Source organism: Aliiroseovarius sp. S2029, assembly GCF_023195575.1.
GTDB classification, from domain to species: Bacteria; Pseudomonadota; Alphaproteobacteria; order Rhodobacterales; family Rhodobacteraceae; genus Aliiroseovarius; species Aliiroseovarius zhejiangensis.
Map to the genome: position 1 here is coordinate 623,123 of NZ_JALPQE010000001.1, position 57,150 is coordinate 680,272.

Annotated in this window: 53 protein-coding genes and 1 riboswitch (2 of these 54 only partly in view); of the genes, 19 read left to right on the forward strand and 34 right to left on the reverse strand. The window is 61.3% G+C overall.

Going from position 1 to position 57,150, the window contains the following annotated elements; genetic code table 11:
* Nucleotides 1-511, reverse strand: the 5' portion of a protein-coding gene (locus MUY21_RS03125; RefSeq protein WP_248408918.1) for a GntR family transcriptional regulator. The gene continues 134 nt to the left of window position 1, outside the view; only the first 511 of its 645 coding nucleotides appear in the window; its start codon is at nucleotides 509-511; its stop codon lies off the left edge, out of view.
* 154 nt (nucleotides 512-665) lie between these two features.
* On the opposite strand from MUY21_RS03125, the gene MUY21_RS03130 reads away from it, so the two are divergent.
* From MUY21_RS03130 to MUY21_RS03140, 3 genes are all read left to right on the forward strand, one after another.
* Nucleotides 666-1,340 carry a pyrimidine 5'-nucleotidase gene (locus MUY21_RS03130; RefSeq protein ID WP_248408919.1) on the forward strand — a complete coding sequence of 225 codons (675 nt, stop codon included), beginning with the start codon at nucleotides 666-668 and terminating at the stop codon, nucleotides 1,338-1,340.
* A gap of 3 nt (nucleotides 1,341-1,343) precedes the next feature.
* Complete coding sequence (locus tag MUY21_RS03135; protein ID WP_348984572.1) at nucleotides 1,344-2,549, forward strand: FAD-dependent monooxygenase; 1,206 nt, start codon at nucleotides 1,344-1,346, stop codon at nucleotides 2,547-2,549.
* A 98-nt stretch (nucleotides 2,550-2,647) separates the two neighbouring features.
* Nucleotides 2,648-2,848: a hypothetical protein gene (locus MUY21_RS03140; protein ID WP_191286394.1), complete on the forward strand. Its 201-nt coding sequence runs from the start codon at nucleotides 2,648-2,650 to the stop codon at nucleotides 2,846-2,848.
* Between the two features lie 17 nt (nucleotides 2,849-2,865).
* Here MUY21_RS03140 and MUY21_RS03145 read toward each other — a convergent pair whose 3' ends face one another.
* The 3 genes from MUY21_RS03145 to MUY21_RS03155 form a co-directional block, all read right to left on the reverse strand.
* Entirely contained in the window at nucleotides 2,866-3,993 is a 1,128-nt protein-coding gene (locus MUY21_RS03145; RefSeq protein ID WP_248408920.1) for an aminotransferase class V-fold PLP-dependent enzyme, read from the reverse strand.
* A gap of 67 nt (nucleotides 3,994-4,060) precedes the next feature.
* Nucleotides 4,061-4,516, reverse strand: coding sequence for an Lrp/AsnC family transcriptional regulator (locus MUY21_RS03150; protein ID WP_248408921.1), 456 nt, complete (start codon nucleotides 4,514-4,516; stop codon nucleotides 4,061-4,063).
* Nucleotides 4,513-4,968: an Lrp/AsnC family transcriptional regulator gene (locus tag MUY21_RS03155; RefSeq protein ID WP_191286397.1), complete on the reverse strand. Its 456-nt coding sequence runs from the start codon at nucleotides 4,966-4,968 to the stop codon at nucleotides 4,513-4,515. Before MUY21_RS03155 ends, MUY21_RS03150 begins: the two co-directional genes overlap by 4 nt.
* 136 nt (nucleotides 4,969-5,104) lie before the next feature.
* Here MUY21_RS03155 and ilvC point away from each other — a divergent pair, with 136 nt between their 5' ends.
* Nucleotides 5,105-6,127 carry a ketol-acid reductoisomerase gene (gene ilvC / locus MUY21_RS03160; protein WP_191286655.1) on the forward strand — a complete coding sequence of 341 codons (1,023 nt, stop codon included), beginning with the start codon at nucleotides 5,105-5,107 and terminating at the stop codon, nucleotides 6,125-6,127.
* A 53-nt stretch (nucleotides 6,128-6,180) separates the two neighbouring features.
* On the opposite strand, the gene MUY21_RS03165 is transcribed toward ilvC, so the two are convergent.
* Both MUY21_RS03165 and MUY21_RS03170 read right to left on the reverse strand, forming a co-directional pair.
* Nucleotides 6,181-6,636 carry an SRPBCC domain-containing protein gene (locus MUY21_RS03165; protein WP_191286398.1) on the reverse strand — a complete coding sequence of 152 codons (456 nt, stop codon included), beginning with the start codon at nucleotides 6,634-6,636 and terminating at the stop codon, nucleotides 6,181-6,183.
* Nucleotides 6,629-6,943: a metalloregulator ArsR/SmtB family transcription factor gene (locus tag MUY21_RS03170; protein WP_248408922.1), complete on the reverse strand. Its 315-nt coding sequence runs from the start codon at nucleotides 6,941-6,943 to the stop codon at nucleotides 6,629-6,631. Before MUY21_RS03170 ends, MUY21_RS03165 begins: the two co-directional genes overlap by 8 nt.
* A 78-nt stretch (nucleotides 6,944-7,021) precedes the next feature.
* Between MUY21_RS03170 and MUY21_RS03175 the strand changes: the two genes are divergently transcribed.
* Nucleotides 7,022-7,939, forward strand: coding sequence for a DMT family transporter (locus MUY21_RS03175; RefSeq protein WP_248408923.1), 918 nt, complete (start codon nucleotides 7,022-7,024; stop codon nucleotides 7,937-7,939).
* On the opposite strand, the gene glmM is transcribed toward MUY21_RS03175, so the two are convergent.
* From glmM to MUY21_RS03215, 8 genes are all read right to left on the reverse strand, one after another.
* The gene (gene glmM / locus MUY21_RS03180) at nucleotides 7,928-9,280 is read right to left on the reverse strand and encodes a phosphoglucosamine mutase (RefSeq protein WP_248408924.1); all 1,353 of its coding nucleotides are present in this window, start codon (nucleotides 9,278-9,280) and stop codon (nucleotides 7,928-7,930) included. The two genes, MUY21_RS03175 and glmM, sit on opposite strands and share 12 nt — an antisense overlap.
* A complete protein-coding gene (folP, locus tag MUY21_RS03185; RefSeq protein WP_248408925.1) occupies nucleotides 9,273-10,289 on the reverse strand; it encodes a dihydropteroate synthase in 1,017 nt (338 codons plus the stop codon). Before folP ends, glmM begins: the two co-directional genes overlap by 8 nt.
* The gene (locus MUY21_RS03190; protein WP_248408926.1) at nucleotides 10,286-11,170 is read right to left on the reverse strand and encodes a dihydroneopterin aldolase; all 885 of its coding nucleotides are present in this window, start codon (nucleotides 11,168-11,170) and stop codon (nucleotides 10,286-10,288) included. Before MUY21_RS03190 ends, folP begins: the two co-directional genes overlap by 4 nt.
* Nucleotides 11,171-11,262: 92 nt before the next feature.
* Nucleotides 11,263-11,913 (reverse strand): cell wall hydrolase, encoded by a 651-nt coding sequence (locus MUY21_RS03195; RefSeq protein WP_248408927.1) that lies wholly within the window; start codon nucleotides 11,911-11,913, stop codon nucleotides 11,263-11,265.
* 153 nt (nucleotides 11,914-12,066) lie between these two features.
* A complete protein-coding gene (gene ppdK / locus MUY21_RS03200) occupies nucleotides 12,067-14,616 on the reverse strand; it encodes a pyruvate, phosphate dikinase (RefSeq protein ID WP_248408928.1) in 2,550 nt (849 codons plus the stop codon).
* A 141-nt stretch (nucleotides 14,617-14,757) separates the two neighbouring features.
* On the reverse strand, nucleotides 14,758-16,983 hold the full coding sequence (gene glyS, locus MUY21_RS03205) for a glycine--tRNA ligase subunit beta (protein ID WP_248408929.1): 2,226 nt from the start codon (nucleotides 16,981-16,983) through the stop codon (nucleotides 14,758-14,760).
* A 5-nt stretch (nucleotides 16,984-16,988) separates the two neighbouring features.
* A complete protein-coding gene (locus tag MUY21_RS03210; protein WP_248408930.1) occupies nucleotides 16,989-17,456 on the reverse strand; it encodes a DUF6446 family protein in 468 nt (155 codons plus the stop codon).
* Complete coding sequence (locus MUY21_RS03215) at nucleotides 17,453-18,388, reverse strand: glycine--tRNA ligase subunit alpha (protein WP_248408931.1); 936 nt, start codon at nucleotides 18,386-18,388, stop codon at nucleotides 17,453-17,455. Before MUY21_RS03215 ends, MUY21_RS03210 begins: the two co-directional genes overlap by 4 nt.
* 270 nt (nucleotides 18,389-18,658) lie before the next feature.
* On the opposite strand from MUY21_RS03215, the gene MUY21_RS03220 reads away from it, so the two are divergent.
* Entirely contained in the window at nucleotides 18,659-20,506 is a 1,848-nt protein-coding gene (locus tag MUY21_RS03220; protein ID WP_248408932.1) for a trypsin-like peptidase domain-containing protein, read from the forward strand.
* Between the two features lie 43 nt (nucleotides 20,507-20,549).
* Here MUY21_RS03220 and MUY21_RS03225 read toward each other — a convergent pair whose 3' ends face one another.
* The 3 genes from MUY21_RS03225 to metZ all read right to left on the reverse strand — a co-directional run bounded on the left by MUY21_RS03225 (nucleotide 20,550) and on the right by metZ (nucleotide 24,488).
* Nucleotides 20,550-21,998, reverse strand: a complete 1,449-nt coding sequence (locus MUY21_RS03225; RefSeq protein WP_191286408.1) for a TrkH family potassium uptake protein — start codon at nucleotides 21,996-21,998, stop codon at nucleotides 20,550-20,552.
* Nucleotides 21,999-22,103: 105 nt separating this feature from the next.
* A complete protein-coding gene (folE2, locus tag MUY21_RS03230; protein WP_248408933.1) occupies nucleotides 22,104-23,210 on the reverse strand; it encodes a GTP cyclohydrolase FolE2 in 1,107 nt (368 codons plus the stop codon).
* A gap of 84 nt (nucleotides 23,211-23,294) precedes the next feature.
* Nucleotides 23,295-24,488 carry an O-succinylhomoserine sulfhydrylase gene (metZ, locus tag MUY21_RS03235; protein WP_248408934.1) on the reverse strand — a complete coding sequence of 398 codons (1,194 nt, stop codon included), beginning with the start codon at nucleotides 24,486-24,488 and terminating at the stop codon, nucleotides 23,295-23,297.
* A 72-nt stretch (nucleotides 24,489-24,560) separates the two neighbouring features.
* Nucleotides 24,561-24,639, reverse strand: a riboswitch (SAM riboswitch).
* A gap of 134 nt (nucleotides 24,640-24,773) precedes the next feature.
* On the opposite strand from metZ, the gene MUY21_RS03240 reads away from it, so the two are divergent.
* Nucleotides 24,774-25,475: a glutathione S-transferase N-terminal domain-containing protein gene (locus tag MUY21_RS03240; RefSeq protein ID WP_248408935.1), complete on the forward strand. Its 702-nt coding sequence runs from the start codon at nucleotides 24,774-24,776 to the stop codon at nucleotides 25,473-25,475.
* A gap of 20 nt (nucleotides 25,476-25,495) precedes the next feature.
* Here MUY21_RS03240 and MUY21_RS03245 read toward each other — a convergent pair whose 3' ends face one another.
* The 5 genes from MUY21_RS03245 to MUY21_RS03265 all read right to left on the reverse strand — a co-directional run bounded on the left by MUY21_RS03245 (nucleotide 25,496) and on the right by MUY21_RS03265 (nucleotide 30,825).
* Nucleotides 25,496-26,104 (reverse strand): inner membrane-spanning protein YciB, encoded by a 609-nt coding sequence (locus MUY21_RS03245; protein WP_248408936.1) that lies wholly within the window; start codon nucleotides 26,102-26,104, stop codon nucleotides 25,496-25,498.
* 9 nt (nucleotides 26,105-26,113) lie between these two features.
* On the reverse strand, nucleotides 26,114-27,016 hold the full coding sequence (locus MUY21_RS03250) for an EamA family transporter (protein ID WP_248408937.1): 903 nt from the start codon (nucleotides 27,014-27,016) through the stop codon (nucleotides 26,114-26,116).
* A gap of 3 nt (nucleotides 27,017-27,019) precedes the next feature.
* On the reverse strand, nucleotides 27,020-28,318 hold the full coding sequence (ftsY, locus tag MUY21_RS03255) for a signal recognition particle-docking protein FtsY (protein WP_248408938.1): 1,299 nt from the start codon (nucleotides 28,316-28,318) through the stop codon (nucleotides 27,020-27,022).
* Nucleotides 28,319-28,388: 70 nt separating this feature from the next.
* Nucleotides 28,389-29,024, reverse strand: coding sequence for a lysoplasmalogenase (locus tag MUY21_RS03260; RefSeq protein WP_248408939.1), 636 nt, complete (start codon nucleotides 29,022-29,024; stop codon nucleotides 28,389-28,391).
* A 115-nt stretch (nucleotides 29,025-29,139) separates the two neighbouring features.
* Nucleotides 29,140-30,825, reverse strand: coding sequence for an NAD(P)H-dependent oxidoreductase subunit E (locus tag MUY21_RS03265; protein WP_248408940.1), 1,686 nt, complete (start codon nucleotides 30,823-30,825; stop codon nucleotides 29,140-29,142).
* A gap of 150 nt (nucleotides 30,826-30,975) precedes the next feature.
* On the opposite strand from MUY21_RS03265, the gene MUY21_RS03270 reads away from it, so the two are divergent.
* From MUY21_RS03270 to dtd, 8 genes are all read left to right on the forward strand, one after another.
* Entirely contained in the window at nucleotides 30,976-32,058 is a 1,083-nt protein-coding gene (locus MUY21_RS03270) for an alkane 1-monooxygenase (RefSeq protein WP_248408941.1), read from the forward strand.
* 312 nt (nucleotides 32,059-32,370) lie between these two features.
* Complete coding sequence (locus MUY21_RS03275) at nucleotides 32,371-33,273, forward strand: 5-bromo-4-chloroindolyl phosphate hydrolysis family protein (RefSeq protein ID WP_248408942.1); 903 nt, start codon at nucleotides 32,371-32,373, stop codon at nucleotides 33,271-33,273.
* Between the two features lie 17 nt (nucleotides 33,274-33,290).
* Nucleotides 33,291-34,484: a toxic anion resistance protein gene (locus MUY21_RS03280; protein ID WP_248408943.1), complete on the forward strand. Its 1,194-nt coding sequence runs from the start codon at nucleotides 33,291-33,293 to the stop codon at nucleotides 34,482-34,484.
* Nucleotides 34,485-34,506: 22 nt separating this feature from the next.
* On the forward strand, nucleotides 34,507-35,460 hold the full coding sequence (locus tag MUY21_RS03285; protein ID WP_248408944.1) for a DUF2927 domain-containing protein: 954 nt from the start codon (nucleotides 34,507-34,509) through the stop codon (nucleotides 35,458-35,460).
* A gap of 26 nt (nucleotides 35,461-35,486) precedes the next feature.
* On the forward strand, nucleotides 35,487-36,602 hold the full coding sequence (locus MUY21_RS03290) for an SPFH domain-containing protein (protein WP_248408945.1): 1,116 nt from the start codon (nucleotides 35,487-35,489) through the stop codon (nucleotides 36,600-36,602).
* Between the two features lie 63 nt (nucleotides 36,603-36,665).
* The gene (locus MUY21_RS03295; RefSeq protein WP_248408946.1) at nucleotides 36,666-37,781 is read left to right on the forward strand and encodes a TFIIB-type zinc finger domain-containing protein; all 1,116 of its coding nucleotides are present in this window, start codon (nucleotides 36,666-36,668) and stop codon (nucleotides 37,779-37,781) included.
* Between the two features lie 9 nt (nucleotides 37,782-37,790).
* Nucleotides 37,791-38,474 (forward strand): nitroreductase, encoded by a 684-nt coding sequence (locus MUY21_RS03300; protein WP_248408947.1) that lies wholly within the window; start codon nucleotides 37,791-37,793, stop codon nucleotides 38,472-38,474.
* The gene (dtd, locus tag MUY21_RS03305) at nucleotides 38,471-38,908 is read left to right on the forward strand and encodes a D-aminoacyl-tRNA deacylase (protein WP_248408948.1); all 438 of its coding nucleotides are present in this window, start codon (nucleotides 38,471-38,473) and stop codon (nucleotides 38,906-38,908) included. Before MUY21_RS03300 ends, dtd begins: the two co-directional genes overlap by 4 nt.
* A 12-nt stretch (nucleotides 38,909-38,920) precedes the next feature.
* On the opposite strand, the gene MUY21_RS03310 is transcribed toward dtd, so the two are convergent.
* The 9 genes from MUY21_RS03310 to MUY21_RS03350 form a co-directional block, all read right to left on the reverse strand.
* Nucleotides 38,921-39,853, reverse strand: coding sequence for a glyoxylate/hydroxypyruvate reductase A (locus MUY21_RS03310; protein WP_248408949.1), 933 nt, complete (start codon nucleotides 39,851-39,853; stop codon nucleotides 38,921-38,923).
* Nucleotides 39,850-40,998 (reverse strand): rod shape-determining protein RodA, encoded by a 1,149-nt coding sequence (rodA, locus tag MUY21_RS03315; protein WP_191286426.1) that lies wholly within the window; start codon nucleotides 40,996-40,998, stop codon nucleotides 39,850-39,852. Before rodA ends, MUY21_RS03310 begins: the two co-directional genes overlap by 4 nt.
* Entirely contained in the window at nucleotides 40,995-42,950 is a 1,956-nt protein-coding gene (gene mrdA, locus MUY21_RS03320) for a penicillin-binding protein 2 (RefSeq protein WP_248408950.1), read from the reverse strand. The genes rodA and mrdA overlap by 4 nt, the downstream gene beginning before the upstream one ends.
* Complete coding sequence (locus tag MUY21_RS03325; RefSeq protein WP_248408951.1) at nucleotides 42,947-43,486, reverse strand: rod shape-determining protein MreD; 540 nt, start codon at nucleotides 43,484-43,486, stop codon at nucleotides 42,947-42,949. Before MUY21_RS03325 ends, mrdA begins: the two co-directional genes overlap by 4 nt.
* A complete protein-coding gene (mreC, locus tag MUY21_RS03330; RefSeq protein WP_248408952.1) occupies nucleotides 43,483-44,433 on the reverse strand; it encodes a rod shape-determining protein MreC in 951 nt (316 codons plus the stop codon). The genes MUY21_RS03325 and mreC overlap by 4 nt, the downstream gene beginning before the upstream one ends.
* A gap of 55 nt (nucleotides 44,434-44,488) precedes the next feature.
* On the reverse strand, nucleotides 44,489-45,526 hold the full coding sequence (locus MUY21_RS03335) for a rod shape-determining protein (protein ID WP_248408953.1): 1,038 nt from the start codon (nucleotides 45,524-45,526) through the stop codon (nucleotides 44,489-44,491).
* A 184-nt stretch (nucleotides 45,527-45,710) separates the two neighbouring features.
* Nucleotides 45,711-47,048, reverse strand: coding sequence for an MFS transporter (locus MUY21_RS03340; RefSeq protein WP_248408954.1), 1,338 nt, complete (start codon nucleotides 47,046-47,048; stop codon nucleotides 45,711-45,713).
* A 39-nt stretch (nucleotides 47,049-47,087) separates the two neighbouring features.
* A complete protein-coding gene (locus tag MUY21_RS03345; RefSeq protein ID WP_248408955.1) occupies nucleotides 47,088-48,632 on the reverse strand; it encodes a 2-isopropylmalate synthase in 1,545 nt (514 codons plus the stop codon).
* Nucleotides 48,633-48,877: 245 nt separating this feature from the next.
* Nucleotides 48,878-50,350 (reverse strand): 2-isopropylmalate synthase, encoded by a 1,473-nt coding sequence (locus MUY21_RS03350; RefSeq protein ID WP_248408956.1) that lies wholly within the window; start codon nucleotides 50,348-50,350, stop codon nucleotides 48,878-48,880.
* Nucleotides 50,351-50,538: 188 nt separating this feature from the next.
* Here MUY21_RS03350 and MUY21_RS03355 point away from each other — a divergent pair, with 188 nt between their 5' ends.
* Nucleotides 50,539-52,200, forward strand: coding sequence for an NAD+ synthase (locus tag MUY21_RS03355; RefSeq protein WP_248408957.1), 1,662 nt, complete (start codon nucleotides 50,539-50,541; stop codon nucleotides 52,198-52,200).
* 19 nt (nucleotides 52,201-52,219) lie between these two features.
* Here MUY21_RS03355 and MUY21_RS03360 read toward each other — a convergent pair whose 3' ends face one another.
* Entirely contained in the window at nucleotides 52,220-53,155 is a 936-nt protein-coding gene (locus MUY21_RS03360) for an MBL fold metallo-hydrolase (RefSeq protein WP_248408958.1), read from the reverse strand.
* A gap of 116 nt (nucleotides 53,156-53,271) precedes the next feature.
* Between MUY21_RS03360 and MUY21_RS03365 the strand changes: the two genes are divergently transcribed.
* Entirely contained in the window at nucleotides 53,272-53,706 is a 435-nt protein-coding gene (locus tag MUY21_RS03365; RefSeq protein ID WP_248408959.1) for a DUF1801 domain-containing protein, read from the forward strand.
* On the opposite strand, the gene MUY21_RS03370 is transcribed toward MUY21_RS03365, so the two are convergent.
* Nucleotides 53,707-54,105 carry a metallopeptidase family protein gene (locus tag MUY21_RS03370; RefSeq protein WP_248408960.1) on the reverse strand — a complete coding sequence of 133 codons (399 nt, stop codon included), beginning with the start codon at nucleotides 54,103-54,105 and terminating at the stop codon, nucleotides 53,707-53,709.
* Between the two features lie 63 nt (nucleotides 54,106-54,168).
* Between MUY21_RS03370 and gltX the strand changes: the two genes are divergently transcribed.
* A complete protein-coding gene (gltX, locus tag MUY21_RS03375) occupies nucleotides 54,169-55,494 on the forward strand; it encodes a glutamate--tRNA ligase (RefSeq protein WP_248408961.1) in 1,326 nt (441 codons plus the stop codon).
* A gap of 97 nt (nucleotides 55,495-55,591) precedes the next feature.
* Nucleotides 55,592-57,010: an MATE family efflux transporter gene (locus MUY21_RS03380; RefSeq protein ID WP_248408962.1), complete on the forward strand. Its 1,419-nt coding sequence runs from the start codon at nucleotides 55,592-55,594 to the stop codon at nucleotides 57,008-57,010.
* On the opposite strand, the gene MUY21_RS03385 is transcribed toward MUY21_RS03380, so the two are convergent.
* A protein-coding gene (locus MUY21_RS03385; protein WP_248408963.1) for a gamma-glutamylcyclotransferase family protein crosses the window boundary here: on the reverse strand, nucleotides 56,990-57,150 show its 3' portion. It continues 397 nt past the right edge of the window; 161 of the gene's 558 nt are visible here — the last part of the coding sequence; the start codon falls outside the window, past its right edge; the stop codon is at nucleotides 56,990-56,992. The genes MUY21_RS03380 and MUY21_RS03385 overlap by 21 nt on opposite strands.

Here is a 57,150-nt window from a genome sequence, read left to right on the forward strand (position 1 = left end):
CTTTTTCGCTGCGCCCTTCTGCGGCCAGGGATGTGGTGGCCAGAAGCGCCATCGTGCGGTGGACAAGGTCCAGTTGCTGCACAAGGTATCGGTTGTGCGACGCCAGATGCAGCTGTTTGTGAAACCGACGATTTGATCGCGACAATGCCGCCGGATCGGACAGGCGTTTGCGGTCGTCGTCGACCATTTCACGTAATACGCTGATTTCCTCGGGCGTCGCGTGTTGGGCGGCCAGCGATGCTGCCAGACCTTCCAGCGCCGATCGCACCACATAGAGCTCGGCCAGTTGATTATGGCTCAGCGAGGCAACGATCAGGCTGCGCCCGTCCCGCGTCAGCAGCGACTGGGTTTCAAGCCGTTGCAAAGCCTCGCGGATGGGGGTGCGCGACACGCCGAACCGCTCGGCCAATTCGCTTTCCACCAATCTGTCGCCCGGTTTGTATGTGCCCGTATCAATCGCTTCGAGGATCAGCTCGTAAGCGTCCTTTTGTCCCTGTTTAACGTCTGCCACCTTGTCCTCGTTCATGGTTCGGGCATTTTGTTGCGTTACCTAACCACGCGCGTCGGGTCAAAGCAAACACGAACCGGCAAACATACTGTCGCAGCCTGCCCGATAATGCGCGTATCCCCTTCCCTTGCGCCGTCAGGAAAGATAGCGTCGCGCCATGGTGAAAGATCAGTTTTCTCATGTCAGCGCCTGGGTCTTCGACCTGGACAACACGCTGTATCCGCCGCATGCGCGCCTGTTCGACCAGATCGAGATCCGCATGACCAACTGGGTGATGCAGGAACTGGGCGTCGACCGCCATGAGGCGGACCGGCTGCGTCAGCATTATTGGAAGACCTATGGCACGACTTTGGCGGGTCTGATGCGCGAACATGGCGTCGACCCGGCGCCTTATCTGCATGATGTGCACGACATCTCGATGGAGCATCTTGAGGTTGACCCGGCGCTGGCCGATCACATCCGCTCGCTGCCGGGGCGCAAGATCGTCTATACCAACGGATCGGCCCCTTACGCCGAACGGGTGCTGGCGGCAAGGGGGCTGGCGGGGCTGTTTGACGCGATCTATGGGGTCGAGCATGCAAATTTTCACCCCAAACCCGACCGCGCGGCCTTTGACGCGGTGTTCGCCCGTGACGGGCTGACGCCCGAGGTCGCCGCCATGTTCGAAGACGACCCGCGCAATCTGGCAGTGCCGCATGATCTGGGTATGCGCACGGTGCATGTGGCCCCGGCCGCCGCCCCTGCCGTGCACATACACCATCACACCGACAACCTGACCACCTTCTTGCGCCAGCTTGTCGATGCCGCCTGCCCTGATGATACCAAGGACTGATCCATGACCATGACAGAGCATCGTGCGGACATCTTCATCTCGGGCGGCGGCATCGCCGGACAGGTGGCCGCCGCGGCCTTTGCCGAGGCCGGTTTCACCGTTGTCATGGCGGATCCCTTCACCCCTGTCGTGACCGCCGATGACGACAGGTCCGATCTGCGCTCGACCGCGTTCCTGCAACCCGCAAGGCGCTTGTTCGACCGGATTGGGATTTGGTCGCTTCTGGCCGATCACGCGAAGCCGCTGAACCAACTGGCGGTGATCGACACGATCGGCTGGCCACCCGAAATCCGCGACCGCCGGGTGTTTCAGTCGGATGACATGGGGGACGAGCCGTTTGGCTGGAACCTGATGAACTGGGTGGTACGGCGCGAGATCTGGGGCTATCTGCAAGACCAACCACGGATAACACTCTTGTACGGCACCGGATTCCGGGCGCTTGTGCAGCGCACCGGCGAGATCATCGTGACACTGACCAATGGTGACATCGTTCGGGCGCGGATGGGGATTGCGGCGGATGGCAAGTTTTCCCCATTGCGCGAAGCTGCGGGCATTTCGGTTTCGACCACGCGGTACGGGCAGAAATCCCTGGCCTTCACCGTCACGCATGAGTTGCCGCACGACAACATCTCGACCGAGATCTATAACGAAGGTGGCCCGTTCACCATCGTTCCGCTGCCGGATATTGACGGGCAAAATGCCTCGGCGATTGTGTGGATGAACAAAGGGCCGCGCGCGGTGGAACTGATGAACATGCCAGTGCCCGAGTTCGAAGAGGTGATGCTGGCCCGATCGACAGGTCTGCTGGGCCGGATGCATCTGCAAGGCAACCGTTCGATCTGGCCGATCATCACCCAGACCGCAGATCAGTTGACCGCAGGTCGCGTGGCCGTGGTTGCTGAAGCCGCGCACGCCCTGCCGCCCATCGGGGCGCAGGGGTTGAACACCTCGCTGAACGATGTGATCGCGCTGTTGGATCTGGCCGAAGGCGCACCGCACACGCTGGGCGATCCGCAAATGATGCAAGCCTATGAGCAATCACGCGCCGGGGACATTGCACGGCGGGCACGCGTGATTGACCTGTTCAACCGCGTGACCCGATCAGGCGACGGGATCATGCAGGCGGTGCGTCTGATCGGGCTGAAGGCCGTCCATGACGTGGCGCCCATGCGCAAACGGGTGATGCGGGCGGGGCTTGGTCCGAAATAGCTGCACTGCGGCATGCCGCCGCACTGCCGGAATGTCGCATTCCGTTCGGTTCACCGGTGAAGGATACCCCTATCACGCAGCGAACAGGAGTGATCGAAATGACAAGCGAACAAACCCCCGAACAGAAAGCCGCCGAGGCGCGCGCCGAAAAGATCACGTTCGGCATTTTCGGCGCGATTGTGCTGGCACTGGTGCTGGGTTTCGTGACCATGGGCCTGACCGGGGTCGGTCTGGTCGCGGTTGCCACGGTTCCGGTGATCTATGTGCTTCTGGTCCTGATGGCGGGCGGCAAGGGCTGACGCCCGCGCATCTGGTGTCACAGGACTTTTGACAGCACCTCGTCCAGGCGGGCGACGCTGGCATCCACATCGTACAGCTTGTCGAGCCCGAACAGACCCAGCCGGAAGCTGGAGTAATCGTCACCCTCGTCGCACATCAGGGGCACGCCCGCGGCGATCTGCACGCCTTCCGCGGCAAAGGGTTTGCCCGCCTTGATGTCTGGATCGGATGTGTAGGACACGACGACACCGGGGGCGGTGAACCCCTCGGCTGCCACCGATTTCACACCTTTTGACGCCAGCAATGCGCGCACCCGGCGGCCTTGTTCCCATTGTGCCTGTTCAAGTTTTTCGAAACCGTAGGCCTTGGTTTCCAGCATGGTATCACGGAAGGCGCGCAGAGCGTCGGTGGGCATGGTGGCGTGATAGGCGTGACCGCCGCCCTCATACGCTTCCATGATCGCCAGCCACTTGCCCAGATCGACCGCGAACGAGGTCGACGTGGACGCCTTCGCCAGATCGCGCGCGGTCTCGTTCATCATCACCAGCCCGGCAGAGGGCTGCGCCGACCACCCCTTTTGCGGGGCCGAGATCAGAACATCGACCCCGGTCGCCTTCATATCAACCCAGGCACAGCCCGACGCGATGCAGTCCAACACGAAGATGCCACCCACGGCATGCACGGCATCTGCCACGGCTTTCAGGTAGTCATCCGGCAGGATCATGCCGCTGGCGGTTTCCACATGCGGTGCGAAAACCACGTCGGGGCGCTCATCCTTGATGCGGGCGACAACTTCGTCAATCGGGGCAGGTGCGAAGGGGGCGTCAGGGGTGTTGCCGACGCGACGGGCCTTCATCACGGTTTCGTCGGACGGGATCGATCCCATCTCGAAAATCTGGGACCAACGGAAGGAGAAAAAACCGTTACGTATGACCATCACCCGCTTGCCGTTGGCAAACTGGCGGGCGACTGCTTCCATCGCATAGGTGCCGCCACCGGGCACGACCGCGACGGCGTCGGCGTTGTACACCTCTTTCAACGTGGCCGAGATGTCGTTCATGACGCCTTGGAACGCTTTGGACATGTGGTTGAGCGACCGGTCGGTGAACACGACCGAAAACTCAAGCATTCCGTCCGGGTCGATGTCAGGCAAAAGGGCTTTCATTGCAGGCTCCGCTTCAAGGATCTAGATCGCACTCACCGTGACTCAAATCAGATCGGTTTGGAAGGCGTCAAATCGGGCCGGGACGTCGTTCCTCGGACAAAAGGACGTTCGCTTCCACATCCCCCACGCCCGGCAACGTCATGATCCGGCGCCTGAGCACGCGTTCGAAATCGGCAATGTCCCGGGCCACCACGCGCAGGCGATAATCATACATGCCCAGCACGTGTTCTACGGTCTGCACCTCGGGAATGGCGGACACGGCGCGTTCGAAATCCTCAAGGCTGACCCGTCCTTTGGTGGCAAGCTTGACGCCCAGAAAGACGGCCACACCAAAGCCCAGCGCCTCGCGATCCAGATCCAGCCGCCGCCCGGCAATGACACCGTTGTCGGTCAGCCGCTTAATCCGCCGCCATGTCGCGGGTTGGCTTAGTCCAACGTCCCGCCCCAACGCCCCGGCCGACCTCGTGGCATCTTGCGACAGGGCGCGCAGCAGGGCGCGGTCGATTTCGTCCAGTTCGATCACAGCGGCAAAGCCTCGTCCGATTTGATGCGGGCAACATGCATCAATGCCTCGATATCCGCGATATGGGGAAGTGACAGCAATTGGTCGCGATAGATCGCCTGATAATGCGCCATATCGCGGGCGATGACGGACAGGCGCAGGTCAACGCGGCCAAGGAAGGTCTGAATCTCGATCACCTCGCGTATCTCTCGCGCCGCCGCGATGAAATCATCGAAAGCCCGGGGCTGGGTCTTGTCCAGTGTGATGCGCAGGCTGACTTCGACCGTGTAGCCCAGCGCCCGCCAGTTGATGACGGCGCGCGGGCCGCGCAGGATGTTCTGGTCTCGCAAGCGTTCAATGCGGCGCGACAGGCGCGCGGAGGAGATGCCCGTCAGGTCCGCCAGATCCGGCAAGGCCAAGGACGGGTCCGCCTGCATTTGTCTCAGGATGCGTCTGTCCGTGTCATCAAGCATGATTTTGTCATTATCACTGCAATTCGTGAATTAAAACAATCAATATAGCCGTCTAAACCGTCGCGTTCCATCTCGCCAACACAGGGGATCGCCCTATGATGCCCTTCAGAACAACCATATGGAAGGAGCGCCGAACATGCGCGTCTATTACGATCGCGATTGCGACATCAACCTGATCAAGGACAAAAAAGTAGCCATTCTGGGTTATGGCAGCCAAGGCCACGCCCACGCGCTGAACCTGCGCGATTCGGGTGCAAAGAATGTTGTCGTCGCCCTGCGCGAAGGGTCGAAATCCGCCAAGAAGGCGCAGTCCGAAGGGCTTGAGGTCATGGGCATCGCCGAAGCGGCGGCCTGGTGTGACCTGATCATGTTCACCATGCCCGACGAACTGCAAGCCGAGACCTACAAGAAATACGTGCATGACAACATCAAGCCCGGCGCCGCGATTGCGTTCGCCCACGGATTGAACGTGCATTTCGGCCTGATCGAGCCGAAAGAAGGCGTGGACGTTATCATGATGGCCCCCAAAGGCCCCGGCCACACCGTGCGCGGCGAATATCAAAAAGGCGGCGGCGTGCCCTGCCTTGTTGCCGTGGACACCGACGCGACCGGCAAGGCACTGGAAATCGGCCTGTCCTATTGCTCGGCCATCGGTGGCGGGCGTTCGGGCATCATCGAGACGAACTTCCGCGAGGAATGCGAAACCGATCTGTTCGGTGAACAAGCCGTTCTGTGCGGCGGCATCGTCGAACTGATCCGCTGCGGTTTTGAAACGCTGGTCGAAGCAGGCTACGCGCCGGAAATGGCGTATTTCGAGTGTCTGCACGAAACCAAACTTATCGTGGATCTGATCTATGAAGGCGGGATTGCCAACATGGATTACTCGATCTCGAACACGGCGGAATACGGTCAATACGTCACCGGCCCGCGCATCCTGCCCTATGAGGCGACCAAGAAGGCGATGAAAGAGACGCTGGCAGACATCCAATCGGGCAAATTCGTGCGTGATTTCATGCTGGAAAACGCCGTGGGTCAGCCGACGATCAAAGCCTCGCGCCGCCACAATGACGAACACCAGATCGAAGTCGTCGGCAAGAAGCTGCGTGACATGATGCCGTGGATTTCGGCAGGCAAACTGGTCGATCAGGAAAAGAACTAAGACTGGCGACAGTCACCGAAAGGGCGGTCCAAGCGGCCGCCCTTTTTCGTCGCTCACTCTGCGAAAGCTCCTGCATAGCAGGTGCCGAGCACTCTGTCCCACCCACCATCATAGCTGCCGCGACGGGTGTCGGCATCGTCCCCCCAGATCTCCCACCCGGAATGGGTCAGTGTCACGCGGGTTGTGCCGTCATCCAGCCCTTCAAATTCCACATCGACCCGCGTCGGCGCGTCCGCGGTGTTGCCGGGATGCCATGTCATGGCGAACTTGCGTCCAGCCTCAAACTCCAACACTTTTCCCCAATCGCTGCGGCTGCCATCAAACATCGTCTCATAGACCGCACCACCGACATGCGGTTCGATGGTGACGGCCAGTGCCGCCTTGCCCTGCCCCGCCGACACCGCGTGCAGCCCCAGAGGCCACCATGATGTTGTGCGGTTCACGAATACATCGAATGCGTGATCAGGGTCGCAGGCCACCGTCACTGTTTTCACAATAGGATCAGTCATCTAAACCGTTGCCTCCGTTGATTTCATCAGCAAATCCATCCATGACTTTGTCCCAATAGCGATCCAGCCACGCCCGCAACTGCGCAAGCCCGTCCGGGCGCGCTGCATAGATATGGCGCGTGCCTTCCACCCGGCACAGGACAAGCCCGGCATCGGACAGAACCTTCAGATGTTGCGAGACCGCAGGACGGCTGATCGGCAGAGTCTTCGCCAAGGCACCGACCGGCTGCGGTGATTGGGCAATCGTCTCGAAAATCCTGCGCCGGGTCGGATCAGCCAGTGCTGAAAGTGATTCTTGGTAAGTCATTACTTACCGTAATCCATGACTTACCAAAAAGCAATAATCGCGGATGACACGTGCTGCCTGTCGGGATATTCCGGCAGGATGACTGACACTCCAACATCCCGCGACTGGGGCGGTGTCATATCTCTGGGCCTGATCTGGGGCGCGACCTTCATGGTCGTGTCTATCGCACTTGAGGGTTATGGCCCGGTGACCGTCGCCACCGCACGCACCACGCTGGGAGCCGTGGCGCTTTTGTGCGTCATGGCCGCATCTGGGCGCAGCCTGCCCCGCCCCGACGGCAGGCTTTGGGCCTATATCGCGCTGATCGGGCTTTTGTCGACGGCATTGCCCTTTGTCCTGCTGAGCTGGGGCCAGCAATATGTGCCCTCGGCCTTTGCCGGGCTGTCGATGGCGGCCATTCCCCTGATGGTTCTGCCGCTGGCGCATTTCTTTTCGGACGAGCCGTTGAACCTGCGCAAGTTCATTGGTGTGTCGCTGGGTTTCAGCGGCGCCTTGATGCTGATCGGTCCGGGGCTGGCGCAGCTTGGCCGGGGGGCCGAGCCGCTGGCGCAACTGGCCTGTATTGCCGCGGCCCTGTGTTATTCGGTCGCTTCGGTTTTCACGCGGCGCTGCCCGCCGGTCGATCCGGTCACGCTTGCGGCGCTGACGCTGGTCGTGGGGTCTGTCACGCTGCTGCCGATCATGCTGATCACGGAAGGTGTTCCGGGCTGGGCCGGGCCCAGATCCGGGTGGGCGATCATCGTTTTGGGTCTGGTCCCGACCGCACTTGCCACCTTGCTGCGGGTGTCGATCATCCGAAGCGCCGGATCGGTGTTCATGACACTGGTCAACTACCAGGTGCCTATCTGGTCGATGGTGTTCGGCGCCTGGGTCTTGTCTGAAGCCCTGCCGCTGCGGTTCTTTATTGCCTTGGCGATGATCCTGACGGGGCTGGCCATCAGCCAGTGGGTCAGTCTGAGCAAGATGCTGCGCGGTGGCCGAGCCTCAGCCCGCTGATGCGACCGTTTCAACCTCGGCCACGATGTCGTCCACAACCTGCATCAGCAGCGCATCATCCTCGCATTCGGCCATGACCCGGATCAAGGGTTCAGTGCCCGATTTGCGGATCAGCAACCGCCCCTGCCCGTTCAGCTTGGTTTCGGCCTCGGAAATGACGGCTTTCACGCTGTCGGATTCAAGCGGCGTTTGCCCGGCGGAATAGCGCACGTTTTTCAGAAGCTGCGGCACGGTGTCGAACACCTTGCACAGCTCGGACGCAGGCTTGCCGGTTTCGATCATGCAGGCCAGAAACTGGATCCCCGCCAGCAGCCCGTCGCCGGTCGTGGCAAAGTCGGTCATCACGATATGGCCCGACTGCTCACCCCCAAGGTTATAGCCGCCCGCGCGCATCGCCTCGACCACGTGGCGGTCGCCGACCTTGGTGCGCAAAAGCTCCAAACCCTGTGCCGCCATGAACCGTTCCAGCCCAAGATTCGACATCACCGTCGCCACCAGTTTGCCGCCCTTCAGGCGACCCTCGTTCGCCCAGTGACTGGCGAACAGACCCATGATCTGATCACCGTCTGCCACCTGACCCTTCTCGTCGATGATCATGATCCGGTCGGCGTCCCCATCCAGACAGATGCCCAGATTCGCGCCGGTTTCGACAACGGTGCGCGCGGCCAGCGCGGTGTCGGTCGACCCGCAGCCTTTATTGATGTTGGTGCCGTCTGGCGAAACGCCGACCGGCACGATCTCGGCCCCCAGTTCCCACAGGGTTTCGGGCGCGGTGCGATAGGCCGCCCCGTTGGCGCAGTCGATCACGACCTTGATGCCGGTCAGGCGCTTGTTCTCGGGGAAGGTGGTTTTCAAATACTCGGTATAGCGCATACGCCCTTCGTCGATCCGCTTGGCGCGGCCGATATTCTGCGGCTGCACCGGGTCCACACCCACATGGACCAGACGCTCGATCTCGGCTTCGTCCTCATCGGACAGTTTGAACCCATCAGGGCCGAAAAACTTGATCCCGTTGTCATGGAACGGGTTGTGCGAGGCCGAGATCATGATCCCCAGATCAGCGCGCATCGAATGAGTCAGCCGCCCGACCGCCGGGGTCGGTACCGGGCCAAGCAACAGCACATTCATGCCGGTCGAGGTCAGCCCAGCCGTCAGCGCGTTTTCCAGCATATAGCCTGACAAGCGGGTGTCCTTGCCGATCACCACGCGGTGGCCGTTCGATCCGTCACGGCGAAAATGCCGACCCGCCGCCGCGCCCAGTTTCAACGCCATATCTGCGGTCATTGGCCAGGTATTGGCCAATCCGCGCACCCCGTCGGTTCCGAATAGCTTCTCAACCACTGCTCTGCTCTCTTTCCATCATTGCCTGTTGCAGGCGAATGGCCTGCCGGGTCTCGTAGGTGTCATGGACCCGCAGGATCTGTGCCCCGTGTTGAATGCCGTGCAAGGCGACCGCCAGCGATCCGGCCATTCGATCTTTTGCATCTGCGGCCTGCCCGATGGAACCGATGAACCGCTTGCGCGACACGCCCAACAGGATCGGCAGACCCAGATCATGTAACAGCGACAAGTTTCTGAGCAAAGTCACATTGTGTTCCAGAGTTTTACCAAACCCGATGCCCGGGTCGGTCACAATCCGCTCACGCACGATGCCCCGGCTTTGGGCAAAGGCGATGCGATCTTCAAGAAAATCCATCACCTCAAACAGCACATCGTCATAGCGTGGGTCGTCCTGCATTGTCTCAGGTTGCCCTTGCGCATGCATCAGGCAGACCGGCACATCGCGTTCTGCAACCAGATCAGCCAGTTCCGGATCAAAGGCAAAGGCCGCCACGTCATTGACCATATCCGCTCCGGCATCCAGCGCGGCCTCGGCCACACGGGCTTTGCGCGTGTCGATCGAGATTGGCGTGGTGATCCCGGCCTCACGGATCGCGGCGATCGCGCGGGCGGTGCGGCGGATTTCTTCATCTATCGGCACCTCGGATGCGCCGGGGCGCGTGCTTTCCCCACCGATATCGAGAATATCAGCCTCGTTTGCCATCTGTCGGGCACGAGTGACGGCCGTCGCCAACGTGGCATGGTCGCCCCCGTCCGAGAAACTGTCCGGCGTCACGTTCAGAACGCCCATGATGCGGGGCCGGTCCAGCGACACGCCACAGAGGGACGGTCGAGGCGCGGTCAACCGCGCGCGGTCCGGTTCGGCGCAATCGGCAAGGGCAACCTGCGCGACCGGTTCGTCCCGGCGACGTGACAGCACCATATCGCACCACACATCCGCCGACCCGGCCAGTGACGGCCCAGTATAAGGCGCACCGATGCGCGCGATGGCTTGCAGGCGCGCGGTCACGGCAGATCCTTCAGAACACACGCGCCCTGCCCCACGACAGCAAAACCCTGCGCCCCCAAACCCTCGGCCAACCACCGGGCCAGAATCTGCGGGTCACTGTCACCCGGTCCGTCCACCGCATCCAGCACCAGCTTCGATGGTGCCCAAACGCTGATCTGGTTGTTTTTCATGCCCCAATCCAACTCGGTCCGTGTGCCCACAACGACACAACGCGGGTCGATGGCCGACAGCCGCCAGGCGTTTTGTTCGATTTCCAACAGGTCGATATGACGCTGCGCCTCCGCATTGGCCGCTTGCGGGCAACGTATGTGTGCCGGCCCGACACACAGCACGAAGGCGCGAGGATCGCTGTCGAGCCGGTCCAGAAATCGGGGAAGCTGGGGGTCCGTGAAGGCGTCGTTTCCAAGCAAGAAAACCTGCAAGTCGGGGGCCGTTCCAGTGTCGCGCTGCATGGACGGATTGTCACGAACGCGCATGATCTCAACCCCAAGCTTGCCGGGGCCGCGATCCAGTTTTTCGATCCGAACGAAAACGCGAAGTGGTTGTGGTTCTGCCAATATCCGTTCGGCAATTCGTTCTGCCAAAGTTTCAAGCAGGTTCAGACGTTCCGCCGCAAGCTCGGCCGTGATTGCTTCGGTGATCGCGTCATAGGACAGGATGTCATCGACATCGTCAGTCTGCGCTCCATCGCTCGGGGCGACCTCGACCACCACACTGAAGCTGAGCCGCTGGGTTGTGTCACGTTCGGATTGAAACGCCCCGATTTCGACCTCGACCACATGATCGCGCACCGATATGCGATCTGGCGTCACCGCATTGCTCTGCGCTGCCATGGCGCGCTGCTCCAATGGTCCAAAGGCGGCACTGGTGTCGTCTGTCATCGTGACCCTCATCCAAGATGCGGTCACATTGCCCTTTTTAAGGCCCCGATTGCCAGCGCAAAACGACGCAATCCCCAGCCTGCGCCGCCAATCTAGCGATAGAACCGATGCACCCCGATGCTGGCGGTTCGGGTCAGACGCCCGGCCCAACGCGGCTTGACAGCCGTGGTGTGGTAATGTGTGGCGCCCGAGGTCAACGTCCGGTCGATGCCGTCCAGGATCGCATGGGCCACCTTGCCCAGCCGGGCAAACGCGGCGGGTTCATTGATCACCTCGGGCCGCCCGTCGCAGGTGAAGGTGAACTGACAGGCATATTTGCGGCCCGTGCCCTGATGGATCACACCGCATACGGTATTGGGATAGCGTGGATGTTCGACCCGGTTCATAATGACCTCGGCCACCGCGAACTGACCCTTGATCGTTTCGCCACGCGCCTCGAAATACAAGGCTTCGGTCAGGCATTGCCATTCGGCATCCTGACGGGGCTTGGGCAATGTCGCCAACCATTTGGACGAATATTTCGTCGCCAGAACCTCGTTCGCGGCGTTTGCCTTTCGTGGTGTCGGCAAGGCACTGAGCGCCGCAATACGGTCGTCGTTCATCGCCCCAAGGGCCGTGCGGTCATGCAGCAAAAGCGCGCCGAACGGATTTGTGGTGCCCTCGGCAACGGCAACGGTCGACAGGGTCATTGGCGCCGCAGCAAGGCAAAAGCCCAGCGCCACCTTCTGAAGAAGCTGGAACATTCGTCATCCCCCCACACCGGATACGTTTGATTTCAGGGCGTCTGGGTAGCGAAAAAAGCGGCTTTGGTCCAGTCAGACAGGATGTCACAGAACGCGAACGGTTCGGGCAAGCGGCGCGAGCGGCGCCAGACCCTCGCTAAAAATCTTTCTTTATCAGACCTCTAAGTCAAAATCACGCGCTTGCCCCTCAAGCGCAAGATGGGCTGCCGCCAATCGGGCAATCGGCACCCGGAAGGGCGAACAAGACACATAGTCAAAGCCCGCATCACGACAGAATCGGATTGATTCCGGGTTGCCGCCATGCTCGCCACAGATCGACAGGGTCAGATCATGATTGGCATCGCGTCCCCGTGTCGCTCCCATTTTCAGAAGCTCGCCCACCCCGTCGGCATCCAGCATGTGAAAGGGATCTTCCTCGTAAACGCCCTGCGCCACGTATTCGCCCATGAAGCGCCCGGCATCGTCGCGCGACAGGCCATAGGTCATCTGGGTCAGGTCATTGGTGCCGAACGACATGAAGGCGGCGTGCTGGGCGATCTCACCCGCACGCAAAGCTGCACGGGGCGTTTCGACCATCACTCCCAACCGATAGGTGAAATCCGACCCGGTTTCGATGCGCACCTCGGCGGCCACTGCATCAACCCGCGCTTTCACCATCTCGACCTCGCGCTTGGCGGATACCAACGGAATCATGATCTCGGGCACGACAGGATCGCCGGATTTCGACGCCTCGACTGTGGCTTCGAAAATGGCGCGGGCCTGCATGTCATAGATTTCAGGCACAGTGATGCCCAAACGCACCCCGCGCATCCCCAGCATCGGGTTGAACTCCCGCAACCCGTCCACCCGGCGTTCGACATCACGCAGGTGCAGATCAAGTGCCTCGGCCAGTTCGCGCAAACCTTCGCGCCCATGTGGCAGAAACTCGTGCAGCGGTGGGTCGAACAGACGGATGCACACCGGCAAGCCCTGCATGATCTCGAACAATTCGGTGAAATCGGCGCGCTGCATCGGCAACAGGCGATCCAGCGCCGCGCGGCGATCTTCGGCGTGATCGGCAAAGATCATCTCGCGCATGGCCAGAAGGCGATCGTCGTCGATAAACATATGCTCGGTGCGGCACAAACCAATCCCTTCGGCGGCGAACATCCTTGCGTTGCGCGCGTCGGGCGGTGTGTCGGCATTGGCGCGCACGCCGATGTCGCGGAACTCGTCCACCCAGCCCATCAGCGTCTGAAACCCTTCGCCCAGCTCGGGTGGCAGCATGTTGACCGCACCGGCATAGGCTACGCCCAGCGCGCCATCAATGCTGATCACATCCCCTTCGGCAAACTCGCGCCCGTCCCCGGCGATCAGTTTGCGCTGCTTGCGATCCAGCGACAGGTCTTGCGCCCCCACCACACAGGGCAGACCCAGACCGCGCGCGATCACCGCTGCGTGGCTGGTGATGCCCCCCCGAACGGTCAGGATACCCTTGGCCGCATGCATCCCGCGAATGTCCTCGGGGCTGGTTTCGCTGCGCACCAGAACACAGTTTTCCCCCTGCGCCGCCATCGCCTGTGCGGCGCGCGCGTTGAACACGATCTTTCCCGTCGCGGCCCCCGGACTGGCGGCAATGCCCTTGGCAAAACGATCCCGCTTGTCGTTCGGGTCGAACTGGCTGTGCAACAATTCGCTAAGTGCACGCGGTGGAATGCGTAACACGGCCTCTTCCCGGCTGATGATCCCGTCATTGGCCAATGACACGGCGATACGCACATTGGCACGCTCGCTGCGCTGCACCCGCACGGCATCGAGGATGAACAGCTCTTCGTTGTCGATGGTGAACTCGATCTCCATCTCTTCGCGCAGGCGCGTCCGGCACAAATCGCCATATTTCAGAAGGTTGGCGAAGTTTTCCGGCAGCACTTCCTCGATCGAGCGCCCACGCGGGTCTTTCGTCAGATACATGACGTCGCGATCCTCGGCATCACTCAGCGCATCCCGCCCCTGGCTTTTGCACAGATAGCGACCGCGGATTTCCTGATACCCGGTCTGCCCGTTGACGAACTGGATGACCCCCGAGCCACAGGTGCTCTGCCCGACGCCCAGCGCCATTTTCTGAACCACCAGCCCAAGCCCCGCATCCGCAGGCGCCCCTTTCGCCTGCCGCAGCAGGCGCGCGGTCGTTCCTTCCCATGCGCGTGCCATCGAGCGAAGGATTTCGGCCAGTTGCTCTTTCGGGTCTTGCGGAAAATAGCTTTCGGTTTCTTCCTCATAAAGCGCAAGCGCGGCGCGCAGGGCGTCCGGAGATGAAGTCGAGAAGGCTTCGAACTCGTCCGGGTCCAGACGGCCGACATGCACGGCATAGGATTGGATGAACCGCAGATACAGCGCGTTGGCCGCTGTTTCTCCATGCGTTTTCGTCAGTTTGGCATGCACCGCGTCGTTCATGCCGATATTCAGGATGGCGCCGGGACCGCCCCAATCCGGGTCCTCCGATGACGGGCGCACCGAAACCAGCGGGTCCGACCCGAACAACGCCAGCATTGCCCCCAAATCGGGCATGTCGCCAGCCGAGATGCCGTGGACGGCATCAAAGCTCAGCGCGACCGTGCGCGGCACCGGCATGTCCAGCCGGATCAGGCGTTGCAGGCACTTCGCCCGTCCGCCGTGGCGCGCATTTTCTATCGCCGCTGTTGGCGTGATCTCAGTAAAGCTCATGGCCCCGCCTTTTTCTGCACCGCAGCACCGCAGTTACACGTCACCATAGCGCGCGCGGCGCATGGCACAAGGGCTACGTTGGATGCGATGTTCTGGCAAGAACCATGGCTTGAACAAGCCCTATGCCCGGATGGCCCCGTATCAACCCTCGATCCGGGACAGGTCTGCAACACCCGCGCAGATCATGCGGATACGGGACAGAAGGTTCAGCCGATTGCGGCGCACGACCTGATTGTCGGTGTTGATCTGAACGGCTTCAAAAAACGCATCAATCGGCGCGCGCAAATCCGCCATCGCGTGCATGGCGGCGGCAAAATCCTCGTCCTCCATCGCCGGTTTGATCGCGGCTTCGGCGTTGTCCAGCGCGGCAAAAAGCGCCGTTTCCTCGTCCGCTTCGGCGAATTTCACATCGGCGCCATAGGAGTATTCCACGCCGTCCTTTTCTTCGGCCTGTGCCAGAATGTTGCTGGCGCGTTTGACCCCTTGCAGCAGGTTCTCACCGTCATCAGTGGTCAGGAAAGTGCTCAGCGCCTCGGCACGCTTCACCAGCAAGGTCAGGTCGTCATTCTTCGGCATCGCAAGACAGGCGTCGATCACATCGTGACGAATGCCCTTGTCGCGGAGATAGACCTTCAGGCGGTCATGAAAAAAGCCCAACAGGTCGCGCGATGTATCGGGCAGGTTGTCCTTGATCTGTTCCAGATGCTTGGACAGATCACCGTCGAAATGATCCAGAACCGCTCGGATCGCCGCGCCAAAAACGCCGTGGTCGGCAATCTCGCTGTCCAGGTCATGCAAAAGCGCATCACGCACCGACCCGTTTTCGTTCAGGGCGATCTGATGGCGCAGCAGTTGCGCATCGAAAAGCTGATCAAGCGCAAGGCGCAGGTTGTTGTCCAAAACCAGCCGGATCACCCCAAGCGCCGCGCGACGCAGGGCAAACGGGTCTTTCGACCCGGTGGGCTTTTCATCAATCGCCCAGAACCCGGTCAGCGTATCCAGCTTGTCGGCCAGCGCCACGGCGACGGACACAGGCGCAGACGGCACGTCATCTGATGGGCCCAGTGGCGAATAGTGTTCGACCGCCGCAGTCGCGACCTCAACCGGATACCCTGCGGGGGCGGCATAATATTTGCCCATCAAGCCCTGAAGCTCGGGGAATTCATAAACCATCTCGGACGACAGATCGGCCTTGGCCCAGCGGGCGGCTTTCTCGGCCAGATCGGGATCGGCGCCAACGGATGGCGCGATGGCGCGCGCCAGTTGGGCGATCCGCTCGATCCGTTCGCCCTGCGTGCCCAGCTTGTTGTGGAATGTGACGTTTGACAGGCTGTCCAGCCACGCCTGCCCGCCGGTTTCCGCCACGCGCAAGTCGTTCTCCCAAAAGAACTTGGCGTCAGCCAGACGGGCCGACAGCACCTTTTGGTTGCCCGCCAGAATGGTTGCGCCGTGATCGGCAGTGTCGCGGTTGGCGACGGTCACGAACTTCTCGATCAAGCCTGTTTTTGGGTTCTTCACCGAGAAGAACTTCTGGTGTTCGCGCATCGAGGTTTGCAGAACCTCGGGCGGCAGCGGGATGAATTCGTCGGCGATGTCACCCATCAGGACCACGGGCCATTCAACCAGCCCGGCCACCTCGGCCAGCAGTCCCTGATCCTCGACGATTTCCAACCCCTGAGCGAAGGCGGCATTCTGCGCTTCGGCCCAGATATGATCGGCGCGTTCGTCCGGCGACAGGATCACCTTGGCGGCTTTCAGCTTGGCCTCGTAATCGGCGAAGCCCGTCACGGCGAAACGGCCCGGCGCCATGAACCGATGCCCTTCGGTGGTGTCGCCTGCGGTGATGCCGTCGACCTCAAACGGCACAACACTGGCCCCGGTTTCATCCGACAGGATGCACAGGATCGAATGCAACGGGCGCACCCAGCGCAAGCTGCCCGCCCCCCAGCGCATCGACTTGGGCCAGGGGAAGTTGCGGATCGTGGTCTCCAGCACCTCGGCGATGATCTCGGCGGCGGGGCGGCCTTTCTTTTGGATCAGCGCAAAGTAAACCGGGCCTTTCGGCGTGTCGCGTTCTTCCAACTGCTCACGGGTCAGGCCAGCGCCGCGCAAGAACCCTTCGATCGCCTTCTCGGGCGCGCCGACTTTCGGCCCCTTGCGTTCTTCACGCGTGTCGGGCGATTTGTCCAACAGCCCTTCGACCGCCAGCGTCAGGCGGCGGGGCGTAGACCGCGCGGCGGCACCGGCATAGGTCAACCCAGCCTCGACCAACCCGTCGGTCACGAGTTTTTTCAGATCTTCCGCGGCGCGTTTCTGCATCCGCGCGGGAATCTCTTCGGAAAACAGTTCAATCAGCAGGTCGGGCATATCGTTCACTCGCTGTATTTTTCGTTCAGCTGGTGCCAGGTGTAACCCCGGCCATCAGGGAAGATCGCGACGACACGGTCCACCCCGTCCTGAATATCGCGTTCGCCCAGAAAGGCGATGGCGTCCCCGGTTTCCAGCGCAGCGCCGATCTGGCTGGCGTCAAAACAGTCGAACCAGCCAGGCGCAGTCAGGGGCGTGGCGTTTTCGTAGGTCTCGAACGTTTCGGTCAGCATCGCAAGGCTCATCTTGGTGGTGAAGCAGCCCCGGAACCGAAGCGGAGAGCTGTCCGCGTCAATCCCCTGAAAGCTGTCATAGAGCACGATTTCGGGTTCACCCGTCACAACATTCGTCATGCGCAGCTCGGTGTTCAGCGACACGTCGTCGTAGAACGCGTAAAGCTGCAACCAATAGATCGCTATACCTGCGACAAGTGCTGTTACCACGATGAATATCCCGATGATCCTGCCGCTCACGCCGCGTCCTCGTCCGTCCAGCCGCCCGCGCGGGTTTGCACGAAGGCATCCGCACACAGCTTGGCCAGCGCGCGCACCCGCCCGATATAGGCCTGACGTTCAGTGACCGAAATCACACCGCGTGCATCCAGCAGGTTGAACAGGTGGCTGGCCTTGATGCACTGGTCATAGGCGGGATGCGCCATGACGATGCGTTTGCCGGTTTTTGGGTCCACATGCGCCTGATCAAGGATGGATTTGCATTCCGCTTCAGCCTCTTCAAACTGCTTCAACAGAACATCCGTATTGGCGATATCGAAGTTCCAGCGGGCGTATTCTTCTTCGGTCTGTTTGAACACATCGCCATAGCTCAGCGGGATCGGCGCGGAAGGGTCGTTGAACGGCATGTCCATCACGTGATCGACCCCAAGGATATACATCGCCAGACGCTCAAGCCCATAGGTCAACTCGCCCGAAACCGGGTGGCAGTCATACCCGCCGACCTGCTGGAAATAGGTGAACTGGCTGACTTCCATACCGTCGCACCAAACCTCCCATCCCAGCCCCCAGGCGCCAAGCGTGGGGCTTTCCCAATCGTCTTCGACGAAGCGGATGTCGTGCAGGTCCATGTCGATGCCGATGGCCTGAAGCGACCCAAGATACAGCTCTTGCAGGTTGGGTGGGCTGGGTTTGATCAGCACCTGATACTGATAATAATGCTGCAACCGGTTCGGGTTTTCACCATAGCGCCCGTCCGTCGGGCGGCGCGAGGGCTGGACATAGGCCGCGGCCCAGGATTGCGAGCCAAGTGACCGCAACGTGGTCGCCGGGTGGAAGGTGCCTGCGCCGACTTCCATGTCATAGGGTTGCAGCATCGCACAGCCCTGCCCGGCCCAATAGGTCTGAAGCCGCAGGATGATCTCTTGAAAGCTCTTTGGACGCGTGTCGCTCATTGCCCTGGCCTTGCCCATCTGGTCGTTCTCTGAATGTCAGCCTTCAATACGGCCTGCCCCCCACAGGGTCAACGCGTGAAAACCGTTGTTTCCGTGGGCGATTGCGGGCCAAGCATCCGTGATCGTCAGGATTCGCGCGAAAATTGAGGAAGCCGCTGGACCCGCTGCACGAAACTGTCATATTGCGACCCTGTTATTGACCATGTCCGGGGCAAACGTGTTATCTGCCCAGGACATTTTCCAGCCACGCCGCAAAGGCCACGAGGATTCATGACAAAACGCATTGCTGTTGCCCTTTACACCACGGTTGCGATCAGCCTGACCGGCCTGCCTGCTGCGGCTCAAACATCCGCGACAGCCGCCACCGGCGTACAGGCCGAGAACCTCTACTGGATCCAGATCGAGGCGCAGCCAACCTTGTCCGAGGCCGAGGCCCGCGCGCGCGTCTATGCCGCACGGCTCGACGGCGTGAACGGGTTTCGCATCGGGGGCAACTGGTACGGGATCATCCTTGGCCCCTATACCGAGGCCGCGGCGAATATCCAGCTTCGGTCGCTGAAAAACGCCCGACTGATCCCGCGTGACAGCTTCATCACATTCTCGAACAAACTGCGACAGCAGTTCTGGCCCGTCGGGGCCAATACGCTCAACACCAGCCCGCTTGAGGCATCGGACACCCCCGATCCGGCCACGGAACAGACGCCCCCCCCCGCCGAAGGCGATCAGCTTGCATCCGTGGCGCAACCGGACGCCACCGCGCCGGTCCTGACCGCCCCGGAACCGACACGCGACGAAACCCGGCGCGAGGCGCTGGACAGTGAACGGCTGCTGGACCGCGACGCGCGCAAGGCATTGCAGGTCGCGCTGCAATGGGAAGGGTACTACACCTCGGCGATTGACGGGGCGTTTGGGGCAGGCACCCGCCGGTCGATGGCGGCCTGGCAGACCGATCGTGGTTATGACCCGACCGGTGTTCTGACCACCCGCCAGCGCGACGAGGTTCTGACCGCGTTCCAGACTGTCATCGCCTCGCTGGGCCTGCGCCCCTACGAGGATGCACAGGCCGGCATTTCGGTCGCCATCCCCGCCGCGATGGTCGAGTTTTCCCGCTACGAAGCCCCGTTCGTCCATTTCGACAGCAAGGATGACAGCGGTGTGCGTGTGGTGCTGATCAGCCAGACCGGCGATCAGGATACGCTTTATGGCCTTTATGACATCCTTCAATCGCTTGAGATCGTGCCGGTCGATGGACCGCGCAAACGCAAGAAAAACGCGTTCACGATCGAAGGCGCGGATGGCAAGATCACATCCTACACGCAAGCCGAACTGGTGGACGGAACCGTCAAGGGCTTTACCCTGATCTGGCCTGTGGGGGACGAGAAGCGTCGCAACAAGGTCTTGCAGGACATGAAGGCCAGCTTCACCTCGCTCGGGTCGCAGGCGCTGGCCGATAATGCAGGGTTGGACGCGGCCACCCAAAGTCTTGATCTGCTGTCCGGGCTTGAAATTCGGCGACCCGCAATGTCGCGCTCGGGCTTCTATGTCGATGCCAAGGGCACCGTCCTGACCACCGCCGAGGCAGTCGCGGGATGCACGCGCATCACCCTGAACGAGGATTATGTGGCGGAAGTCACGGCAGTGGACGATGCCCGTGGCCTGGCGCTTCTGACCCCGCAAGACCCGCTGGCCCCGCTGGCCCATGCAGCCTTCCTGGCGGTTGATCCGCGCCTGAAATCCGATGTTGCGGTCGCAGGCTACAGCTATGAAGGGCGGCTGAATGCACCCAGCCTGACCTATGGCAACCTGTCGGAACTGACGGGTCTGAATGGCGAAGCCGAACTGAACCGCCTGACGCTGGCCGCGCTTCCCGGCGATGCCGGTGGCCCGGTGCTGGATGCAGGTGGCGCCGTGATGGGGATGCTGTTGCCAAACCAGGCGTCGAAAGGCCGCAGCCTGCCCGAAGATGTCAGCTTCGCCCTTGATGCCGCGTCTGTCACAACGTTTCTGGCCGAACACGGCATCACCCCGGATGCCACCGAAGCCAGTGCCACGCTTGATCCCGTTGATCTGAGCGCGCGCGCGGCGGACATGACCGTTCTGGTCAGTTGCTGGAAATAGGCAGTCATCTCATGGGTCGGCCCGCAGGATCACGCGGGCAATCCTAGCCGCGCCAGAACGTCATTGTGAACAGGACATAGACGGCCATCAGTTCCAGCCGGCCGATCAACATGGTGATGGCCAGGATCCACTTGGCGGTATCGTTCAGGCTGCCGAAGTTCCCTGCCGGTCCGATGATGTCCCCCAGTCCGGGTCCGATATTCGCCACCGCTGTCGCCGCCCCGGAAACCGAGGTCGTGAAATCAAGGCCCGTCATGCCCAAGAGCACGGCGACGATCCCCAGCGTCACCACGAAAAACACGAAGAACGCCATGACGGATGACAGGACGTCATCATCCACACGACGCCCGGCATAGCGCGGGGTGAACATTCCGTGGGGGGAATGGATCGACCGGATCTGCGCCTTGATCGACGAGAACAGAAGCTGATAGCGGAACACCTTGATCGAACAGGCAGTCGATCCCGCACAGCCGCCGATCAGGCCCAGAAAGAAGAAAACGACCACCGGAAACGCGCCCCACAACTGGTAATCGACGCTGGAGTAACCGGTGCCGCTGATGATCGAGGTGACATTGAAAATCCCCTCGCGAAACCCGTGTTCCAGATGGTCGCCGTTGGCGACAAGACGATAGATGGTCATCATGATTGTGATCGTCAGGATGATGATCAGATACACATGAATTTGCGTATCCCGCAGGATCGGCCGCGCGGTGCCGCTGAGCAGTTGGATATAGCGCACGAAGGGCAGGCTTGCCAGGATCATGAACACCGCAGCAACATATTCCGGCACCCCCTGAAAGGCCCCGAACGAGGCATCGGTGGACGAAAAACCGCCGGTCGAAAGCGTTGTCATTGCATGATAGATCGCCTCGTATGGCGGCAGGCCAACGGCCGCATAAAGCACGGCGCAGGCGATGGTCAGGACAAGATAGATCTGGCTGATCCGCCCGGCGATCTGGGCCGCGCGGGGCAGAACCTTGCCCATCGTATCAAACGCCTCGGAGCGGAAAATCTGCATCCCGCCCACTCGCAGTTCTGGCAGGAATACCATCGCCACGACGATGATCCCGATACCGCCATACCACTGCATGAGCGCCCGCCAGAACAAAAGGCCCTTGGGCATGTCGTCCAGGCCCGACAGCACGGTTGCGCCGGTGGTGGTCAGGCCTGACATCGCCTCGAAAAACGCATCGACCGGGCGCACGGCCACATCCGACAACACGAACGGCAACGCACCGAAGATGGGCAGCGCCAACCAGACACCGGTGGTCAGAAGAAAGGTCTGCTGGATCGACAAGCCTTTGCCGACACCATTGGCCGTGGCCAGCGCCATCGACCCGCCCACCATCGTCGTGATGACCGCACTTTCCAGAAAAACCGCCCAGTCCGCACTGCCGTAGTATAAATCGACCCCCATCGGGATCACCATCGTGACCCCCAGGGCGGCAACCAAAAGGCCGGTGACATATACGACAGGGCGCAGATCGAACATGGCGCAGGGTTGGCCCCGCGCAGACAAACTGTCAAGGATCAGTTCGCGTCCGAGTTGGCCTTGCGACCCGGGTGTGCCTGATCCGTCAGAACTTCGGGCGTGTGGTTAACCCACGTGAAACAAGGTCGAAAACAGCTTGGGATCAAGGCTCTCGGCCTCGAATGTTTCGCCTTCGGTTAGGATCGACACCGCATCATGGCTGTGCAGGCTTTCCTGGTGGCTGGCCACGATGCGGAAATCCCCGATCCGCGCATCTTTTTGCAGGTGGTCGCAGAACAGCCGGGCGGCGTCTTCGACAAAGATCGGGTTCGCGGCATTCAACTCGGCAAAGGCCTGTTCATCTTCGCGTTTCACCATCACCTGCGTTTCCGTCGGCACGGCGGCGCGACACAGGTCAATCAGATCCTCAAACCACAGCGTGTGGTTGGGCTGGTGAATTTTTTCGACCGAAATCCGCGCGACCGACCGTTGCGAATGCGGAGTGGCCAGTTGCCCGCGCATCTGGCGCGCGTGTTCGGACAGCTCCAGCGAACAAGGACAGGTCGAGGAATAGACATAGTCCAGATGCATGAACTTGCGCCGCTTGCCACGATGTTCGACCAATTCCAGCGCAATATCGTAAAACTGATAGCCTGACAGGCCAGACCGCAGGCTTTCCACCCGTGCGGGGTAGGAAAAGCGCATTTCGATGCGGGCGTCCAGGCTTTCCAGATCGGTCTTGTAATCGTCCAGCGCAGACTCGATCACATCGAAACTGAAGGTCTTTTCCGCATGGGCATAGAAGCTGCGCATGATACGCGACATGTTGATGCCCTTCTTGCCCGCCTCAAGGCTGACCGTGCCCGTGACCGAGGTTTCCAAGGTCACATCCGCCCCGTCGCGGGTGTGGTACCGGATCGGCAGGCGGAAGTTGGAAATACCGACATGCTGGATATGCCGCCTGGCCCCCTGAATCAGGCTGGCCGGGCCGTTTTGAAGGTCGGGCATCGACGCCTTGTAGGCCGCATCAGGTGTGAAGTTCGCCGGGTAATCGCGGCTGAGGTCAGGATAATTCGGCAGCTCCGTCCCCGGCAGAAGCCGTGCGATGGCCGGGTCCAGCCGCGCCACTTCGACCGGGTCGGCCTGGGCCGCCCAATCGCGCAACAGCGTCAGCGCCTCGCGCGCGGTGTCCGTGTCAGGGGTCGCCCCCCGCTTGCGCTTCATCTGGTTCATCTCGGACCCTCCGATCCTGTCGCACCCTTACAACATAAGTGTGTGACAGGAAATCTCCAAACGCGATGCGCGGGATGCGACCAATCAGGCGGCGTTTAGGGCCTGTATCAGATCCGCAATCAGATCCTGCGTATCCTCAAGCCCGACAGACAGACGCAGCAGGCCGGGGGTAATCCCCAGCATCGCTTTCTGTTCGTCAGGCAAGCGTTGGTGGGTCGTTGTCGCCGGGTGGGTAATGATGGATTTCGCGTCACCAAGGTTGTTCGAAATCACGATTATCTCAAGCGCATTGAGGAACCGGAACGCAGCCTCTTTCCCGCCCGCAAGCTCCAGCGCCAGTACGGTTCCTGCCCCGCCGACCATCTGGCGTTCAGCCAGCGCCCGGTCAGGGTGACTGTCCAACAGCGGATGCACCACGCGCGCCAGCTTGTCATGGCCTTCCATTGCGCGCGCAATCTCTAGCGCCGATGCGGCCTGTGCCTTCACGCGCAAGTCCAGCGTTTCCAGACCCTTCAGCATGACCCAAGCGTTAAACGGGCTCATCGCGCCGCCAGTGTGTTTCAGATAGGGTTCCAGGGTCTTGCGAATATAGTCCTGCGTGCCCAGCACGACGCCGCCAAGACACCGCCCCTGCCCGTCTACGTGTTTGGTCGTCGAATAAACGACCACATCGGCGCCCTGGTCTATGGCGCGGCTGAACACCGGGGTCGCGAACACGTTGTCCACGATCACCAGCGCGCCCACTTCATGCGCAATTTTTGCGACGCCTTCGATGTCGATCACCTCAAGCGCCGGATTGGACACGCTTTCAAAAAAGCAGACCGCCGTATCGCTGCGCACAGCCGCACGCCAGGCGTCAAGGTCGGTGCCGTCCACCAATGTGATCTCGACCCCGTATCGCGCAAGGATATCTTCAAGGACGTAAAGGCACGACCCGAACAATGCCCGCCCGGCGACAACGTGATCGCCGGCCTTCAGAACAGACATCAACGCACCGCTGACCGCAGCCATGCCCGACGCCGTGGCAAACGCATCTTCGGCCCCTTCCAGCGCGGCCATCCGATCTTCAAACATCGCCACGGTCGGGTTGCCATAACGGGCATAGATAAACTCGTCCCGGCTGCTTTCGATGAACCGGGCTTCGGCCTGTTCGGCGCTGTCATATACGAAGCCCTGCGTCAGAAAGATCGCCTCGCTGACCTCGTTGTACTGGCTGCGACGTGTGCCGCCATGCACGGCTGTCGTCCGTTTCGACCAACCCGTCTTTGCGTCTGTCATCTGCGCCGTCCCTTCGCACAAAAAAACCCCCACCGCGATCCGAGCGTCGGGGGCTGTGTCGCAGGCGCCACGCCCGCAAGGTCCCTGACCTCTTTAGCGGTTTATTTTACGTGGCCCGCAATCCGGTGAACAAATCGCCACGCGAAAGCGTTACTGCCTGCGACGTTTTGGGTCAAGGGGGCAAGGGGTTTCGGCGCACCGGATCGTGACCACACACACCTGCCAGCGGTGTTGCCATTCGCGCGCCACCTGTCATCCTGCCCGCAACAAAAAAGGAGTCACCCGATGCCCAAACCCATTGAGCTTTACTACTGGCCCACGCCGAACGGCTGGAAAATCTCGATCGCGCTTGAGGAAATGGAACTGCCCTATGAGGTGAAACTGGTGAACATCGGGGCGGGCGATCAGTTCGACCCAGACTTCCTGAAGATCGCGCCCAACAACCGGATGCCTGCGATTATCGACCCAGACGGGCCAGATGGTGCGCCAATCTCGATCTTCGAATCCGGTGCGATCTTGCAATACCTGGCGCGCAAGACCGGCACGTTCTACGGCGAGACCGAGCGGGAACGGATCGCCGTGGATCAATGGCTGATGTGGCAGATGGGCGGGCTGGGGCCCATGGCCGGACAGGCGCACCACTTCCTGAAATACGCACCGTCGATGGAGCCACCCAACGACCTGCCCTATGCCAAGGACCGCTATCGTGCTGAAACCGCGCGGCTTTATAGCGTGATGGACCGACAGCTTGCGGACAACCGTTATCTTGCCGGCGATTTCTACTCCATCGCCGATATGGCCTGCTGGGGGTGGGCATCGCTGTGGGAAGGACAAGAGCAGACGCTGGACGACAAGCCCAACCTGGCCCGGTGGCTGGAGGAGGTGGGCGCGCGTCCCGCCGTTCAACGCGGTCGCGCGCTCGCGTCAGACCAACGCGGCAATCTGCAAACCGACAAGAAGGCGCAGGAGGTGCTGTTCAAAAGATAAGCGCGGCCGAGAGCACGGCGTCAGCCTTCGCTGGCGTCCTCTTCCGTGCCGAAGCGTTTGAACAACCCGGCTTGCGTCATGAAAAACGCAAACATGGCCAGAGGCAGGCCGAAGGTCTTGAAGTTGACCCAGGCGTCAGTGGACATGCTGCGCCAGATCACCTCGTTCGCAAGCGCAAGACCCAGAAAGAACAGCGCCAACCGTTTGGTCAGGATCATCCAGCCCTCGCGTTGCAACGGCAGCGCGCGGTCCATCACAGCCTCAAGATAGCTGGTGCCGCGCATCAGCCCGAAACCCAGTATCCCCGCAAACAAGGCGTAGATCATCGTCGGCTTCATCTTGAAGAACCGTTCGTCATTGAACCAGATCGACATGCCGCCGAAGGCGACGACCAGCACCAGCGTCACGATCTGCATTTTTGACAGGTGGCCCGTGATCTTCCACATCGCCAAGGTGGCCAGCGCCAGCACCGGAATGAACAGCGCCGTCACCGCGACAAAGCCGGAATATTCGGTGCCTGCAACCAGAAAGGTGCGATCTTTCAGGAGCGTATAGGCCACGAAAAACAGAATAATCGGCCCGTATTCTAGCGTCGCCCTGACGGCGGGTGTTGCCTGCTTATCTTGCATGGTGCCTCCTTATGCGCCCATTTCGACTATCACGGCGCCCGCCGCGATCAAAGCCATCATCGTCAGACGACGCGGCCCGACCTTCTCTTTCAGCACAAGCCAGCCGATCAGCGCGGCAAACACGGTCGAGGTTTCGCGCAGCACCGCCGCTTCGCCCACATTGTCCAGCCGGGTTGCCAGCATGATCGAGCCGAAGCTGAAATAGGCAACAAAGGCCCCAAGCACACCGCGCCCCATCAGGGGGCCAAGGGCTGGGCGGTTCATCATGTTCCACCAGCGCAGGCCCGCGATGATCGGCATGAAAAACCCGTCGATGAAGAAAAACCATGCCAAGAAGGTGAAGGGGTTGGCGGTCGCGCGGATGCCATAGGCGTCATAGGTGGTATAGGCCGCGACGAATAAACCCGTCACGACTGCCATCGCCAGCGCCGGTTTCAGTTGATCGCGCCCCATTTGCCAATGGCGCAGGTTATAGACCGCCAGCGCGAAAATCCCGGCCACCAGCGTCGCGACGCCAACCCACTGCACCGACGTAAAATGCTCCCCGAACAAAAGCCCCGCGCCAATGACGGTGAACAACGGCCCGGTGCCGCGCACGACCGGATAGACAACTGTGTAAGACCCCAAGGCATAGGTATAGCTCTGCGCGAGCTTGTAGCCGACATGGATCAAGAACACGATGGCGAAGATCGGCCACATATGCGGTTCGGGCTTTGGCACAACGAACAACGCGAATGGTGCCGCGATCAGCCCATAGGACAGATCAATCGCGCCGCGCGACAGCCACGGGTCATGACGCCCCTTCTGCAACGCGCCAAACAGCGCGTGCAGGAACGCCGCCGACAGCGCAAGGATCAGCGCAAGCTGGCGGCCCGCATCGGTGCCTTCCAGGGACACAAGCCAATCGCTCATCCGTCAGGTCCGATCAGTGATGCCGATCAGGGCGCGGGCGAAGTCTTCGGGATCGAAGGGGGCCAGGTCGTCGATCTGCTCGCCCACGCCAATCGCGTGGATGGGCAGGGCGAATTTATCAGCCAGCGCGACCAGCACGCCACCCTTGGCGGTGCCATCGAGCTTGGTCATGACAAGCCCGGACACATCGGCGAGTTTCTGGAACGTTTCGACCTGTGACAGGGCGTTTTGCCCCGTGGTCGCGTCCAGCACCAACACTGTGTTATGCGGCGCGGTCTCGTCCTTTTTCTTGATGACGCGCACGATCTTGGCCAATTCTTCCATCAGATCAGCGCGGTTTTGCAAGCGGCCCGCGGTGTCGATCATCAGAAGGTCGGCGCCGTCCGCCTCGGCCTGCGTCATCGCGTCAAAGGCCAAGGACGCGGGGTCGGACCCTTCGGGCGCGGTCAGGACCGGCACGCCCGCGCGTTCGCCCCAGACTTGCAATTGTTCGACCGCGGCGGCACGGAATGTATCACCAGCGGCAATCACGACCTTCTTGCCGGCCGCCGTGAACTGGCTGGCCAGCTTGCCGATGGTGGTCGTCTTGCCCGCACCGTTCACACCGACGATCAAGACGACCTGCGGGCGTTTGGGATAAAGCGGCATTGGGACCGCGACCGGCTCCATGATACGGGTGACTTCGGCCGCCAGAACCGATTTGATCTCGTCCACCGACAGTTTCTTGCCGAAATAGCTTTCCGAGATATTGGCCGTCACGCGCATCGCCGTGTCAACGCCCATGTCTGAGGTGATCATCAAATCCTCAAGGCTTTCCAGCATGTCGTCGTCGACGGTGCGCCGGACGACCGTCCTGGCCTCGCGCCGCCCAAACATGCGGCCCAGAAGGCCGGGTTTGGCAGTGGGCTCCGGTGCGCTTTCGACCAGAGCCTCGACCGGCGCGGCAAGTGGTTCGGGTTCGGGTTCGGGTTCGGGTTCGGGTTCGGGTTCGGGTTCGGGTGAAAGCTCCTCGACCTCAACCACTTCCGCAACAGGCTCAGGCTCAGGCTCAGGCTCAGGCTCAGGCTCAGGCTCAGGCTCAGGCTCAGGCTCAGGCTCAGGCTCAGGCTCAGGAATCACATCTGGCGCATCCTGCGTTGTGTCAACGGGGGCGGATGCGTCAACTTCGGTGGACGCAGCAGCCTTGGCAGAATCCTCGACCAGTTCTTCTTCGCCGCCATCTTCGACGATCGCCTCAAGCCCTTCTTCCAGCTTGGATGACGATTTGAACAGCCGTTCCTTGAGTTTCGAGAAAAAAGCCATGTGCGCCCTCTTGATCGCTTTCTATCCACCTAAGCCACATGGGTGGCGGATGGAAGGGGGCAGCGAGGGGTCAGGCTTGCAACCCACCCCAAAGGATCAACGCCTGCCCCGTAATATAGAACGCCCAGATCGAGTATCCAGCCTTCAGCCGGTGATGGTGCGTGTCCGACATCCGAAACAGGTTGATGGCAAGGATCACATCCGAGAGGATAAACAACCCTGCGCCAACCACAGTCCATCCGAACGGCAATGTCAGCGCAGACAGGCCCATCGTGCCGATGATCACCACATAGATGCGCACAGGCCATTGCAGATGCCCGGTATGCGTGGCCAACCAAAGTTCGGTCGACACCATCAGGGCCACAAGAATGATCGCGGCAACAGGCGCTGTGGAAAACGCATCCCAGATTTGTGCATCCGAGATGCCCAAAAGATGCAAAATATATGCCAGATGGGCCAACGCGAAAGCGGACAATCCATACAAAAACGGCGCGTCCCCATCGCGCGAAAGGCCGAAATCCCCCAGCGCGGACAGAAACAACCCTGCCACAAGGAAGGGTCCCAGACCCGCCAGATGAGCGGCAAGGGCAAAGGCCAGCAGAGGAATGGTTTTGATGGCAGACCGCCCCCAAGTCGGTTGTGACGAGGTCAGGGGGAAGTATGCGGCGGCAAAACTCAGACCCATAAGGATCGGCAGGTAGATCATAACTTCTTCCTTGCACCAGAGCCGTTAACAACAGGTGATTGCCATTGGCACAACACATGCCTGCCCGGGCGCACGGGTCAAGCGTGACGTTGGAAGAACCGCTTCGTTGGTCGCGTCAAATCTCGTCCGGAAAGTGCTTCATGGTCATCAGGATGGGATTTGGCGCCGCCTGCCCCAGCCCACAGATCGAAGCATCCTGCATCACGGTGCACAGTTCACTCAGCAAGCCTTGATCCCAGTGGTCCGCCTGCATCAGCTTCACAGCTTTCTCACAGCCCGACCGACACGGTGTGCATTGTCCACAGCTTTCATCTTCGAAGAACCGCAGCATATTCAGGGCGGCGTCACGTGCACTGTCCTTGTACGAAAGGACCACGACAGCGGCGGACCCAATGAAGGTGCCATGCGGCTGAAGTGTATCGAAATCCAGCGGGATGTCGTCCATCGACGCAGGCAACAGGCCCGAGGACGGGCCGCCCGGTTGATAAGCCTTGAAGCTGTGCCCCTCGGCCATCCCGCCACAGGCGTCGATCAGGTCGCGGATCGTGGACCCGGCAGGCAGCAGATGCACCCCGGGATTGGCCACGCGCCCCGACACCGAATAGGATCGCAACCCTTTGCGCCCGTTCTTCTCGACCGACGACAGAACCTCGCCCCCTTCGCGCAGGATGCGCGTCACCCAGTGCAGGGTTTCGACGTTATGCACCAAGGTCGGGCGGTCAAAGATGCCCACCTGCGCCACGAAAGGCGGGCGGTGGCGGGGCAGGCCGCGCTTGCCCTCGATCGACTCGATCATCGCGCTTTCTTCGCCGCAGATGTAAGCCCCGGCCCCGCGTCGCAGATCGATATAGCCCGGAGTGATCAGCCCCGCGTCTTCCAGCGCCGCAATCTCGCGTCGCAGGATTTCCAGCACCGCCGGGTATTCGTCGCGCATATAGATAAAGCAGGTCTCGGCCTCGACCGCCCAGGCGGCGATCAACATGCCTTCCAGCATCAGATGTGGGGTGCGTTCCAGATAGTAACGGTCCTTGAACGTGCCCGGCTCGCCCTCGTCACCGTTAACGGCCAGATAACGGGGGCCGTCATTGGCACGTACAAAGCCCCATTTCTTGCCCGACGGAAACCCGGCCCCGCCAAGACCGCGCAGACCGGCGTCCAGCACTTGCGTCTGCACGGCCTCCCAATCGCCACCCGCGCGCAGGTCTTCCAGCGTCGCGTAACCGCCTGCGGCGCGATAGGCGGCCAAATCTTCGTAGTCGGGCAGTTTGGTGTGCGTGTCACCCGCCGCAATCGCCGCCTGCACCTTTTCAGGCGTGGCATGGTCGATGTGATTGTGGCCCAGTTCCAGCACCGGAGCGGTATCACATCGGCCCATGCAGGGCGCACGCACCACGCGAACCTGATCCGCGTCCAGCCCGTCTTTCAGCGCCTTTTGCAACGCCTCAGCCCCGGCCAGTTCACACGACAGGCTGTCACAGACACGAATGGTCAATGCGGGCGGTGGTGTCTCGCCTTCGCGCACCACGTCGAAATGGGCATAGAAACTGGCGACCTCGTAGACCTCGGCCTGGCTCATCTTCATCTCGTTTGCCAGCGCGCGCAGATGGGCGGCAGACAGATGGCCGTGGGCGTCCTGGATCAGATGCAGAAACTCGATCAACAGATCACGGCGGCGCGGACGGTCGCCCAGCAGCGCCTGAATGTCCTCAAGCGCGGCGGGGTCGACCTGCCGACCTTTCGGCTTGCGCCGTCCCTTGCCCTTGCCAGATTTCCAGATGCCTTTTTTCTCGTCCAACGCCATTGCGATCCCCGATCATACATTGCCCCCACAATAAACGGCGCCCCCAACCTGACGCCATCCAAAAGCGACATAGATATGGCGGATTGCGCATCGCGTCCGTTTCCCTGATATTTTATTCACGCCCACCCCGGGCCAACAAGCGGAGCGCATATGTCCGGACAACCAACCCATCCCCTCAGGGTTTTTGCGATTGCCAGCCTGACCCCCGTGGTGCTGATCGCACTGGCGGCGATATTCGGAGGCTGCTTTGCGGCGGTGGCCCTGATTTACATGACGCTTCTGGTCTATGGTCTGGATGCAGTGATCGCGCGGATCACGCCCCCGCTGGACGAAGAGGATACCGCCCAAGGCGCGGACCGCTTGTCTGCCCTGTTGGCGTTGAGCCATTTCGGATTGCTTGGACTTGTCGTCTTTTCGCTGGGGGGTGGCATGCAGCACAGTCTTGCCGCCACCGCCTGCACCTTTCTTGCCGCGGGGCTGTTCTTTGGTCAGGTCTCGAACGCCAACGCGCACGAGTTGATCCACCGCAGCGACCGCGCGCTGCGCAGCCTTGGCAGATGGGTCTATATCTCGCTTCTGTTTGGGCATCATGCCTCTGCCCACCCCAAGGTGCATCACCGCTGGGTGGCGACCCCGGACGACCCCAACACCGCGCAAGAGGGCGAAAGTTTCTATGATTTCGCACCGCGCGCCTGGATTGGGTCCTTCGTGGCGGGGTACGAGATGGAAAAACAAGACCTTGTGCGACGCCAGCGGTGGGGGATGCACCCTTACTACATCTATGTCGCAGGGGCAATTGTGATGATGGTTGCGGCGCTTTGGATCGGCGGCATAGGTGGCTTTCTGGTCTATCTTCTGTTGTGCCTGCATGCGCAGATGCAGCTGCTCTTGTCAGATTACGTCCAGCATTATGGCCTGCTCAGGGACAAGCGCCCGGACGGGGACTTCGCCCCCGTCGGAGTCGAGCACAGCTGGAACGCGCCGCACTGGTTTTCATCGCACATGATGCTGAACGCGCCGCGCCATTCCGACCATCACGACCATCCAATGCGGCGCTATCCCGCGCTGTCCCTGCCCGACGCCCAAACGGCGCCCATCCTGCCCTATTCCCTGCCCATGATGGCCACCATCGCCCTGATCCCGCCGCTTTGGGACCGGGTGATGGGTCGCGCCCTGCGCAAATGGCGCAGCCGGAGCGCCCCGCAGGCCGAGATGGCAACCACGCACAGCTGAAATCGGGAACGAATGGGTGGGTTTCCCCGTTGGACCTGTGATGCACTGCGATAGGATTGATCTGAACAACGACCGAAACCGAAAAAAGCTGCGCGACGGACGTTCGCGCGAGATGGACACCAAACGCCCCGGGCGAACCACCCCACCGCATTCCGTCAACAAACCCATAGCGATAGCGGGCAGACGACCCTATATTGATTTCGAAACGGTGAGCAGGAAAGGCTTCCGATTGTCTGAGAATGGACTACAAAAGACCGCTTTTTTCGTGCTCGTCGCGCTGATCCTCTATGTCTCGATCACGGGGGGCGCGTGATGTCACAGCGTTATGGCGGCGAGTTCAGCCCGAAATCGTCTGATCGCAACTCGGACACGCGGCAGGATGGCGGACCGGTCGAACGCTCGCCCTATCACGGCAAAACCCGCTCGCGCGCCGGTGGGCGTGTGAACCTGTTGTTTCTGGCCCCGCTGCCGCTGGCCTTTCTGGCGTTCTTTCGCGACCCCGGCGACCTGATCCTGCGTCTGTTGGCGTTCGGGGCATTGATCGGGGCTGCTTGGCTGACGCGCGAAGGCATTCTGGCTCAGGAAGAATACGACGCGCGCAAGATCGCCCGCCGTCCCGCCATTCCGCGCAAGCTGTTTGGCTCGGCCATGACGGGGATCGGTCTGTTTCTGGCGGGCTCGGTCGATGGCTCGCCGATTATCGCGGCTGCACTTGGACTGCTGGGGGTCGGCCTGCATGCGTTTTCGTTCGGGCTGGACCCGATGCGCGACAAGGGGATGGAGGATGTGGACACCTTCCAGACCGACCGCGTGGCCCGCGCCGTGACCGAAGCCGAAAAACATCTGCGCGCCATGAAGGACGCCATCAACCGGACCAAGGATCGCCGCCTTGAAGGGCGTGTGGATCGCTTCATCGCGACCGCCCGCGATATGTTCCGCACCGTCGAGGATGATCCGCGCGACCTGACGGCGGCCCGCAAGTATCTGGGGGTCTATCTGCTGGGTGCGCGTGACGCGACGACCAAGTTCGTGGACATTCATATGCGTGATCCAAGCGGCACCGCCCGCGCCGAATATGAAACCCTGCTGGATGATCTTGAGGCGAATTTCGCCGCCCGTACCCGGCAGTTTCTGAACGACAACCGCACTGACCTTGATGTCGAAATCGAGGTTCTGCGCGAACGACTGGCACGCGAAGGCGTGCGAACCGAGTAACTTGTGAGGATTTTCAAATGACCAATACGACACGTCAAAAGGCCGAAGCGGCCCTGAAGGATATTGAAGAAGTGACCGCCGTCGTGCTGCCGGAACCCTCAAGCGCGCTGGTGCCGCTGGAAAAGGCGAACAAGAAAGTCAGTGCCGAGATTGAAAAGCGCATGGCCGAGATCGACATGGAAAACACCCAGTCGATCATCGAATTCGGATCCGCCGCCCAGGCCGAATTGCAGGTGATCAGCCAGGACATGCTGGCCGGGGTGCGCAACAAGGATGTCGGCCCCGCCGGTGACAGCTTGCGCAATATCGTGACCACGATCCGCGGCTTTTCGATCAGCGAGTTGGACATGCGGCGCGAACGCAGCTGGTGGGAAAAACTGCTGGGCCGCATGGCTCCTGCCGCGAAATTCATGGCTCGGTACGAGGATGTTCAGGGACAGATCGACAAGATCACCGACAATCTTCTGGGCCATGAACACGCGCTTCTGAAGGACATCAAATCGCTGGACAAGCTCTATGAAAAAACGCTGGAGTTCTATGACGAACTGGCGCTCTACATCTCGGCGGGCGAGGCCAAGCTGGCCGAATTGGATGACACCGTCATCCCCGCCAAGGAAGCCGAGGTCGCCGACGCGCCCGAGGACCAGGGCGTGATCAAGGCCCAGGAATTGCGTGACCTGCGCGCTGCGCGCGATGATCTGGAGCGCCGAGTGCATGATCTGAAACTGACGCGACAGGTGACGATGCAGTCACTGCCGTCGATCCGGTTGGTGCAGGAAAACGACAAGTCGCTGGTGACAAAGATCAACTCGACGCTCGTGAACACTGTTCCCCTGTGGGAAACGCAACTGGCGCAGGCCGTGACCATCCAAAGGTCGTCGGAAGCTGCGCGCGCCGTCAAGGACGCCACCGATCTGACCAACGAATTGCTGACCGCCAATGCCGAAAACCTGCAAGAAGCCAACCGCATGGTGCGCAAGGAAATGGAACGTGGGGTCTTTGACATCGAGGCGGTGAAATCCGCCAATGCGACTCTGATCGCCACGATCGAGGAAAGCCTGGCCATCGCCGATGAAGGCAAAGCCAAACGCGCCGCCGCCGAGGAAGAACTGATCAAGATGGAGGCCGAGTTGAAGGACACTCTGGCCGCCGCCACATCGCGCGGCACCGCATCGGCGCACAACATGGCAAGCTCGGTGCCACAGGCATGAACAGGATTGGGAAAGGGACGCAATGCGGCGACACCCCCTGACACTGGCAACCGGAGCCCTGGCGGCAACGCTGGCGCTGTCGGCGTGCCAATCGGCTGGTCCCGTTGGGGCTGGCCTGTCCACCTCTCCTACACCGAAGCCAAGGGCGGTATCGGCCAATCTGGTGCCCAGTGCGGAAAGCCTGGCATTGGTCAACTATTACGCCAGTGTGCAGCGCAGCTTGTTGACCCAGGGCCTGCTTCGCACCGATGGCGGCGGCGCGGATGTGCCGTTCAGCGCGGCGATGCTGGCCCGCAACTTTGAACGCATCGCCTTCTTTCAGGAATACTCGCAAGCGGGCGGGCGTCTGGTTGCGCGTGAAAATGCCTCGCGTCTGACGCGCTGGGAAAAACCGGTGCGGGTCTCGGTGCATTTCGGCTTGGCCACACCTGATGACAAGAAGATGCGTGACCGTGCGGTCCTGTCCCGGTATGTCCGCCGCCTGGCCCGGGTCACTGGACATCCGATCAGCATGACCAACGGGGAGGGCAATTTCCGCGTCTACATCCTGAACGAGGACGAGCGCAAAGCCTTCGGGTCAGAGCTGCGCAGGATCGTGCCCGGCATCAGCGCGCTGAGCCAGCGGGCGGTCATCAACATGCCGCGCGACACCTATTGCCTGGTCTTTGGGCGTGACCCGGAAAACAATGGTCGGTTTGAACAAGCCGTGGCGGTCATCCGCAGCGAGCATCCGGACCTGATGCGCACCTCGTGCATTCACGAAGAGGTCGCGCAGGGGTTGGGCCTGTCCAATGACAGCCCGCAAGCCCGCCCGTCGATTTTCAACGACGACGAGGAGTTCGGCCTTTTGACCACGCATGATGAAAACCTGCTTCGCATGCTATACGACGACCGGCTCAGGCCGAACATGACGGCGGAGGAAGCCCGCCCGATCATCAAACAGATCGCTGCCGAACTGACCGGCGGCGCAGTGTGACCCACACCCAATAAGGGAGCGTAACTATGGGAATTCTTGATTTTCTGACGGGCGAGTTCATCGACGTCATTCACTGGGTGGATGACACCCGCGACACGATGGTTTGGCGTTTCGAACGGGAAGGCCACGAGATCAAGTATGGCGCCAAGCTGACCGTCCGCGAGGGGCAGGCCGCCGTGTTTGTCCATGAAGGGCAGTTGGCCGATGTGTTCACCCCCGGCCTTTACATGCTTGAAACCAACAACATGCCGATCCTGACCACGATCAATCACTGGGATCATGGCTTCAAGTCTCCGTTCAAGTCCGAGATTTATTTCGTCAACACGACCCGGTTCAATGACCTGAAATGGGGCACCAAAAACCCCATCATGCTGCGCGACCCCGAATTTGGGCCGACCCGCATCCGCGCCTTCGGCACCTATAGCGTGCGCGTGTCGGACCCGGCCAGGTTCCTGGTCGAAATCGTCGGCACGGACGGCGAGTTCACGATGGACGAGATCAGCTATCAGATCCGCAACATCATCGTGCAGGCCTTCAGCCGTGTGATTGCGGGTGCGGGTATCCCGGTTCTGGACATGGCCGCCAACACAGCCGATCTAGGGGCCCTGATCGCCTCCGAAATTTCGGGCATCGTGGCAGAATACGGGCTGATCATTCCCGAGTTCTATATCGAAAACATCTCGCTGCCCCCTGCGGTCGAAGCGGCGTTGGACAAGCGCACTTCGATGGGGGTTGCGGGCGATCTTGGGGCGTTCACGCAGTATTCGGCGGCAGAGGCCATGACCGCTGCGGCGCAAAACCCGTCGGGTGGCGGCGGCATGGGTGCGGGGCTTGGCATGGGTCTGGGCATGGCGATGGCCGGACAAATGGCGCAGAGCGGGCCATGGGGCGCCGCCCCTGCCCCCACCGTGCCGCAGACGCCCCCGCCGCCTCCGGTTGAAAAGGTTTGGCATGTCGCCGATGGCGGTGAAACAAAGGGGCCGTTTTCCAAGGCCGCTTTGGGCCGCATGGCAGCGTCTGGAGGTCTGACGCGTGACACTTATGTTTGGACACCCGGGCAGGATGGCTGGATGCGGGCCGACGAGGTGGCGGAACTGGCACAGCTTTTCACCGTCATGCCACCCCCGCCGCCCGGCACCTGATTGCCCCGGCGGCGCACGCGCCGCTCGCTCTTCTCAACCGCCTGAAAGACGAGGCTGCCCCGGATGGCTTATCCGCGTGAAGACACTCAAGCGCCGCTGGAAGAGCACCGCTTCCCTTGCGACCAATGCGGGGCGGATTTGCGCTTCGATCCCGAACGGAACCTGTTGACCTGCGACCATTGCGGCAATCAGCAGCCGATCGAGGACCGGCCCGCCGCAGTCCCTGTCATCCGCGAGCTTGATCTGAAACGCGCCTTGTCCCAGCAATTGCCGGACACCGAGACCGAGGTCACGCGGATTGTGACCTGCCCCAACTGCGCGGCCCTGATCGAGTTTGATGGCGACACCCATGCCACTGAATGCCCGTTCTGCGCCACACCCGTTGTGACCGACACCGGCACCCATCGAAGGTTCAAGCCCAAGGGGCTTGCCCCGTTCGAAATCCGCGAACGCGACGCCCATAAGGCCATGACCGACTGGCTGGGGCAGCTCTGGTTCGCGCCAAACGGGTTGCGTGAATATGCCCGAAAAGGGCGGCGCATGACCGGGATCTATGTGCCCTACTGGACCTTCGATGCCGACACCCGCACGACCTATAGCGGTCAGCGCGGGACGGTACATGAACGTGTGCGCACGGTCACGGTCAACGGAGAAAGACGGCAGAAACGTTCGCAAACGGTCAGGTGGCAATCGGTTTCAGGGCGTGTCGCGCGGGTTTTTGACGATGTTCTTGTGCTGGCCTCTCGCGGATTGCCAAAGACATATACCGACGCGCTGGAGCCGTGGGACTTGTCGCGGCTGGAACCGTATCGACCCGAATACCTCGCGGGATTCCAGGCCGAAGGCTACACCGTCGATCTGGAGCAGGGGTTCTCGGAAGCCCGCGATTTCATGAACCGCATCATCCTGCGGGATGTTAAATTTGACATCGGCGGGGATCGCCAGCGCGTGACCTCGATGGACACGAAGATGTCAGATGTCACGTTCAAGCACATCCTCTTGCCGGTCTGGCTGGCGGCCTACAAGTATCGCGGCAAAACCTATCGCTTCGTGGTGAACGGGCAGAACGGGCGTGTGCAGGGCGAGCGGCCATATTCGGCGTTGAAGATCGCGATGGCGGTCATTTTGGGGCTGATCGCCGCCGGGATCATCGGCTATGTGTCGGCCCAAAGCCAATAGGGACAGACCATGCAATATGATGATTTCAACGCGCTGCTGGGCGCCCGGCATTCCTGCCGTGGGTTCAAGCCTGACCCCGTGCCGGCTGAGTACATCACGCAAATCCTGACCGCCGCCCAGAAGGTGCCAAGCTGGTGCAACGCGCAACCCTGGCAGGTCGACATCACGGTCGGTGCGGAAACTGATCGGTTGCGCAAGGCGCTTTATGACCATGCGATGATCGCGCCCCAAACCCCCGATGTGGGCTGGCCCAGCGCCTATACCGGCGCGCATCAATCCCGGCGCAAGCGGTGTGGCTTGCAGTTGTATGATGCCGTAGGCGTAGCGCGCGGCGACAGGCAGGCCTCGGCCAGACAGATGCTGGAAAACTTCCACCTGTTCGGCGCACCCTGCTTTGCGCTGCTGACTGCCCCGGCCGAGCTTGGCCCTTATGCCTATCTGGATTGCGGCGGGTTCATCACCGGCTTCGCCCTTGCCGCCACGTCGCTTGGCATCGCCTCGATCCCGCAGGCGGCGGTGGCGGCCTATGCCCCATTCCTGCGCGATTGGTTCAGCCTGCCCGACGATCGGGTGATCCTGTGCGGGATCTCGTTCGGTTATGGTGATGACACACATCCCGCAAATCAATTTCGCACCGCCCGCGCACCGTTGGCTGAATGGGTGCGCCTGCACGGAGAAGAGGACCAATCATGAAAGCCCTGATCCAACGCGTCAGCGAAGCCGCCGTTCACGTGGATGGCAACCTGATCGGTCAAACCGGGCCGGGGTTGATGATCCTTGTCTGCGCCATGGAGGGCGATAGTGACACCAACGCCGACGCACTGGCCGCCAAGGTCGCGAAACTGCGCATCTTCAAGGACGACGCCGGAAAAATGAACCGATCGCTGCTGGACACAGGCGGCAGCGCGCTGGTGGTCAGCCAGTTCACATTGGCCGCAGACACCTCGCGCGGGAACCGTCCGGGGTTTTCCACCGCCGCCCCGCCTGCCGAGGGCGAACGGCTCTACAACCGTTTCGCGGGCGCCCTGCGCAGGCTTGGCATCAGCACCGAACAGGGCCAGTTCGGGGCGGATATGAAGGTCTCGCTGGTGAATGACGGGCCGGTGACGATCTGGATGGAAGTGTAGGCGCACACGGTTTCAGTAGCCTGCCTCACGATCCACAAGATGCAAAAGCGGCTCGCCGGCCTCGGACCGGCGGATGTTTTCCGCCACCACGCGGGCGGCGGAAGACGGGCGGGTGTCGGCGGCGATATGCGGCGTGACCGTCACATTCGGATGGGTCCAGAAAGGATGATCGTCGGGCAAGGGTTCGACCCGGAACACATCAAGCGTGGCATGGGCGACCTGCCCGCTGCCCAGCGCGACAAGCAACGCCTGATCGTCGATCAGCGGTCCGCGCCCGGGATTGATGACCACCGCCCCCTTGGGCAGCCAGCCCAAACGCTCGGCGTTCAGAATATTCTCGGTCGCCTGGGTCTTGGGCAGAAGCAACACCACGATTTCGGCCTGCGCCAGCACTGTCCGCAACCCCTCGTCCCCGCTGTGACAGTCGATGCCCGCGATGTCCTTCGGGCGGCGGCTCCAGCCACAGACCTTGAAATTCAACGCCCGCAGCGCCTGCGCGGCCGCACAGCCCAGCGCGCCAAGCCCCAGCACCGCCACCGTCCGGTCCCGCGCGAGCGGTGGTGCGGGTTGGTGCCAGATCGGGTCGGTCCGGTGGATATACTGATCCAGCCCCAGATGGTGACGCAGAACCTGGCCCGTGACCCATTCGGTCATGCCTTCGGTCAATCCGTCATCAACCATGCGCGTATAGGGCTGGGTCAAGGTTGGGTTCCCCACCACCTTTTCGACCCCCGCCCACAGGCCCAGCACGGCTTTGGCACCAGTGAAGGGCGAGAAATCCTGCACCTTCCCATTGGGCGCATAAACGATGTAGTCGACCTGCGCCGGGGGCAGGTCGCAGGACAGGGTTGCGTCCAACCCATGTTCCGCCAACGCCTCGGTCAGCGCGACCTCATAGACCGGCCACAGCTTTTCGTTGCCAGCATAAAGGACGTTCACGCTCATCTTTTCTGCCTGGCCCGATGCACATGCGCGCTTTGCACCAGTCCGAAACCCACCAGCAAAACCAGCATCGCCGACCCGCCATAGCTGACCAATGGCAAGGGCACGCCCACCACCGGGGCAAGGCCCATGACCATCGACATGTTCACCGCGAAGAACAGAAAGAACGTCACCGCCACCCCAAGGATCAAAAGCGAGCTGAACCGGTCCTTGTTCTGCAGCGCAGATGCTATGCAAAAGGCAAGGATCAGCACGTAGAGCGCCAGAAGGGATACGCCACCAACGAACCCAAGCTCTTCCGCCAGCGTTGTGAAGATGAAGTCGGTCTGTTTTTCCGGCAGGAAGTTCAGGCGCGACTGCGTGCCCTGCATGAAACCCCGCCCGGTCCAGCCCCCCGACCCCAGCGCGATCTTGGACTGGGTGATGTGATAGCCCGCCCCCAAGGGGTCAGACGACGGGTCCAGAAACGTGTCGATGCGGCGGTATTGATAGTCTTTCAGCAACTGCCAGTCGGTCCCGCGCGACATGAAGACGGACGTGACCAGCCCGACCCCGGCGGCGATCACCGCCCCGAAATACCACAGACTGACCCCGGCCAGAAACATGATCGCCCCACCCCCGGCCAACAGCAGGATCGAGGTGCCGAGATCGGGCTGCTTGAGCACCAGCGCCGTGGGCAGGAGGATCAGGATGATCGGCAACAGAACCCAGAACGGACGCGACACTTTCTTGATGTCCAGCCAGTCGTAATAGGCCGCGAGGATCATCACCAGCGTGATTTTTGACAGTTCGGAGGGTTGCAGACGCATGAACCCCAGATCGATCCAGCGTTGTGCGCCCATGCCGGTGGCGCCGATGAATTCAACCAGGATCAGAAGGATAAGAGACAGAATGTATCCCAGCCCCGCCATGTTCCGCCAAAACCAGATCGGCACCATTGCGATGGCGAACATCAGGGCCATGCCCAAGGCAAACCGCTTCATCTGCGCCGCGGCCCACGGCTCCATGCTGCCACCGGCGACAGAATAGAGCATCAAGAAGCCCATCGCCGCCACTGCCGTCAGAAGCAACACAAGGAACCAATTGATATACAACACCTTGCGCAGTCCGGCCGGCACGACCTTTACGTTATATTCCAGATAGCTCATGCCTGATCGCTTTGTTCGGTGAAACGTTCTGCGGGCGGGCGGCTCAGCATCTCCTCGATATCGCGCTGGCGCGACCGGATGGTACCGCGCTGGCTGGACGGATAGGCCTCCAGCGGCGGTTCACCCTCATAGACAGTTTGCAGCAGAATATCGCGCGCAATCGGGGCGGCTGCCTTGGACCCTCCGCCGCCATGCTCAACCACCACGGACACCGCATAACGCGGTGCTTCGGCAGGGGCGTAGCAGACAAACAACGCGTGGTCGCGCCGGTTCCACGGCAGGTCTTCGTTGCGGGTGACACCGCGCGCGCGTTCGGCCTTGGTGATGTTGCGGACCTGACTTGTGCCGGTCTTGCCGGCCATGCGCAGCCCTTCGGCCACGATCTTCGAACGCCCGGCAGTGCCGCGCTTGGCGTTCACCACCTCGTACATCCCTTGCCGGATGTATCGCAGTTTTTCGGCACTTATGCCCAGCGGACCACCGTTCATCACCGGTTGCTCCACCCCGTTGATGGCACGCACAAGCCGAGGGGAAATCGCCTGACCGGTCGCAATCCGGGCGGTCATCACCGCCAATTGCAAGGGCGAGGCCAGCACGAACCCTTGTCCGATTCCCGCATTCAGACTGTCCCCGATGACCCAATCCGCGCCGCGGGCTTCTCTTTTCCAGGCTTTGTCGGGAACAAGCCCCTGCGCGACCGCCGACAGGGGCAGGTCGTGCCGATCCCCCAGACCAAGGCGACGCGCCATCGCCGCAATCTTCTCGATCCCGACGCGCTGCGCGACTTCGTAGTAATAGATGTCGCAGCTTTCACGCAGGCTTTTCACCAGATCGACCTTACCGTGCCCGACGCGCTTCCAACAGTGGAACCGTCGCTTGTGCACCTCGACATGGCCAAAGCATTTCACGGTTTCGCCAACGTTGATCACGCCTTCTTCCAGCGCGGCCAGTGCCGTGACCATCTTGAAGGTCGACCCCGGCGGATAGGTGCCCTGCGCCGGTTTTGCGGCCAGCGGTCGATACGGATCTTCCAGAAGCGCCTTGTAATCCGACCCTGAAATGCCGCGCACGAACTTGTTGGGGTCAAAGGACGGTGTCGACCCGATGGCAAGCACGTCACCGGTTTGCGTGTCCATCACGACCGCCGCCGCGCTTTCGCCTGCCATCCGGGCCTGAACATAGGCCTGAAGGTCGGCATCAACCGTCAGCTGGATATTGTCCCCCGCCTGCCCTTCCTCGCGCCCCAGTTCGCGCATTTCGCGCCCGACGGCGTTCACTTCGACCTCGCGCGTGCCGGCTGAGCCGCGCAGAGACAGCTCCAGCTTGGCCTCGACCCCGCTTTTACCGATCTGGAACCGTGGAATTTGCAACAGCGGGTCCGGGTCTTCCAGCTTGCTCAGGTCATAATCTGACACCGGCCCGACATAGCCGACCACATGCGCGAAATCGGACGCGCGGGGATAGATGCGCGACAGACCGACCTCGGGCGTGATGCCGGGCAGGACGGGGGCATTGATCGCCACCTCGGCCACGTCTTCCCAGGCTACACGATCCGCAATCGTGACCGGCACGAAAGAACTGCGCCGCTTCATTTCGGACAGGATCCGCGCGACCTCGTCATCCTCGATCCAGACGATTTTACGCAGCCGTGCCAACACCTTGGCCGGATCGCCCGCGTCCTCACGCACCAATACGATACGATAATTCTGTTCGTTTCCCGCGATCAGCTTTCCATTGCGGTCATGGATCATGCCACGGGCAGGCGGGATCAGTTGGAACTTGATGCGATTTTCTTCGGCAAGTGTGCGGTATTCCTCGGTCTGGTCGACCTGCATGAAGCGCATCCGCCCCACCAGCAACGCGGCGAACGAGACCTGCAACCCCCCCAGAACAAGCCCCCGCCGGGTGATGCCCCGGGCGCTTTTCTCGGTATCAATCGGTGATCGCTTCATGACGCCTGCCTTGTAATTGCATCGTCGCCGGGTTGCAGTTTTTCCACACCCAGCAGAAAGACCGATACGAACACCACCAGCGGATAGGCCAAGGCCGTCGAAATCAACTGCAACAGCTCACGACCGAAGGGCACCTGACCCACAAAGAACACTGCCAACAAGATACGCTGCCCCACCAGCATTGCAAACAGGGTCATGGCGACAAGCCCCCATTCGACAAGGAAATGCCGCTCGCGCAGACCGGATTCGCGACGGCGCAAGAACTCGGACCCGGCCACGACCATCAGGGGCCAGACGCCGGGCACGCGCAGCAACAGCATGTCCATCAGAAAAAACAGGATCGCCACCAGCAGAACCGGCACATAGTCAGGGCGGCGCAGCACCCAGGCAAAGGTAAAAGCCAACAGGATATCGGGGCCGGGAAACCGCCCCGGCGTCAGGTCGATCGGCAATAGGCGTGCGAACAAGACCACCGCTGCAATGAGGACAAGCGCCAGTGAAAACAGCCAGCGCATCAAGGTCAGGTGGTCGGTCATCCGCCTGTCCCCTCGGTCGCCGGGGCCTCGGTCTGTGCATCTTCTTCGGTGGTCTCGGGTGCAGGGTCCGGCAGCGGCGGCAATGCAGGCGTCGACACGATCAGCGCCCCGTCATCATCCACCTTTTCGCCGGGGTGGCTTCGCAGCACCCGCAGAAACTCCAGACGTTCGTAATCGGCAGACAGGCGCACCCGCAACCTGCGGTCCGTGCCCATCGCCACATGCCCCACCAGAAGCCCTGCGGGAAACACGCCCCCATCGCCCGAGGACACGACACGGTCGCCGGGGCGCACTTTTTCGGGGGATTCCAGAAACTCGATCGGTGGCGCGGCCGAGTTGTCGCCCACAAGCAGCGCCGTCTGACCCGAGGGCTGCACCATGATCGGGACCCGGCTGTTGCTGTCGGTCAACAGGATCACACGGCTTGTTTTCTGCCCGACGCCCGAGATACGTCCCGCAAGGCCCAGCCCGTCCGTCGTGGCCCAACCGTCGATGATCCCGTCCCGCGCGCCGATGTTCAGAAGCACCGACTGCCGGAAGGGCGACCCGCTGTCGGTCAGCACAACACCCGTGACATAGGACAGTTGCGCATCCAGCCGCACGTTGTTCAGGTTCAGAAGCTGCGCGTTTTCCTGCTCCAGTTGCAGCGCGGCCTCTTTCCAGGCTTTCATCTGCTGCAATTCGCGGCGAAGCTCTTGATTTTGCTCATAGATGCGCTGGTAGGATTGAAAATCCTCGATCATACCAACCATCTTGGTGACGGGCACCAGCGCCCAGTCGAAGCTGGGCACGACCCGGTCGACCAGATTGGCACGGAAACGTTCCACGCGCGGGCTGTCGATGCGCCAGACCAGGAAGATCAGGAACAGGCACAGCATCAGAATGCCCACCATCAGCCGGCGCAGCGGACGGGCATAGATGTCGCTCTGATTGCTCTTCTTTGCCAATATGGCCTCCGGTCACACCAGACGAGACCAGCCCCAACCGGACGGGGCGGGCCTGTCAGCTGTCGTAGTCGATGACGTGGCGCAGTTGCTTTTCGAACTCCAGCGCCTTGCCGGTGCCCAGCGCCACGCAGTTCAGGCTTTCATCCGCGACCGAGATCGACAGGCCGGTCTGTTCGCGCAGAGCAAGATCCAGCTCGCCCAGAAGCGCGCCACCGCCGGTCAGCATCACGCCACGATCCACGATATCCGCTGCCAGATCGGGCGGGGTGGCTTCCAGCGCGGTCATGACCGCTTCGCAAATTTGCTGCACGGGTTCGGCCAGCGCCTCGGCCACCTGAGCCTGAGAAATCTCGGTTTCCTTGGGCACGCCGTTCAACAGGTCGCGGCCCCGGATCTTCAGCGACGCACCACGCCCGTCATCGGGCATCCGGGCCGTGCCGATCGAGGTCTTGATTCGCTCTGCCGTGGTTTCACCCACCAGGATGTTCTGCTGACGACGCAAATAGTTGATGATCGCATCATCCATCCGGTCGCCACCCACGCGCACCGAGCGCGCATAGACGATGTCGCCCAGCGACATCACGGCAACCTCGGTCGTGCCGCCGCCGATATCAACGACCATGTTGCCGGTCGGATCGGTGATCGGCATCCCGGCCCCGATGGCTGCGGCAATCGGTTCGGCAACCAGCCCAGCCTTGCGCGCACCTGCCGAGATCACGGATTGGCGAATGGCGCGTTTTTCAACGGGGGTGGCACCATGGGGAACGCAAACGATAATCTTCGGCTTCGAAAAGGTCGTGCGCTTGTGCACCTTGCGGATGAAATGCTTGATCATCTCTTCCGCGCTGTCGAAATCGGCGATCACACCTTCGCGCATGGGGCGGATGGCCTCGATCGAGCCGGGGGTGCGGCCCAGCATCAGCTTGGCATCTTCGCCCACGGCCAGCACCTTCTTGACACCGTCCTTGACATGGTAGGCAACGACCGAAGGTTCGTTCAGGACAATTCCCTTGCCCTTCACGTAAACCAGCGTGTTCGCCGTCCCAAGGTCAATTGCCATGTCCGACGAAAACAAACTCGAAAACCCAGCCATCAATGCCTACCCCGTTTGAATACCCTTGCCGTCCGCGATTCCCGCCCGGGTGCAGACCGAAGGATATATACGGGGCAGCAGGCGCAGGTGAAAGCCCTAATACACCCGTTCAAGCGGCTTATCGCTTAGCTGGAAAAGGGAAATCAGCCATGAAACGGGCCGATTTTGCCGATCTGGTGCCGATCTAGCCATGGGTTGGCCAGGCCCGGTGTTCATCATCAATTACAAAGACATGGGCATGTTCGCGCCCGTGGGTCTGATGTGCTTTCATATGCGGATGGTCCGGCGGCAGATCCGGATGACTGTGTTCAATCACGCGATCACCATGCGCGGGCCAAAGCCGCATGGCCGCGAAAACACCCATCGCCCCAAGGACTGCCAGCACCAGCAACACCGCCGTCAGGCCCGCATATCGCCCCATCCAGCCGGCCAGCGGATAGGTGATCATCCAACACGCATGTGACAGCGCAAACTGGGCGGCAAATATCGCGGGTCGATCCTCGGCATGGGCGGAAATGCGCAAAAGCCGTCCCGACGGGGTCAGGATCGCAGAGTAGAAAGCCCCGATCAGCGACCAGAAGGTCAGAAACAGCCACCAGGGCGGCAGCGACCTGCCCCAGATGATGGCCGCGAAGATAAAGGCCAGGCTTGTCAGCGCAATCGCCGCTGGCAACATGACATCGCGTTCGCGCACCCGTCCGAGAAGCCGGGGCAACAGGATCGCGGCCAGCATCGACCCGCCCCCGAACGCTGCCATGGCAACCCCCAGCGCGCGTTCGCCCAAACCATAGTCTGACCGGATCAGCACAACGGTGTTCACCAAAACGAAAGCCCCGATGGCGGCGGCGGTCAGGTTCAACGCCAACAATCCGCGAAGGCGTGGCGTGGCCAGATAGATGCGACTGCCTCGGGTCAGGCGTTCTGAAAACGGTCGTGTCTCGGTCGTTCCGGCAAATGGTGGCAAGTCACACCGCGCCACCAGAGCAGCCGAGATCAAGAACCCGACAACCGTCCCGGTAAATAACCCATGGAACGAGATCACCAGAAGCAGAAGCGCCGCCAGCGTGGGGCTGAGCAGGTTTTCAAGGTCATAAGCCAGGCGCGACAGGGACAAGGCCTGAGTATAATCTTCCTCGTCCGTCAGGATATCGGGGATCGTCGCCTGAAAGACCGGCGTGAAACTGGCCGATGCGGTCTGCAACACGAAGATCAGCGCATAGATCTGCCAGACTTCGGTCACGAAAGGAAGCGCCAGCGCCACCCCTGCGCGCGCCAGATCGGCCCCGATCAACACCGCCTTGCGCGGCAGGTGTACGAGGCTGGCCGCCAGCACCGGCGACAGGCCGACATAGGCAACCATCTTGATCGTGAACGCCGTGCCCAGAACCGCACCGGCGGCATCACCCGCCAGATCATAAGCCAGAAGACCCAGCGCGATGGTCATCAACCCGGTGCCCAGCAAAGCCACCACCTGCGCGGTGAACAGCGTGGCATAGGTGCGGTTGGACAGGGCGCGTATCATACGGGCGAGTGTATCCCCGCCCGCATGCCGGTCAATCTGTCAAACGCCTTCGGGCTTGGTTTTTTCGCGCCGCACCAGCAAGTTGTTCAGGGCGTTCACATAGGCCTTGGCCGAGGCCACAACCGTGTCCGTGTCGGATGATTGGCCGGTGACGATCTTGCCGTTCTCTTCCATCCTCACAGACACTGTGGCCTGTGCATCAGTCCCTTCGGTCACGGCGTGCACCTGATAAAGCTGCAGCGTCGCGTCATGCGGAAACAGATGCTGGATCGCGTTGAACGTCGCATCTACAGGCCCATCCCCGGTTGCGGTTTTCTGGTGGTCCGTGCCGTCAATCTCCAGCGTCAGATCGGCGGATTGAGGCGCCTCGGTCCCGCAGATCACGCGCAGGAATTTCACCTGTATGCGGTCATTCTCGGCATCCGTTCCGTCACGCATCAAGGCGATCAGGTCGTCGTCGAACACCTCTTTCTTGCGGTCGGCCAGTTCCTTGAAGCGCACGAACACGTCTTTCAACTGGTTGTCGCCCACGTCAAAGCCCAACTGGTTCAGCCGGTCACGCAGGGCGGCGCGGCCCGAATGCTTTCCCAACACTAGGCTGGTTTCGGACAGACCCACATCTTCGGGGCGCATGATTTCGAACGTCTCGGCGTTTTTCAGCATTCCGTCCTGATGGATGCCGCTTTCATGGGCAAAGGCGTTCTTGCCGACGATGGCCTTGTTGTACTGCACGGCAAAGCCAGATACCTGCGCCACGCGGCGCGAGATGTTCATGATTTTCTTCGTATCAACGCCAGTAGACCACGGCATGATATCGTTGCGCACCTTCAAGGCCATCACGACCTCTTCCAGCGCGGTGTTGCCCGCGCGCTCGCCCAGACCATTGATGGTGCATTCAATCTGGCGCGCACCGGCCTCGACCGCCGCCAGCGCGTTCGCGGTCGCCATGCCCAGATCGTTGTGACAGTGGGTGGCAAACGTCACTTCATCCGCGCCAGGCACCTTTTCGATCAGCATCCGGATCAGATCGGCACTTTCGCGCGGCGCGGTATAGCCCACCGTGTCGGGAATGTTGATTGTGGTCGCACCAGCCTTGATCGCAATCTCGATCACGCGGCACAGATAATCATGCTCGGTCCGGGTGGCGTCCATCGCAGACCATTGCACGTCATCGGTCAGGTTGCGGGCGTGGGTGACGGTTTCGTGGATCAGATCCGCCATCTCGTCTTTCGACAGGTTTGGGATCTCGCGATGCAGGGGCGAGGTGCCGATGAAGGTGTGAATGCGCGGCTTGGCGGCATGGCGCACCGCTTCGGCGCAGCGGTCGATATCTTTGAAATTTGCGCGGCTCAGCCCGCAAATAACTGAGCTCTTTGACCGCTTCGCGATCTCGCTGACTGCCGCAAAATCACCGTCCGAGGCGATCGGAAACCCGGCTTCGATGATGTCGACGCCCATGTCGTCCAGCATCTCGGCAATTTCCAGTTTCTCGTCATGGGTCATGGTCGCGCCGGGGCTTTGTTCGCCGTCACGCAAGGTTGTGTCGAAAATCAACACGTGATCCGATGTGGTGGTCATAGTCATGTCTTTCAGTAGAAGTGTCTTAGCCTTGGTGGCCCAACGCGGGGCCGGTTCGTGGCGCGTATGGCGGTTCCCCTGAGCGGTCGCGCCAAAACGGCACGCTCAGAGGCGGCTAAGAAGAAGCAGAAGGCCCAGCGCGGGGCGGTGTGCGATATGTTTCTGCGATACCATGGGCGCGACTATAGGGCGGTTTCGGCCGAGATAAAGCCCTTTTTTCGGGCAATCTGAGACTATTTGCAGGGCCGGGCTTAGTTGGTTGCGGCATCCGAACTGGCCGCAGCGGCATCCGCCCCCGCGGCGCTGTCCAGCGCCGGCGCGGGAGAGGTGCTTGCGGTCCCGGCGATGACGCCGTCTTCCCAGGTGCCCTCTTCCTGACTGCCGTCGGCGCGGGTCACGACCCCGTTTCCGTGGCGTTTGCCCTTCTGGAACCCGCCCTGATAGCGATCGCCATTGGCATAGATTGCGACGCCCTGCCCGTGAAACAGCCCCGACAGCCATTCGCCGTCATAGGAAAATCCATCCGTCCCGGTATAGGTGCCCTTGCCTTCGCGCAATCCGCCGACAAAGCTGCCCTCGTATACCGCACCATCGGCAAAGACCGAACGGCCCTGCCCATGCGGCTGCCCGGCCTGCCATTCCCCGGTATAGGTGGTGCCATCGGCTGTCGTCAGACTGCCGTGCCCGTCATAGAGCGCGTCTTTGAACATCCCGTCATAGACGGTGCCGTTGGTGTAGCGGGCAACCCCCTTGCCTTCGATCACCCCGGCTTTCCATTCCCCTTCATAGGTGTTGCCATCGGGATAGGTGATCGTGCCGGTGCCGTCGGCCAGACCATCGCGAAACTGCCCTTCATACACCGAGCCATCGGGATATGTCACCTTGCCCGCGCCCTGTATGACACCGGCCACCCAACTGCCTTCGTAACGATAGCCATCAGCCCCTTCGAACACGCCCTGCCCGTGGCGCTTGTCGTTTTCGAAACTGCCTTCATAGCGGTCGCCATTGGCGTATTCGACCACGCCTTGCCCCTGACGGGCACCCGCTTCGAAATTGCCGGAATAGATGTCGCCATTGGCCTGTTTCAGGATACCTTCACCCTGCATCTGGCCCTTTTCCCAGGTGCCATCGAAAATCATTCCATCAGCCTGCGTCAGGACGCCTGTACCATGGCGTTCGCCTGCGCGCATCTCACCGTCATAGGTGGACCCATCCGCATAGGTCGAGATGCCGCGCCCTTCTTTCACGCCAGCAACCCAGTCGCCTTCATAGATATAACCGGTCGGGCTTTGCAGCCGCCCCTGCCCGTGATGCATGGCGTTGCGGAACCCACCCTCGTATTTGATGCCATTGGCATAGATCGCAAGGCCCGATCCATTGATCTTGCCATCCACCCAGTCACCTTCGAAGGTCGATCCGTCGGCAAAGGTGATCTTGCCAAAGCCCTCGGGTTTGCCCTTGGCGAAGCTGCCTTCATAAATCGACCCGTTGGGGAAACGCGCGACACCCTGGCCGACGATCTCGCCCTCGATGAACTCGCCGGTATATTCGTAGCCCGTGGGCAATTGCAGCGTGCCCATCCCGTGTTGCACGCCCCCTTTGAACGTCCCCTCGTACACCGCGCCATCTTCGTATTGCTTGGTCTCGACCTGCGCCATGACCGGCGTCGCCCCCAGCGCCAGACCCAAGACGACACCACGAATACCTGTGCGAAGGGGATCCATGTCCAACCTCTTTCAATGAGTGTTATTTTTCGCGCTTCAACCCACGCAAACCCGTCGCAAGACTAAGCGAGCCGTTGTCCCGAAACAACGGTTTTCCCACGCATGGTCTTTATCCCGCACGCAAACCTGCTACATCTGTGCGCAGGATCAAACCTGGCAGAGAATGCCGGGCCAGAAGGATACGCGCGATGAGTGACCATTTCCGCCTGACGCTGGCGCAGTTGAACCCGACCGTCGGCGCCCTGACAGCCAATGCAGAAAAGGCGCGCAAGGCATGGGCCCAGGCGAAATCCGCCGACAGCGATCTGGTCGCCCTGCCCGAGGCTTTCATCACCGGCTATCAGACCCAGGACCTGGTCATGCGCCCACAGTTTTTTCGCGACGCAATGGACGCGGTTGAGCAGCTTGCCGCCGATTGCGCCGATGGTCCCGCGATGGGCATTGGTGGTCCGTATTTCGACGGCACCAATCTGTTCAATGCGTACTACATCCTGCATGGCGGCAAGGTGGCTGCGCGCATTCTGAAACAGCGCCTGCCCAACTTCACCGTGTTTGACGAAAAACGGCAATTCACATCCGCCGATCCGCAAGGCCCGGTGGGCATGGGGCCGATCCGTATCGGCATCCCCATTTGCGAAGACGCATGGCATGGCGAAGACGTCTGCGAAACGCTGGCCGAAAGCGGGGCCGAGTTGCTGCTGATCCCAAACGGGTCCCCCTATTACCGGCGCAAGTTCGATGTGCGGGTGAACCACATGGTGGCGCGGGTCGTCGAAACCGGACTGCCGCTGATCTATCTGAACATGGTGGGCGGCCAGGACGATCAGGTGTTCGATGGCGGATCTTTCGCCCTGAACCCTGGCGGAGAGCTGGCCATGCGTATGACCACCTTTGACGAGGACATTCGCCATATCGACCTGAACCGCACCGACGATGGCTGGCGCATCACCCCCGGCCCCATCGCCGTGCATGGGGATGAATGGGAACAGGATTACCGCGCCATGGTCGAAAGCCTGCGCGACTATATGCGCAAGACCGGGTTCAAAAAGGTGCTGCTTGGCCTGTCCGGCGGGATCGACAGCGCGATAGTCGCGACCATTGCCGTCGATGCGCTGGGGCCAGAGAATGTGCGCTGCGTGATGCTGCCATCGGAATACACCTCGCAGTCGTCTTTGGACGATGCCAAGGATATCGCGACCCGACTTGGCTGCTCCTATGACATCGTCCCGATCCGCGAAGGCCGCGACGCAATCACCAAGACGCTTGCCCCATTATTCGAGGGCACGGAACCCGACGTGACCGAAGAAAACATCCAATCCCGCCTGCGGGGTCTTCTGCTGATGGCGCTTTCCAACAAGTTCGGCTCAATGCTTCTGACCACCGGCAACAAGTCCGAGGTCGCTGTGGGTTATGCCACGATCTATGGCGACATGGCGGGCGGCTACAACCCGATCAAGGATCTGTACAAGACCCGCGTGTTCGAACAATGCCGCTGGCGCAATGCCAATCACCGCGACTGGATGAACGGCCCCGAGGGCGAGGTCATCCCGGTCTCGATCATCGACAAACCCCCATCTGCGGAGTTGCGCCCCGACCAGAAGGACGAAGACAGCCTGCCGCCTTACGAAGTGCTGGACGCGATCCTTGAGGGGCTGATCGACGACGAGAAATCGGTGGCCGAACTGGTGGCGGAAGGGTTCGACCGGGCGACGGTCAAGAAGGTCGAGCATCTGATCTTCATCTCGGAATACAAACGCTTCCAATCCGCACCGGGCACACGCCTGACCATGCGCAGTTTCTGGCTTGACCGCCGCTATCCGATCGTGAATCGCTGGCGGGACGAAAGCTGATCGCCCCGCTGCGCATGTCTCAGCCCATCAAAAGCTGATAGCTGTGTGGGACATAGTGGAAGCCTGCGTCCCGCGCCTCGACATAGCCAAGCGCCGGGAAGGGCATGTGGTATCCGATAAAGGGCATCTTCTCGGCTGCCAGCATTCCCAGCAGCGACCGGCGAGTTGCGGCGGCGGCCTCTTTGTCGCGGTCGAACTTCACCTCCCAATCCGGATAGGCGAGCGACCAGACATAATGGTTAGCGAAATCCGCCGCGATCAGCAGCGAGCTCCCGTCGCTCTCCAGCCGATAAGCCATGTGGCCGGGGGTATGGCCAAACGCCTCGACCGCTTCGATGCCGGATGCAACCGTGTCACCGCCGTTGATCATGGTTGTCTGGTCCGCAAGCGGAGCCACTTTCGCGTCGAACCCCTCGTTGCCCGCTGCCGCCCAATGGTCAAACTCCACCGCGCCGGTGACATAACGGGCATTGGGGAAGGTCACGCCGCCATCCCCGGACAAGCCGCCGATATGGTCGCCATGCATATGGGTGATCACGACGATATCCACCTGATCCGGCGTGTACCCTGCATCAGCCAGCGCCGCTGTGATACCCTTTTCGTTCAGGCCGGTATCAAACAGCACAAGCTCTGACCCGGTGTTCACCACGGTCGGTGTAAAGAAAAACTGCGCAGCATCGGTCGGGATATGTGCAGTTTCCGAGGCTGCCGCGAACTCCTCTGCGCTGACATTCATGCCAAAGATGCTTTGCGGGTCTTCGACCGTGCGGTTGCCTGCCAACAGGGTCGTTACCTCGAACCCGCCCAGCTTGACGGTCTGCGATGCGGTGCTGGACAAGCCTGTTTGCGGGGCCATCGCACGCGCAGGTCCAGCAGCAAGCCCTGCCAGCGGTGCGGCGGCGCCCGCCATCAACAGATGTCGGCGCGACAGATAGGGAACAGAGAAAGATTTCATGAGTGACCTCCGGAAAGAGCAGATTTTGATGAAATTCAGACCTGCACTATACTTCGATTTCCGATCGAAAAGGACAGCGTCACGCAATCGTGACAGCTTCAACACAACGGCATGGCATGAGCACACAGGAAAACAAGACACGCCCGACCGGTCAGGCCGTCACCCGCTTCATCGCCGCGGTCAAGCCCGAACCGAAACGCAAGGACGCCGAGACGCTTGATCGGTTGTTTCGTCAGGTGACAGGGTTCGACCCCGTCATGTGGGGCCCGTCCATCATCGGCTATGGCCGCTATCACTACCGCTATGACAGTGGGCGTGAAGGGGAGTTTCTGGCCACCGGCTTTTCACCCCGCAAGGCGCGTCACTCGATCTATATCATTCCGGGATATGCGGATTACGGTGATATTCTGGCGCGGCTTGGCAAACACAAGATGGGCAAGTCCTGCCTTTACGTAAACAAGCTCGCGGATATTGATCTGGATGTCCTGGCCGAGTTGATCCGGGCAGGCTTGCACGATCTGGACAAGAAATGGCCCGTGCAGCCCGTTTGATCATTCCCACCAGCGGTCAATTTGGGCGATATCCGCGTCCGACCACCCGAAATGGTGTGCAAACTCGTGGACAACGATATGCCCGACCAGTTCTGCCAGCGACACATCCCCGCGCGACGCCCACTCGTCAAGGATTGGCCTGCGAAACAGCGTGACCGTGTCCGGGGCGAAGGGTTGGTCGGACACGGATTTCTGTGTCAGCGGAATCCCCTCGTAAACGGCGGTCAGTTCGAACGGGTCTTCGATCTCCATCTCGGACAACAACACGGCGTTCGGCATGTTTTCGACCCGGATCGCGACCTCCAGCGCCTTTTCGACAAAGGCAGGTGGCAGGCGCATCCGGGCGTCATGGGCCAGCGCCTCGATATCTGCGATGGAAGGGGCGTATTTGCGAGTCATACCGGATTATATGGACAAATCCGGGCCAGTATGAAAGAGGGACGAGCCAAGGAGACCTGACCCATGACCACCACCCGCTTTGCCCCCTCGCCCACCGGCTATATCCATGTTGGCAATCTGCGCACCGCGCTGTTCAACTATCTGATCGCTGCCAAGTCGGGCGGGCAATTCATCCTGCGTCTGGATGATACCGACCCGGAACGCTCCAAGCAGGAATACGCGGATGCCATCAAAGAGGATCTGGAATGGCTGGGCCTGACCTGGGACCGGGTCGAGAAGCAGTCCGACCGGTTGGATCGGTACGAAGCCGCCGCGCAAGAGCTGCGCGACATGGGGCGGTTTTACGAATGTTTCGAGACCCCAACCGAGCTGGACCTTAAGCGCAAGAAGCAACTGAACATGGGCAAGCCTCCGGTCTATGACCGCTCGGCGCTGGCGCTGTCGGACGATGAAAAGGACAAGCTGCGCGAAGAACGCGGGCAAGGCCACTGGCGGTTCAAGCTGGATCATGAACGGATCAACTGGACCGACGGCATTCTGGGCGACATCTCGATTGATGCGGCGTCGGTGTCCGACCCCGTGCTGATCCGAGGCGACGGGCAGTTTCTTTATACGCTTGCGTCGGTTTGCGACGACATTGATTTCGGCATCACCGACGTGGTGCGCGGGTCCGACCACGTCACCAACACAGCCACGCAAATTCAGATCATCGAGGCGTTGGGTGGCAAGGTTCCGACATTCGCTCACCACTCGCTTCTGACCGGCCCGCAAGGCGAGGCGCTGTCGAAGCGCCTTGGCACGCTGGCAATTCGTGATCTGCGCGAACGCGGTGTGCAACCGATGGCCCTGCTGAGCCTTCTGGCGCGGCTGGGGTCGTCACAACCGGTTGAACTGCGCAACTCGCTGGAGGAAATCGTTGAAGGGTTCGACCTATCCACCTTCGGCTCTGCGCCCACCAAGTTTGATGTAGAAGACCTGTTGCCGCTGACCGCCCGGTATCTGTCACAGCTTCCGGCAACTGCCGTCGCGGACACGCTGGACGATCTTGGCGTGCCTGCCGAACAGGCAGATGCCTTCTGGTCCGTCGCGCGTGAAAATATCACGACACTGGGCGATCTCGAAGGCTGGTGGACCCTGTGCCGTGACGGGGCGGACCCTGTGATTGACGAAGAGGACCGCGAATTCGTCGCCACCGCGATGGGGCTTCTGCCGGACGGACCATACAACGCCGACAGCTGGTCAAGCTGGACCGCCGCCGTGAAAGAGGCCACCGGCCGCAAGGGTCGCGGGTTGTTCATGCCGCTGCGCAAGGCCCTGACCGGAATGGATCACGGCCCGGACATGTCTGCGCTTCTGCCGCTGATGCAGGTGATCCGCGCGAAGGGCTGATCCTTTACACCGGATCGGTGCGGCGGGCTTGGGTTTTTCCCTCTGGCCCGGCGCGCCGCACTCCTCCATGCTATCAAAGCGTGACAGGAGATTACCAATGGCCCAACCCCAAACGGCAAGCGACGCGCAGGCGAAGTTCCTGTCGGGCAGCCTGTTGCGACATATCACGGTGATGTCGCTGACCGCTTCGGTCGGTCTGATGGCGATCTTTCTTGTCGACCTCGTGGACATGATCTTCATCTCGTGGCTGGGCCGGGATGAGCTGGCGGCGGCCGTGGGCTATGCCGGCGCTATCCTGTTTTTCACGACCTCCTTCGGCATTGGCATGTCCATCGCGGCCGGTGCCCTTGTGGCGCGGGCGCTGGGGCAAGGCGACCGACAGACCGCAAAACGCCGCGCGGCGACCGCGCTCCTGTACGGGGTCGTGATCGGAAGCGCCTTCGCAGCCCTTGTCTGGTGGTTCGTACCGGAACTGGCAGCTCTGTTGGGCGCGTCCGGCGACACGCTGGTACTGGCAACCGGGTATCTGAGGATCATCCTGCCCAGCCTGCCTGTCCTGATCGTCGGCATGGTCGGCGGGGCAATCCTGCGTGCACATGGCGATGCCCGACGCGCGATGATGGCGACGATCTGGGGCGGATTGGTAAACGCGGTGCTGGACCCGATCCTGATCTTCGGTCTGGACCTCGAACTGACCGGTGCGGCCCTTGCCTCGGTTTGTGCGCGTATCACAATTGCGATCATGTCGATCTATCCCGTGCTGCGTCATCATGGCGGGTTGGACCGCCCCCGATCGGTCGACTTCAAGGTCGATTTCACAGCCATCATGACCATTGCCCTGCCGGCGATCCTGACCCAGTTCGCCACACCTGTCGGTCAGGCCTATGTCACCCGCGCCATGGCCGAGTTTGGCGAAGACGCCGTGGCGGGCATGGCCATCGTGGGGCGTCTGGTGCCGGTCTCGTTTGCCGTTATTTTTGCGCTGTCAGGGGCCATTGGTCCGATTGTCGGCCAGAATTTCGGGGCGGGGCGGCTGGACCGTGTGCGTCGCACCATTCGTGACGGGTTGGTGTTCACCCTGTGCGTATCGGTCGCCGTCAGCGCCATCCTGTTTGTCCTGCGCGCGCCGATTGCCGATCTGTTCAACGCCGAAGGGCTGGCCCGCGACCTGGTCTATCTGTTCTGTGGTCCACTGGCGCTGGCGTGGTTTTTCAACGGCGTGATCTTCGTCACCAATGCCAGTTTCAACAACCTGGGCCATCCCTTCTATTCGACCTGGGTAAACTGGGGTCGGCAGACGCTGGGTACGATCCCGTTGGTCATCCTGGGGGCTGCCTATTGGGGCGCTCCGGGGGTGCTGATCGGGCAGGCTGCTGGCGGATTGATCTTCGCCGCGATCGCGCTCTTGCTGTCGGCGCGCGTGTTGCGCATGGCAGAGCGTGGGGAATGCGAGGCAGATGCCCACCCGTACCAGCGGCAAACCCGACAGATATCGCTATTTGGGCTGCGCCGATAGGCGGGACAGACCTGCATCGACGATCTGCCGCTCTTCCTCGGTCAGCGTCTGCGCGCGTGGATAGATCGGCGCGACACGGTCGTTCAGAATGGGCGCGTGCCAGCCATCAGTGGTTTCGAAGAAATGCGTGACGCCGGGCA

Coding starts and splice junctions, on each gene's coding strand:
- MUY21_RS03130 (WP_248408919.1), top strand. CDS start 666: ATGGTGAAAGATCAGTTTTCTCATGTCAGCGCCTGGGTCTTCGACCTG.
- MUY21_RS03135 (WP_348984572.1), top strand. CDS start 1,344: ATGACCATGACAGAGCATCGTGCGGACATCTTCATCTCGGGCGGCGGC.
- MUY21_RS03140 (WP_191286394.1), top strand. CDS start 2,648: ATGACAAGCGAACAAACCCCCGAACAGAAAGCCGCCGAGGCGCGCGCC.
- MUY21_RS03145 (WP_248408920.1), bottom strand. CDS start 3,993: ATGAAAGCCCTTTTGCCTGACATCGACCCGGACGGAATGCTTGAGTTT.
- MUY21_RS03155 (WP_191286397.1), bottom strand. CDS start 4,968: ATGCTTGATGACACGGACAGACGCATCCTGAGACAAATGCAGGCGGAC.
- ilvC (WP_191286655.1), top strand. CDS start 5,105: ATGCGCGTCTATTACGATCGCGATTGCGACATCAACCTGATCAAGGAC.
- MUY21_RS03165 (WP_191286398.1), bottom strand. CDS start 6,636: ATGACTGATCCTATTGTGAAAACAGTGACGGTGGCCTGCGACCCTGAT.
- MUY21_RS03170 (WP_248408922.1), bottom strand. CDS start 6,943: ATGACTTACCAAGAATCACTTTCAGCACTGGCTGATCCGACCCGGCGC.
- MUY21_RS03175 (WP_248408923.1), top strand. CDS start 7,022: ATGACTGACACTCCAACATCCCGCGACTGGGGCGGTGTCATATCTCTG.
- MUY21_RS03190 (WP_248408926.1), bottom strand. CDS start 11,170: ATGACAGACGACACCAGTGCCGCCTTTGGACCATTGGAGCAGCGCGCC.
- MUY21_RS03195 (WP_248408927.1), bottom strand. CDS start 11,913: ATGTTCCAGCTTCTTCAGAAGGTGGCGCTGGGCTTTTGCCTTGCTGCG.
- ppdK (WP_248408928.1), bottom strand. CDS start 14,616: ATGAGCTTTACTGAGATCACGCCAACAGCGGCGATAGAAAATGCGCGC.
- glyS (WP_248408929.1), bottom strand. CDS start 16,983: ATGCCCGACCTGCTGATTGAACTGTTTTCCGAAGAGATTCCCGCGCGG.
- MUY21_RS03215 (WP_248408931.1), bottom strand. CDS start 18,388: ATGAGCGACACGCGTCCAAAGAGCTTTCAAGAGATCATCCTGCGGCTT.
- MUY21_RS03220 (WP_248408932.1), top strand. CDS start 18,659: ATGACAAAACGCATTGCTGTTGCCCTTTACACCACGGTTGCGATCAGC.
- MUY21_RS03225 (WP_191286408.1), bottom strand. CDS start 21,998: ATGTTCGATCTGCGCCCTGTCGTATATGTCACCGGCCTTTTGGTTGCC.
- folE2 (WP_248408933.1), bottom strand. CDS start 23,210: ATGAACCAGATGAAGCGCAAGCGGGGGGCGACCCCTGACACGGACACC.
- metZ (WP_248408934.1), bottom strand. CDS start 24,488: ATGACAGACGCAAAGACGGGTTGGTCGAAACGGACGACAGCCGTGCAT.
- MUY21_RS03240 (WP_248408935.1), top strand. CDS start 24,774: ATGCCCAAACCCATTGAGCTTTACTACTGGCCCACGCCGAACGGCTGG.
- MUY21_RS03245 (WP_248408936.1), bottom strand. CDS start 26,104: ATGCAAGATAAGCAGGCAACACCCGCCGTCAGGGCGACGCTAGAATAC.
- MUY21_RS03250 (WP_248408937.1), bottom strand. CDS start 27,016: ATGAGCGATTGGCTTGTGTCCCTGGAAGGCACCGATGCGGGCCGCCAG.
- ftsY (WP_248408938.1), bottom strand. CDS start 28,318: ATGGCTTTTTTCTCGAAACTCAAGGAACGGCTGTTCAAATCGTCATCC.
- MUY21_RS03260 (WP_248408939.1), bottom strand. CDS start 29,024: ATGATCTACCTGCCGATCCTTATGGGTCTGAGTTTTGCCGCCGCATAC.
- MUY21_RS03265 (WP_248408940.1), bottom strand. CDS start 30,825: ATGGCGTTGGACGAGAAAAAAGGCATCTGGAAATCTGGCAAGGGCAAG.
- MUY21_RS03270 (WP_248408941.1), top strand. CDS start 30,976: ATGTCCGGACAACCAACCCATCCCCTCAGGGTTTTTGCGATTGCCAGC.
- MUY21_RS03275 (WP_248408942.1), top strand. CDS start 32,371: ATGTCACAGCGTTATGGCGGCGAGTTCAGCCCGAAATCGTCTGATCGC.
- MUY21_RS03280 (WP_248408943.1), top strand. CDS start 33,291: ATGACCAATACGACACGTCAAAAGGCCGAAGCGGCCCTGAAGGATATT.
- MUY21_RS03285 (WP_248408944.1), top strand. CDS start 34,507: ATGCGGCGACACCCCCTGACACTGGCAACCGGAGCCCTGGCGGCAACG.
- MUY21_RS03290 (WP_248408945.1), top strand. CDS start 35,487: ATGGGAATTCTTGATTTTCTGACGGGCGAGTTCATCGACGTCATTCAC.
- MUY21_RS03295 (WP_248408946.1), top strand. CDS start 36,666: ATGGCTTATCCGCGTGAAGACACTCAAGCGCCGCTGGAAGAGCACCGC.
- MUY21_RS03300 (WP_248408947.1), top strand. CDS start 37,791: ATGCAATATGATGATTTCAACGCGCTGCTGGGCGCCCGGCATTCCTGC.
- dtd (WP_248408948.1), top strand. CDS start 38,471: ATGAAAGCCCTGATCCAACGCGTCAGCGAAGCCGCCGTTCACGTGGAT.
- MUY21_RS03310 (WP_248408949.1), bottom strand. CDS start 39,853: ATGAGCGTGAACGTCCTTTATGCTGGCAACGAAAAGCTGTGGCCGGTC.
- rodA (WP_191286426.1), bottom strand. CDS start 40,998: ATGAGCTATCTGGAATATAACGTAAAGGTCGTGCCGGCCGGACTGCGC.
- mrdA (WP_248408950.1), bottom strand. CDS start 42,950: ATGAAGCGATCACCGATTGATACCGAGAAAAGCGCCCGGGGCATCACC.
- MUY21_RS03325 (WP_248408951.1), bottom strand. CDS start 43,486: ATGACCGACCACCTGACCTTGATGCGCTGGCTGTTTTCACTGGCGCTT.
- MUY21_RS03335 (WP_248408953.1), bottom strand. CDS start 45,526: ATGGCTGGGTTTTCGAGTTTGTTTTCGTCGGACATGGCAATTGACCTT.
- MUY21_RS03340 (WP_248408954.1), bottom strand. CDS start 47,048: ATGATACGCGCCCTGTCCAACCGCACCTATGCCACGCTGTTCACCGCG.
- MUY21_RS03345 (WP_248408955.1), bottom strand. CDS start 48,632: ATGACTATGACCACCACATCGGATCACGTGTTGATTTTCGACACAACC.
- MUY21_RS03350 (WP_248408956.1), bottom strand. CDS start 50,350: ATGGATCCCCTTCGCACAGGTATTCGTGGTGTCGTCTTGGGTCTGGCG.
- MUY21_RS03355 (WP_248408957.1), top strand. CDS start 50,539: ATGAGTGACCATTTCCGCCTGACGCTGGCGCAGTTGAACCCGACCGTC.
- MUY21_RS03360 (WP_248408958.1), bottom strand. CDS start 53,155: ATGAAATCTTTCTCTGTTCCCTATCTGTCGCGCCGACATCTGTTGATG.
- MUY21_RS03365 (WP_248408959.1), top strand. CDS start 53,272: ATGAGCACACAGGAAAACAAGACACGCCCGACCGGTCAGGCCGTCACC.
- MUY21_RS03370 (WP_248408960.1), bottom strand. CDS start 54,105: ATGACTCGCAAATACGCCCCTTCCATCGCAGATATCGAGGCGCTGGCC.
- gltX (WP_248408961.1), top strand. CDS start 54,169: ATGACCACCACCCGCTTTGCCCCCTCGCCCACCGGCTATATCCATGTT.
- MUY21_RS03380 (WP_248408962.1), top strand. CDS start 55,592: ATGGCCCAACCCCAAACGGCAAGCGACGCGCAGGCGAAGTTCCTGTCG.